This is a genomic window from Streptomyces zagrosensis, from assembly GCF_014203645.1.
GTDB lineage: Bacteria > Actinomycetota > Actinomycetes > Streptomycetales > Streptomycetaceae > Streptomyces > Streptomyces zagrosensis.
The window spans coordinates 113,206-158,432 of the sequence record NZ_JACHJL010000020.1 but is presented as its reverse complement, the minus strand read 5'-3'; the positions used below and the strand labels follow the sequence as shown (position 1 = coordinate 158,432).

Genomic DNA, 45,227 nt, shown 5'->3' with positions numbered 1-45,227 from the left:
CGGTTGTCGTTGGCGGCGGTGAATGGTCCGTTGTCGGTGGTGGTGTCGGGTGATGTGGTGGCGTTGCGGGAGTTGGTGGCGGAGTGTGAGGCGGATGGTGTTCGTGCGCGGGTGATCGCGGTGGATTACGCCTCGCATTCGGCGCAGGTGGAGGAGATCCGGGACCGGCTGCTAGAAGAGTTGGCGCCGGTCCAGCCGCAGTCGGCGTCCGTCCCGGTGTACTCCTCCGTCACTGGAGGGCTCCTGGATGCTGGTGCGGCTGATGCGGCGTACTGGGTGCGTAATCTGCGCGAGACCGTCCGCTTCGAGGAGGCTGTCCAGGCGTTGCTTGCGGATGGTCGGCAGGTGTTTGTCGAGGTCAGTCCGCATCCCGTACTCACCACATCGCTCCAGGAGATCCTGGACGCGTCCGCCGCGTCCGCTGGCATCAAGGGTGTTGTTGTGGGCACTTTGCGCCGGGGTGAGGGTGGTTCGCGGCGGATGGTGGCCTCGCTGGCCGAACTGTTCGTCCACGGCGTGCCCGTCTCCTGGTCGTCGCTCTTCGCCGGTCTCGATGCTCGCCGGGTCGAACTGCCCACGTACGCGTTCCAACGTGAGCGGTACTGGCCCGATGCCCCGGCATCGGTCGGAGATGTGGTGGGGGCGGGCCTGGCCACCCCCGGACACCCTTTGCTCGGTGCGATGGTGGAGCTTCCGGAGTCCGGCGGCATGTTGTTCACCGGCAAGATCTCCGTACGGACCCACCCGTGGCTAGCGGACCACGTGGTACGAGGCCATGTCGTCTTCCCGCCAACAGCGCTCGTCGATCTGGCCGTACGCGCCGGCGACGCCGTCGGCTGTGATCATCTCGGCGACCTGGAGTTGACCTCGCCGCTGGTGCTTCCCGACCACGGTGGCTGCCAGCTCCGGGTATCGCTCACCGAGCGGGAGGAGGGCTGGACAGTGAGCGTCCACGCCCGCCCCGATGGTGGTGCGAACTGGACCCGGCACGCCACCGGGTTGCTGACCACCCGTACGGCCACCGACAGTGACTTCGCCGGCCTGGAAGCGGCGGCGACGTGGCCGCCGAGTGGTGCCACGGAGATCGACCTCTCCAGCTTCTACGCGGTTTCCGACACCGACACACCCGGTACGGGCATTGCGCACGGGCCGGTGTTCCAGGGACTTACCAGGGCCTGGACCCAGGGCGACCGCGTATGGGCCGAGGCGACCCTGCCCGAGAGCCAGGCTGACCGGGCCGGGGCTTACGGCGTTCACCCGGCCTTGCTGGACGCCGCGTTGCACGCGGTGACGGTGGGCTCCGGCAGCCTGCCGGCCTCGTTCGGCGACGTGGTGCTCCGGGCCACGGGAGCGACGCACATCCGGGTGCGTCTCACCCTCATCCGTGACGACGAGTTCAGCGTCGCGATTGCTGACGGCGGTGGCGCTCCGGTGCTGTCGATCGGCTCGGTGGTACTACGTCCGCTGCCGGAGGGCGACTTCGCCACCGCGCCCCGGGACACAGCGGTACTGGCTCTCCAGTGGACCGCCCTGGACGCGGTGAGCAGCGCTCCGGCCGATGGCTGGGTCGTGGTGGGACCGGGGGGAAAGATCGCGGATCTGGACGCGCTGATCGCGGCCGTGGGCGACGGCGCCCCCGTCCCGCGCCAGGTGGTTCTCGCCGTACCGCATCACCCGCGGCCGGCACCCGACCTCGTGCACGAGGTCACCGTCCGGACGCTGGAGCAGGTGCAGCGCTGGCTCGGTGAACAGCGACTCGGCGGAACGCGGTTGGCCGTCGTCACCCGGTCGGCGGTGACCACCGGCGCCGACGACCCGGTGACCGATCTGCCCGCGTCGGCGGTCTGGGGGCTGATCCGCTCGGCGCAGACGGAGAACCCCGACCGGATCACCCTCGTCGACCTGAAACCGGGTGTGCCCCTGGACCTCCCGGCGCTGGCCGGTGTGGCCCTGACGGCGGAGGACCAAGTCGCCTTCCGCGACGGTGAAGTTCGGGTGCCACGCCTGGTCCGCCGTACCCCGGCCGTGGCCACGGCCGGAGAGCCCGCCGTGGTGCGGGGCACGGTCGTGATCACCGGCGCCCTCGGCGGCCTCGGCAGCCTGACGGCACGTCACCTCGTACGTCATCACGGCGTACGGCACCTGCTGCTGGCGAGCAGGCGCGGCGAGCGTGCCCAGGGCGCCGCCGAACTCACCGAGGAGCTGACCGAACTGGGCGCACGGGTCACGGTCGTGGCCTGTGACGTGTCGGACCGGAACGCGCTCGCCAGGATGCTGGCGGCCGTGCCCGGCGAGCATCCGGTCTCGGGGGTCGTGCACACGGCGGGCCTGCTGGACGACGGTGTCATCGAATCGCTCACCGGTGAGCGGGTGAGCCGCGTGCTGCTTCCGAAGGTGGACGCGGCGTGGCATTTGCACGAGCTGACCCAGGGCATGGACCTGTCGTTCTTCGTGGTGTTCTCGTCACTGGCGGGGCTCCTTGGCGGCCCCGGACAGGCCAACTACGCGGCGGGCAACGTATTCGCCGACACACTGGTGCAATGGCGCCGGCAGGCCGGACTTCCGGGTGTGTCGATGGCCTGGGGAGCCTGGACACCCGAGGTCGGCCTGACCGGGACGCTGACGGACATCGACCTGCGGCGCATGGCCCGCGCCGGGATGCCGTTGCTCTCCGTGGAACAGGGCCTCGACCTCTTCGACCAGGCACTCGGCGCTGACGACGCCGTCCTGGGCCTGACCCGGCTCGACACGGGCGCCCTGCGGGCACAAGGCGATGTGCCACCCATCTTGCGTTCCCTCGTCGGCGGTGTGGTGCGACGCGTCGCTGGGAACGCGAGGCAGCGGCCCGGCGGGTTCGCGCAGCAGTGGTCCGCTCTGCCGGCCGAGGAACGCCCCCGCTTCCTGCACAAACTTCTGCGCGGCCATGTCGCGGCGGTGCTCGGGCACCGGTCACCCGATCACATCGACGTCGACGAGGCCTTCAAGCTGCTCGGATTCGACTCGCTGACCGCCGTCGAGCTGCGCAACGAGGTGGCGGCGGCGACCGGACTGGGCCTGCCCGCGACCCTGGTATTCGACTATCCCACCATCGCGCTACTGGCCGATCACCTCGCGGTCCGCCTCGCCGAACTGCTCGGTGAGAAGCCGGTCGCGGCCGAGGCCGTGGGCACGCCGCCGCCGGTGGTGTCGGTGGCCGACGACCCGATCGTGATCGTGGGCATGGCTTGCCGGTTCCCGGGGAACGTGGCGGACCCCGATGGACTGTGGCGGCTGCTGGTCGACGGCGAGGATGCCGTCGCCGGGTTCCCGACCGACCGGGGCTGGGACCTGGACGAGCTATTGGCCTCCGGAGCCTCGGCTACCGCCCGGGGCGGTTTCCTGCACGGAGTCGGTGATTTCGACGCGGGGTTCTTCGGGATTTCGCCGCGTGAGGCGCTCGCCATGGACCCGCAGCAGCGCCTGCTGCTGGAGACGTCATGGGAGGCGCTGGAACATGCCGGGATCGACCCGGCGTCGATGGCGGGGGAAGCGGCCGGGGTCTTTGTCGGGGCCTTCCCGTCCGGGTACACCGAGCTGGCGTCCCGGGCTGACGGGGACCTGGCCGGGCATTTGATCACCGGTGGTTCCGGGAGCGTGGTCTCGGGCCGGGTGGCGTACACGCTGGGGTTGCACGGTCCGGCGGTCACGGTGGACACGGCGTGTTCGTCGTCGTTGGTGGCGTTGCATCTGGCCGCGCAGGCGTTGCGGTCGGGCGAGTGCACGATGGCCCTCACCGGCGGTGTGACCGTCATCGCGACCCCGGACACCTTCGTCGGGTTCTCCCAGCAGGGTGGTTTGTCGGTCGATGGTCGGTGCAAGGCGTTCGCGGACGCCGCCGATGGCACGGGCTGGTCCGAAGGGGCCGGAATGCTGGTGGTGCAGCGGTTGTCGGATGCGCGGCGTGCGGGGCGTCGGGTGTTGGCGGTCGTGCGGTCGAGTGCGGTTAACCAGGATGGTGCGTCGAATGGTTTGACGGCGCCGAACGGTCCGGCGCAGCAGCGGGTGATTCGGCAGGCGTTGGCGGGTGCTGGGTTGTCTGCTGCTGAGGTGGACGCGGTGGAGGCGCATGGTACGGGCACGGTGCTTGGCGACCCGATCGAGGCGCAGGCGCTGATCGCTACGTACGGTCAAGGGCGGCCGGCGGATCGGCCGTTGTGGCTGGGGTCGTTGAAGTCGAATTTCGGGCACACCCAGGCCGCTGCCGGAGTCGCGGGCATCATCAAGATGGTCATGGCCATGCGGCATGGGGTGTTGCCGCGGACGTTGCATGTGGATGCGCCGTCGTCGAGGGTGGACTGGACGCAGGGGAGCGTCCGGTTGTTGACCGAGGCGACTGCGTGGCCGGAGTCGGGTCGTGCGCGTCGGGCGGGTGTGTCGTCCTTTGGGGTGTCGGGGACCAACGCGCACGTCATTCTGGAAGCACCCGAACCTGTCATCGGGCCGCTTGAGCCGGTAGAGCCTGTTGGGTCTGTCGGGGGGCTGGCGGATGCTCTGGCCGTTGGTGTGGTGCCGTGGGTGCTGTCGGGGAAGACGGCGGAAGCGGTACGGGTCCAAGCTGCCCGTCTGCTGGACCGGACGGAGACCGACCGCACGCTCGACGTACGGGAGGTGGCCTGGTCCCTGGCAGCGACCCGGTCCCGGTTCGATCACCGTACGGTCGTCATAGGCGCTGACCGCGACACTCTGCTTGCCGGACTCCGCGCGGTGTCGGAGGGCATGCCCACGGCGCAGGCGTTCCACGGCGATGCCCGGGTGGGATCGGGAGCCGGTGTGGGGGTGTTGTTCAGTGGTCAGGGTGCGCAGCGGTTGGGTATGGGGCGGCGGTTGTATGAGTGTTCGGCGGTGTTTGCGGGGGCGTTGGATGTGGTGGTTGCTGAGTTGGAGTTGCATGTGGGTCGGTCGTTGACCGAGGTGATGTGGGGTGGGGATGCGGGGTTGTTGGAGGGTACGGGTTGGGCGCAGCCGGCGTTGTTTGCGGTGGAGGTGGCGTTGTTTCGGGTGGTGGAGTCGTGGGGTGTGGTTGTGGATTATGTGTTGGGTCATTCGGTGGGTGAGATTGCTGCTGCGTATGTGTCGGGTGTGTTGTCGTTGGGGGATGCGTGTCGGTTGGTGGTGGCGCGTGGTGGGTTGATGCAGGCGTTGCCTGCTGGTGGGGCGATGGTGGCGGTGGAGGCCAGTGAGGACGAGGTTGTTGGGTTGTTGACTGCGGGGGTGTCGATTGCGGCGGTCAACTCGCCCGAGTCGTTGGTTGTTGCCGGTGCTGAGGATGAGGTCACGCGTATTGCCGAGGAGTTCGCGGGCCGAGGGCGGCGGACGAACCGTCTACGGGTCTCCCATGCTTTTCATTCGCCGTTGATGGAGCCGATGCTCCACGAGTTCGAACTAGTTCTGCGCACTTTGACGTGGGGGGCTCCGCGGATTCCCGTGGTGTCGAACCTCACGGGCGAGTTGGTTGACGCGGAGTTGCTTTGCTCTCCGGCGTATTGGGTGCGTCAGGTGCGGGAGACGGTTCGGTTCGCTGATGGTGTGCGGCGGTTGGAGTCGTTAAGTGTACGGACGCTGATCGAGGTGGGGCCGAATGGTGCCCTGGCTGCGATGGCGCAGCACACCTGCACTGATGAGGTCGCCGCCGTAGCCCTGCTGCGCGGTGACGACCAGCCCGAGGACACCGCACTGGCCGCCGGAGCCGCCAGGCTGTTCGTCCGGGGCGTGCCCATGAACCGGTACGCGCTCACCCCGGGGGGCAGCGCCGACGGGGACCGGTGGGTGGAGCTGCCGACCTACGCCTTCCAGCGGGAGCGGTACTGGGTCGAGGCCGACGAGACCACGGTCTCTGCGGCGGGGGACGCGCGGGATGCGGAGTTCTGGGCGTCCGTCGAGCGGCAAGACGTGGGGGCGCTCGCGGAGTCGCTGGGGCTCGACGGCGATGTCGTGTCCCCGCTGCTACCGGCACTGTCGTCATGGCGCGACCGCAACCGCGACGACCGGACCGCGGACAGCTGGCGCTATCGGGAGATCTGGAAGAGGCTGGACGGCTTCTCGCCTGCGGAGATGACGGTCCCCTGGCTGGTCGTTGTGCCCGCGGTGCCCACCGCTTCCGGTGCCGACCCGTGGGTGACGGACGTGGTGGCCGCGATGGGACCCGAAGTTCACGTACTGGAGTACGACGGCATGGGTCGCGCAGCGCTCGCCGCGCGCCTGCCCGAAGGGGACTTCGCCGGTGTGCTGTCCCTGTTGGCGACGGCTGAGTCCGGGCCGGGTGTGACGCCACCCGGCGTGGTCCCGACGCTGACGCTGCTCCAGGCGCTCGGCGACGCCGGGAACGCGGCCCCTGTATGGGCGGTGACCCGGGGGGCGGTGTCGGTCGGGCGGCATGACCCCGTGACCAACCCCCGGCAGGCTGGCATCTGGGGCGTCGCCAGGGTGGCCGCGTTGGAGAGGCCGCAACAGTGGGGCGGTGTGGTGGATTTGCCCGAGGCGCTCGACAGCCGCACCACGCGACGGCTCACGTCGATTCTTACCGGCTCGGTACGGTCCGCATCCGCATCCGCATCCGCAGAGCCTGGCGTCTCCGACGAGGATCAGCTCGCGGTGCGGGACGGGGAGGTGTTCGGCCGACGGCTCGTGCACGCGCCGAGCAGCGGCTCCGTAGGCGCGCCGTGGTCGGTGCGTGGGACCGTACTGATCACCGGTGGTACAGGCGGGCTCGGCGCGTTCGTGGCCCGGTGGGTTGTCGAGCGCGGCGCCGAACACGTGCTGCTGCTGAGCAGACGTGGCCCGGAGGCGGCGGGCGCCAAGTTGCTGAGCGGCGAACTGGAGACACTGGGCGCGCGGGTCACCGTGGCCGCCTGTGACGTGACTGATCGGAGCGCGCTTGCCGCGGTGATCGACGGCATCCCCGGGGACGTTCCGCTGACCACGGTGGTGCATGCCGCCGGAGTGAGCCATGGCGTCGTCGAGATCGACGAGGTGACGCCCGACGAGGTGGAGGTGGAACTGCGGGCTAAGGTGGCCGGTGCCACACACCTCGACGAGCTGACGCGCGACCTCGACCTGAACGCGTTCGTGCTGTTCTCCTCGGGTGCCTCGGCGTGGGGCAGCGGTGGCCAGGCCGCCTATGCCGCCGGTAATGCCTATCTGGATGCCCTGGCGGCGCACCGCCGGGCGCACGGACGGCCGGGTACCGCGATCGCGTGGGGCAACTGGGCCGAGGCGGGTATGGCGGTGGACAACCCCGAACAAGGTGCGTATCTGCGGAGGTTGGGCGTTCTGCCCATGCGGCCGGAGTTCGCACTCGCGGCCCTCTCGCGCGTACTGCGGGACGACGAGACCGGTATGACCGTCACAGACATGGACTGGTCGAGGTTCGCACCGGCGTTCACCGTGGCCAGGAAAAGCGCGCTGCTGTCCGACATCCCCGAGGTCGAGCAGGCCCTCACCGGCGCCGCGCGGGACTCCGACGAGGAGGCGGGCTCCGAATTCACCCGTCGGTGGGCGGACCTCGCGTCCACCGAACGCCCCCGCTTCCTTCAGGAGTTCATTCGAGGGCAGGTCGCCGCCGTACTGGGGCACACCGCCTCCACTCGGATCGATATCGGGCAGGCGTTCAAGGAGCTGGGTTTCGACTCGCTGACGGCGGTGGAGTTGCGTAACCAGCTCGCCGCGGCGACCGGGCTCAGCCTGCCTGCCACCTTGGCCTTCGACTACCCCTCGATCACCGCACTCGCCGGCCACCTGACCGAACTGCTGGGCAGCAGCAGCGAATCGGACGACGACGAGGCCCTGCGCAGGGCCATCGCATCCATCCCGCCGGCCAAGCTTCGCGAGGCGGGCTTGCTGGACCTTGTCCTCGGCCTTGCCGACAGCACGCCAGGGCTGGTCGGTCCTGGAGGCCAGGAGAAACAGCAACCAGGACAGCCGGAACAGCACCGGCAAGAACAACAGCGGCAAGAAGACGATGAAGCGGCCCTTCTGGCCGCCGATGTGGACGATCTGGTCCGGATCGCTCTCGCTGGAAACGACGATTCGTGACAACGCGGAAACTGTGGAGCTGACAATGAGTACGTCTGCGGACAAAATAGTTGACGCGTTGCGCGCCTCGCTGCTGGAGAACAAGCGACTTCAGCGCAAGAATCAGCAGCTCGTCGCCGCCTCGACCGAGCCAATCGCGATCATCGGCATGTCCTGTCGCCTGCCCGGCGGTGTGTTCGGCCCCGATCAGCTCTGGGATCTGGTCGCGGACGGCAGGGACGCGATCTCGGGCTTCCCCTCCGACCGTGGCTGGGACCTGGAGGGGCTGCACGGCACCGGAAACAATGCCTCGGCCACGGCCGAAGGCGGCTTCCTGACGGGTGCCGGGGAGTTCGACGCGGGGTTCTTCGGGATTTCGCCGCGTGAGGCGCTCGCCATGGACCCGCAGCAGCGGTTGCTGCTGGAGACATCCTGGGAGGCGTTGGAGCACGCGGGCATCGACCCGTTGTCCCTGGCGGGTGGCCAGGTCGGGGTGTTTGCCGGCGCTTCTCCCTCGGGGTACGTGGAGGTGGCGGACCGGTCAGGGGACGATGTGGCCGGCCATCTGATCACCGGCGGCTCCCAGAGTGTGATCTCCGGACGGGTGGCGTACACACTGGGTCTCCAGGGCCCGGCGATGACGGTGGACACCGCGTGTTCGTCCTCGCTCGTCGCCCTGCATCTGGCCGTTCAGGCACTGCGATCAGAAGAGTGCTCGATGGCTCTCGTCGGTGGTACGGCGGTCATGGCGACCCCGGATACCTTCGTCGGCTTCTCCCAGCAGGGCGGGCTCGCCGCTGATGGCAGGTGCAAGGCGTTCGCGGACTCGGCCGATGGCACGGGCTGGGCTGAGGGGTCCGGGGTGCTGGTGGTGCAGCGGTTGTCGGATGCGCGGCGTGATGGGCGTCGGGTGTTGGCGGTCGTGCGGTCGAGCGCGGTGAATCAGGACGGTGCGTCGAACGGTTTGACGGCGCCGAACGGTCCCGCACAGCAGCGGGTCATCCGGCAGGCCCTTGTGAACGGCGGGCTGTCGACGGCCGACGTGGATGTGGTGGAGGGGCACGGTACGGGTACGGTCCTTGGCGACCCGATCGAGGCCCAGGCGCTACTGGCGACGTATGGCCAAGGACGGCCGGATGAGCGGCCGTTGTGGCTGGGTTCGTTGAAGTCGAACATTGGGCACGCGCAGGCCGCCGCAGGTGTGGCCGGGGTGATCAAGATGGTCATGGCCCTGCGGCACGGTGTGCTGCCGCCGACCCTGCACGTGGACGCTCCGTCCGCGAAGGTGGACTGGTCCCGAGGCGCGGTACGGCTGCTGACCGAGTCCACTGCGTGGCCCGAGACGGACCGTCCTCGTCGGGCGGGTGTGTCGTCCTTCGGGGTGTCGGGGACGAACGCGCACGTCATTCTCGAAGCCGTCGCCGAGACTGGAACTGCAAACGAGAACGAGCCCGAGGCCGAGCCGGACCTCGTACTAGCGCCGCCAGTTGTGCGGGGTGCGGTGCCGTGGGTGTTGTCGGGGAAGACGGCTGAGGCGGTGCGGGGTCAGGCGGCCCGGCTGCTGGATTGGGCCGAGGTGAATCCCGGGCTGGAATCGGTTGATGTGGGGCGGTCGTTGGTGACCAGCCGGGCTCTGTTCGATCACCGTGTGGTGGTGACCGGTGGTGACCGTGCGGAGTTGTTGGCCGGGTTGCGGGCGGTGGTGGCAGGTGAGCCCGTTGCGCAGGTGGTCCAGGGGGCGGTGGCCGGCAGTACGGACGCGGGTGTGGTGTTCGTGTTCCCGGGTCAGGGCGGCCAGTGGGTTGGTATGGCGCGGGAACTGATGGACGTATCACCGGTGTTCGCCGCTGCGATGGCGGAGTGTGCTGAGGCTCTTGGTTCGTTCGTGGAGTGGTCGTTGTGGGATGTGTTGGGTGATGAGGTGGCGTTGGGTCGGGTGGAGGTGGTGCAGCCGGTTTTGTGGGCGGTGATGGTGTCGCTTGCGAAGTTGTGGCGTTCGTGTGGTGTGGTGCCGGTTGCTGTGGTGGGGCATTCGCAGGGTGAGATTGCTGCGTTGTGTGTGGCGGGTGGGTTGTCGTTGTCCGATGGGGCGCGGGTGGTGGCGTTGCGGAGCCGCGCGATCGCGGACACGTTGGCCGGTGGCGGTGGTGGGATGGCGGCTGTAGCGCTCCCCGTCGATCGTGTTGTGGTGCTTGTTGAGCGGTGGGGTGGTCGGTTGTCGTTGGCGGCGGTGAATGGTCCGTTGTCGGTGGTGGTGTCGGGTGATGTGGTGGCGTTGCGGGAGTTGGTGGCGGAGTGTGAGGCGGATGGTGTGCGTGCCCGGATGATTGCGGTGGATTACGCCTCGCATTCGGCGCAGGTGGAGGAGATCCGGGACCGGCTTTTGGAAGAGTTGGCGTCGGTGCGTCCGCAGGCACAGTCGGTGCCGGTGTACTCCTCCGTCACCGGAGGGCTCCTGGATGCTGCTACGGCTGATGCGGCGTACTGGGTGCGTAATCTGCGCGAGACCGTACGGTTCGAGGAAGTCACTCAGGCGCTGATCGCCAACGGATATCGGGCGTGGCTGGAGGTCGGCCCGCATCCTGTCCTGACCGCCGCCGTCCAGGAAACGCTGGACGAAGCCGGGGAAGCGGGCGTCGTCATGGGGACGCTGCGGCGTGGCGAGGGTGGTGCCCGGCGGATGGTGGCGTCGCTGGCCGAGTTGTTCGTCCATGGTGGACACGTCTCGTGGGAAGCCGTGTTCGCCGGTGTCGATATCGATGCCGGTTCCAGTGCCGGACCTGGTTTCGGCAGTGTCGTCGATCTGCCGACGTACGCGTTCCAACACGAGCGGTACTGGCCGGACACCCCGGCCGGCATCGGGGACGTCATCGGGGCGGGCCTGGCGTCTGCCGGACATCCGCTGCTGGGCGCGATGATCTCCCTGCCGCAGTCCGGCGGCACGCTGTTCACGGGAAGGATCTCCCTGCGGTCGCACCCCTGGCTGGCCGATCACGTGGTGCGCGGTGTGGCCGTGTTCCCCGGCACCGGATTCGTTGAGCTGGCGATCAGGGCCGGTGACGCCGTGGGCTGCGACCAGGTCGGTGAGCTGGTACTCGAAGCCCCCCTCGTCATGCCCGCACAGGGCGGCTGCCAAATCCAACTCCTCCTGACCGAGGAGCGGCCCGGCCACTGGACCTTGGCTGTCCATGCCCGGCCGGACACCACCGACGCCTGGACCCGCCACGCCACCGGCGTCTTGACCCGCCGCACGACCGCCGTCGCCGATGCGAGCGCCTTCGCCGACCTCGGCTCGGGCTGGCCGCCCACTCGGGCGAAGGCGATCGACACCTCCGGGATGTACAGCCCCGAAGCCGACTTTGACACAGGTTCCGGCGCGGGTCCCGACGTGTTCTACGGGCCGGTGTTCCAGGGCCTGACCCAGGCATGGCGTCAGGGCGATCGGGTTTGGGCCGAGGTAGCCCTGCCCGAAAGCCGTCCGTCGGAGTCCGGACCGTTCGGCATCCACCCGGCGTTGCTCGACTCCGTACTGCACGCCGCGATGCTGACCGGCTCGGACGCGAGCGAGCCCGTTCGGCTGCCCTTCACCTTCACCGATGTCGTCCTGTGGGCCTCGGGCGCGACCCGGGTGCGAGTGTGCCTGACTCGTACCGGTGAGGACGACGTCTCCGTCGTCGTGGCCGACGACACAGGCTCCCCGGTGCTGTCGATCGGGTCCCTGCTGACCCGCCCGCTACCGGAAGGCGATTTCACCGCCGGTCTCCAGGACACGGCCGTCCTCGCGCCCCGGTGGATCGACGTGGACGCCGCCCCGAGCAGCTCCGTGCCATCGGCCGGTGACTGGGCCGTCGTGGGCCAGGACACCGCGTATCCCAACCTCGACGCGCTGATCACCGCGCTCGACGGCGGGACCCCGGTACCCCGGACCGTGCTGCTCGCCGTACCGCACCACCCCGACGCCGCGCCGGCTGTGGTTCCCGGCCTGGCGCACCAGGTCACGGTGTGGACGCTAGAACAGCTCCAGAGGTGGCTCGGCGAACCGCGTCTCGGCGACACACGGTTGGCCGTGGTGACCAAGGCGGCGGTCACCACCGGTGAGGACGACCCGGTACTCGACCTGCCCGCCGCGGCGGTCTGGGGCCTGGTCCGTTCGGCCCAGTCGGAGAACCCCGACCGGATCACCCTCATCGATCTGGAGACCTACGACGATCTCGGTCCCGATCTCGCCGCACCGCTGCGGGCGGTCGCGACCGGTGAGCCCCAGGTCGCGGTCCGCGGTACCGCGCTGCGCGTTCCGCGGCTGATCCGTCACGCCGTGGCCCTCCCCGGCCCCCCGGATGGGACCGGAACCGATGGGACCGGAACCGATGGGACCGGAACCGATGGGACCGGAACCGGTGGGACCGGAACCGGTGGGACCGGAACCGATGGGACCGGAACCGATGGGACCGGAACCGGTGGGACCAGGCCCGATGGATTCGGGACGGACGAGACGGCCTCCAGCGGTACGGTCCTGATCACCGGCGGTACGGGCGGCCTGGGCGGCCTGACGGCACGGCACCTGGTCCGTGCGTACGGTGTCCGGCACCTATTGCTGGTCAGCCGTGGGGGAGAGCGGTCCGATGGCGCCGCAGAACTGGTCGCGGAGCTGACCGGGCTCGGCGCTCAGGTCACCGTCGCCGCCTGCGACGTGACCGATCGAAAGGCCCTGGCCGGTGTACTCGCGACGGTGCCCGCCGAGCACCCGCTGTCGGGCGTCGTCCACACCGCGGGCGTGCTCGACGACGGCGTTATCGGTTCCCTGACCGCGGACCGGGTGGACCGGGTGCTGGCGCCGAAGGTCGATGCCAGCTGGCACCTGCACGAGCTGACGCGGGAACTCGACCTCTCCCTGTTCGTGGTGTTCTCCTCGCTGTCCGGGCTGCTGGGCAGCCCCGGCCAGGGCAACTACGCGGCGGGCAACGTCTTCGCCGACACCGTGGTCCAGTGGCGACGGCAACTCGGTCTGCCCGCCCTATCGATGGCCTGGGGAGCCTGGACGCCGGACATCGGGCTGACCGGGACCCTCTCCGAGATCGATTTGCGCCGTATGAGTGGCACGGGAATGCCTCCGCTCGCGGTGGCACAAGGGCTGGACCTGTTCGACCAGGCCATCCGGAGCGACGAAGCGGTACTCGGGCTGACCCGCCTCGACCTCGTCGCACTGCGTGGGCAGGCAGACCTCCCGCCGGTGCTCCGCTCCCTCGTCCCCGGCGGCGTGGCGCGCCCGTCCGTCGGCGACGACCGCCAGGACCCGGACAGCTTCACCCGGCGCTGGGCGGGCATCCCGGCCAAGGACCGCCCCGGCACCCTCATGGACTTGATCCGCGCGCATGTCGCCGCTGTCCTCGGCCACAGCTCCGCCGCCCAGATCGACACGAGTCAGGCCTTCAAGACGCTCGGGTTCGACTCGCTGACGGCGGTGGAACTGCGCAACCGGCTGGCCGGCCTGACCGGGCTGCGTCTGCCCGCCACCCTGGTGTTCGACTACCCCACCATTGACGCCCTGGCCGGCCATGTGGCCGGACTGCTCGGTGACGCGCCCGCCGAAGCCGGGCAGCCGAGCCTGCCGCCAGTGGTCTCGGTGACCGACGATCCGATCGTGATCGTCGGCATGGCCTGCCGCTTCCCCGGAGATGTGTCGGGCCCCGATGACTTGTGGCGGCTGGTGGCCGATGGCCGGGACGCGGTATCGGACTTCCCCGCCGACCGTGGCTGGGACCTGGACGAGCTGTACGGTCCGGACGGCCCCGGGTCAGGGTCGGGCGCATCGGTGACGGCCAAGGGCGGTTTCCTCGCTGGCGTAGGGGAGTTCGACGCGGGGTTCTTCGGAATCTCGCCGCGTGAGGCGGTGGCGACCGATCCGCAGCAGCGGTTGCTGTTGGAGACCTCGTGGGAGGCGCTGGAGCACGCCGGAATCGCCCCAGCGTCGATCGCCGGTAGCTCGGTCGGTGTGTTCGTCGGAGCCTTCGAATCGGGATACACGCAGGTGGCGAGTCGGTCCATCGATGATGTGGCCGGTCACCTGGTCACCGGCGGCTCGCAGAGCGTGCTGTCAGGTCGGGTGGCGTACACGCTGGGGTTGCACGGTCCGGCGGTGACGGTGGACACGGCGTGTTCGTCGTCGCTGGTGGCGTTGCACTGGGCCGGGCAGGCGTTGCGGTCGGGCGAGTGCTCGATGGCCCTGGTCGGCGGTGTGACCGTGATGGCCACCGCTGACGCGTTCGTCGGCTTCTCGGTGCAGGGCGGGCTGGCCGCCGATGGTCGGTGCAAGGCGTTCGCGGACGGTGCCGATGGCACGGGCTGGTCCGAGGGCGCTGGTGTGCTGGTGGTACAGCGGTTGTCGGATGCGCGGCGTGAGGGTCGTCGGGTGCTGGCGGTCGTACGGTCCAGCGCCGTTAACCAGGATGGTGCGTCGAATGGTTTGACGGCGCCGAATGGTCCGGCGCAGCAGCGGGTGATTCGGCAGGCGTTGGCGGGTGCTGGGTTGTCTGCTGCTGAGGTGGATGTGGTGGAGGCGCATGGTACGGGTACGGTGCTTGGCGACCCGATCGAGGCACAGGCGCTGATCGCCGCTTACGGCCAGGACCGTCCCGCCGGCCACCCCCTTCTGCTCGGTTCGTTGAAGTCGAACCTCGGTCACACGCAGGCCGCGGCAGGCGTGGCCGGGGTGATCAAGATGGTCATGGCGATGCGGCACGGTGTGCTGCCGCGGACGCTGCACGTGGACGCGCCGTCGTCGAAGGTCGATTGGTCCGAAGACGTGGTGCGGCTGCTGACCGAGACCACTTCGTGGCCGGAGACCGGCCGTCCTCGCCGGGTGGGTGTGTCGTCCTTCGGGGTGTCGGGGACGAACGCGCACGTCATTCTGGAGGCCCCGGAGGCGGCCGATCTCGGCGAGACCGATACCGGTCTCGTACCCGCCCCCGTTTCTGGTACCGAAGTGGCGGTGCCGTGGGTGGTGTCAGGCAAGTCTCCCGACGCGGTGCGTGCTCAGGCCGCGCGATTGGCGGCGTGGGCTGAGGCAGCCCCCGACTTGGATGTGCGGGATGCGGCCTTGTCGCTGGCGGTGACGCGGTCTGTCTTCGACCACCGGACGGCGGTGGCCGGGGCGGGGCGCGAGGAGTTGCTGGCCGGGCTGCGCGCCGTGGCGGAGGGCACGCCTACGGCTCAGGTGTTCCAGGGATCTGGCCCACTGAGCGGTGGCGTGGGGGTGTTGTTCAGTGGTCAGGGTGCGCAGCGGTTGGGTATGGGGCGGCGGTTGTATGAGTCTTCGGCGGTGTTTGCGGGGGCGTTGGATGTGGTGGTTGCTGAGTTGGAGTTGCATGTGGGTCGGTCGTTGACCGAGGTGATGTGGGGTGGGGATGCGGGGTTGTTGGAGGGTACGGGTTGGGCGCAGCCGGCGTTGTTTGCGGTGGAGGTGGCGTTGTTTCGGGTGGTGGAGTCGTGGGGTGTGGTTGTGGATTATGTGTTGGGTCATTCGGTGGGTGAGATTGCTGCTGCGTATGTGTCGGGTGTGTTGTCGTTGGGGGATGCGTGTCGGTTGGTGGTGGCGCGTGGTGGGTTGATGCAGGCGTTGCCTGCCGGTGGGGCGATGGTGGCGGTGGAGGCCGGTGAGGATGAGGTTGCCGGGTTGTTGTCTGCGGGGGTGTCGATTGCCGCGGTGAACTCGCCTGGGTCGCTGGTTCTCGCCGGTGCTGAGGGTGAAGTCACGCGGATTGCGGAGGGGTTCGCGGGTCGGGGGCGGCGGACGAACCGCCTGCGGGTCTCTCACGCCTTCCACTCGCCGTTGATGGAGCCGATGCTTGCTGAGTTTGAGCAGGTTTTGGGGACGTTGGTGTGGGGTGCGCCGCGGATTGCGGTGGTGTCGGCGTTGACGGGGGAGTTGGTGGATGCGGAGGTGTTCTCTGCTCCGGCGTATTGGGTGCGTCAGGTGCGGGAGGCGGTTCGGTTCGCTGATGGTGTGCGGCGGTTGGAGTCGTTGGGTGTACGGACGCTGATTGAGGTGGGGCCGAATGGTGCCCTGGCTGCGATGGCGCAGCACACCTGCACCGATGAGGTCGCTGCCGTAGCCCTGCTGCGCGGTGACGACCAGCCCGAGGACACCGCACTGGCCGCCGGAGCTGCCAGGCTGTTCGCTCGGGGCGTGCCTCTTGCCTGGGACCAGTATTTCGCCGGGGCACAGCGGACAACGCTGCCCACCTATGCGTTCCAGCGTCAGCGGTACTGGCCCGAGGCCGCGGGAGGGGTCGGGGATGTGGTGGGGGCTGGACTGGCCGCCGCCGAGCACCCGTTGCTGGGCGCGATGGTTGCTCTGCCCGACTCGGGCGGGATGCTGTTCACCGGAAAGCTGTCGCTCCATACCCACCCCTGGTTGGCCGACCACGTGGTCCGCGGTTCGGTTGTCTTCCCCGGTACCGGATTCGTCGAGCTGGCGGTCAGGGCCGGTGACACCGTGGGCTGCGGTCAGGTGAGCGAACTGGTTCTGGAAGCGCCGTTGGTCCTGCCCGCGCAGGGCGGCTGCCAGATCCAGATCGTCCTCACCGAACAGAAGCAGCAGCAGCCGCGGGAGCAGGGCCGTTGGACGGTTGCTGTCCATGCCCGCCCCGACGGCGGCGACATCTGGACGAGGCACGCCACCGGTGTACTGACCAGCGCCGATTCCACCCTCGACACGACCGTCTACGACGCGCTGAGTGCGACGTGGCCACCTGCCGGAGCCTCGACGGTCGATATATCCGGAATGTACGCCGACGAGGGCGATGTGGTCTACGGGCCGGTGTTCCAGGGCCTGACCCGGGTCTTTACCCAGGGCAACCGCGTATGGGCCGAGGCCGAACTACCCGAGGTCCAGGCGGAATCCGCCAAGGCGTTCGGCATCCACCCGGCGCTGCTGGACGCGGTGGTGCAGGCGGTGAGGTTCGCGGAGCTGGAACCGGCGGACTCGGCGCTGCTGCCGTTCATGTTCGGCGAGGTCGTGCTGAGGGCCTCGGCGGCCACGCGGGTGCGCGTATGTCTCACTCGTATCGGTACCAACGAGGTGTCGATAGCGGTCGCCGACGGCTCCGGTACCCCTGTGCTGTCCATCGGGTCGCTGTCGATGCGCCCCCTGCCGGAGGCCGCCCTCGGGTCCGGGTCGCAGGACGCCCTCGTCCTCGTGCCGCACTGGACCGACCGGGAATTCGGGCCGGTCGCCCGGACCGATGACTGGACCGTACTAGGTGCGGACCCGGACTCCGCGGACTACGTGAACCACGTGAACCACGCCGACTGGGACGCGCTGGTGTCCGGGCTGGGCACCGAACCTTCCCTCCCGGGCTGTGTGGTTCTCGTTGTACCGCACACCTTCGCGCCCGAGTCCTTTGTGACCGGGGCGCACGAGATCACGGGGTGGGTGCTGGAGCAGTTGCAGCGCCGGCTCGCGGACCGGAGGTTCGACGGAACGCGGCTGATCGTGGTCACCCGGGGAGCGGTCACCACGAAGGAGGACGACCCGATAACCGATCTACCGGGGGCGGCGGTCTGGGGCCTGGTGCGGTCCGCACAGTCCGAGAACCCGGACCGGATCATCCTGGCCGACCTGGAGCCCGGGGCCGCTCTCGATCTCGATACGCTCGCCCGCGCGGTGGGCACAGGCGAGCCTCAGCTGGCCCTGCGCGGTGGCGGCGTACGCGTCCCCCGCCTGCTCCGCCACACCTCCACCTCCACCTCCGCTCCCGCCTCTTCCACCACCGGCGTCGTTACGGACACCGTCACGGTGGGCCGCCCGGTGCTGGTCACCGGCGGCACGGGCGGCCTCGGCGGACTGGTGGCCCTGCACCTGGTGCGGGCGTACGGGGTGCGGAGCCTCGTGCTGGCCAGCCGGCAAGGTGAACACGCCCACGGTGCAAGCGACTTGGCCACCGAATTGGCCGAGTGGGGTGCGCGGGTCACCGTGGTGGCCTGCGATGTCTCCGACCGGGAGGCATTGGCCGGGCTGCTCGCGGAACACCCCGTATCAGGTGTTGTGCATACCGCTGGTGTGGTCGACGACGGAGTGATCGGGTCGCTGACAGGTGAGCGGATCGACGCCGTACTCGCGCCGAAGGCGGACGCCACCTGGCTGTTGCACGAACTGACCCGGTCCATGGATCTGTCGCTGTTCGTCGTCTTCTCCTCTCTCGCCGGGCTGCTGGGCGGTCCTGGGCAGGGCAACTACGCGGCCGGGAACGTGTTCGCCGACGCGGTGGTGCAGTGGCGCAGGCAGGCGGGCCTGCCGGGCGTCTCGATGGTGTGGGGCCCGTGGACGCCCGAGGCCGGGCTGACCGGGGCCCTCGCCGCAGCCGACCTTGAGCGGCTGCGCGCTTCGGGAATGCCGCCGATGCCGGTGGCACAGGGACTGGACCTGTTCGACCGGGCGCTGACGGCGGGTGAACCGGTCGTTGCCCTGACGCGGCTGGAACCGGCCGTACTGAGGACCCGGGACGACCTGGGCCCGATGCTGCGCTCGCTCGTTCCGACCGCCGTCGCCCGCCCGGCGGCCGGCGACGACCGCCACCACCCGGACAGCTTCGCCCGGCGCTGGACGGCGATTCCGGCCGAGGATCGCACACGCTTCCTGCATGATCTCCTTCGCGGCCATGTCGCGCAGGCGCTGGGACATCTCTCGCCGCAGCAAATCGACCAGAGCCAGGCGTTCAGGGCGCTCGGCTTCGACTCGCTGACCGCGGTGGAACTGCGCAACCGGCTCGCGACCGTGACCGGTTTGCGGCTCCCGGCAACGCTCGTCTTCGACTACCCGACCATCACCGAACTGGCCGGCCATATGGCCACGTTGCTCGGCGACGCGTCCGCCGGAATCGGGTCCGGAGTCGGAACCGGGGCGCTGAACCTGCCGCCGGTGGTGTCGGTCACCGACGATCCGATCGTGATCGTCGGCATGGCCTGCCGGTTCCCCGGAGACGTGTCGAACGCCGATCAGCTCTGGGGGCTGGTGGCCGAGGGCCGGGACGCGGTGTCCGCCTTCCCGACCGACCGCGGCTGGGACCTGGACGAACTGTTCGGCGCCGGCGCCGGCGCCTCCGTCACCGGACACGGCGGTTTCCTCGCTGGCGTAGGGGAGTTCGACGCGGGGTTCTTCGGAATCTCGCCGCGTGAGGCGGTGGCGACCGATCCGCAGCAGCGGTTGCTGTTGGAGACCTCGTGGGAGGCGCTGGAGCACGCCGGAATCGCCCCGGCGTCGCTGACGGGCACCCCGGTCGGGGTGTTCGTGGGCGCGTTCCCCTCGGGCTACGCCGAGATGGCGGGCCGCTCCGGTGACGACGTGGCGGGGCATCTGATCACCGGTGGCTCACAGAGCGTGGTCTCCGGGCGGGTGGCGTACACACTGGGCCTCCAGGGCCCGGCGATGACGGTGGACACAGCGTGCTCGTCCTCGCTGGTGGCGCTGCATCTGGCCGCGCAGGCGTTGCGATCGGGCGAGTGCACGATGGCTCTCGCCGGTGGTGTGACCGTCATGGCGACACCGGACACCTTCGTTGGCTTCACCCAGCAGGGAGGCATGGCGGCGGACGGTCGGTGCAAGGCGTTCGCGGACGCGGCCGATGGCACGGGCTGGTCCGAGGGCGCTGGTGTGTTGGTGGTGCAGCGGTTGTCGGACGCCCGCCGGGAGGGCCGTCGGGTGCTGGCGGTCGTACGGTCCAGTGCCGTTAACCAGGATGGTGCGTCGAATGGTTTGACGGCGCCGAATGGTCCGGCGCAGCAGCGGGTGATTCGGCAGGCGTTGGCCGGTGCTGGGTTGTCTGCTGCTGAGGTGGATGTGGTGGAGGGGCACGGTACGGGTACGGTGCTCGGTGACCCGATCGAGGCGCAGGCGCTGCTGGCGACGTACGGTCAAGGGCGGCCGGAGGATCGGCCGTTGTGGCTGGGCTCGCTGAAGTCCAACCTTGGTCACACCCAGGCCGCCGCCGGAGTCGCGGGCATCATCAAGATGGTCATGGCGATGCGGCACGGTGTGCTGCCGCCCACCCTGCACGTGGACGCCCCGTCCTCGAAGGTCGACTGGACGCAGGGGACGGTACGGCTGCTGACCGAGGCGACACCGTGGCCGGAGACCGGCCGTCCGCGCCGCGCCGGAGTATCGGCCTTCGGCGTGTCGGGCACGAACGCCCACGTGATCCTCGAAGCACCCGCCGAGACCGCGGCCGAGGACGAGACCGCGGAGGCCGACCCCGCGTCCGGTCTGGTGCGGGCCGTGGTGCCGTGGGTCCTGTCCGGCCGGACCGCCGACGCGGTACGCGGACAGGCCGCCCGCTTGCTGGACCTCGCGAGCGCCGACCTCGGCCTCGATGTGCTGGACACGGGTTGGTCGCTGGCGGCCACCCGCTCCGTGTTCGAGCATCGCGCGGTGGTCACCGGCGCAGATCGTGACGAACTGCTGGCCGGACTGCGGGCCTTGGTGACGGACACCCCCGCGACGCAGGTGGTGCAAGGTCAGGCCCCGGTGAGCGGTGGCGTGGGAGTGCTGTTCAGCGGTCAGGGCGCGCAGCGCCTGGGTATGGGCAGGCGGCTGTACGTACGCTCGGCGGTGTTCGCGGAGGCGTTGGATGCGGTGGCCGCCGAGTTGGATCTGCATGTGGATCGGTCGTTGACCGAGGTGATGTGGGGTGATGACGCCGGGTTGTTGGAGGCTACGGGTTGGGCGCAGCCGGCGTTGTTTGCGGTGGAGGTGGCGCTGTTTCGGGTGGTGGAGTCGTGGGGTGTGGTTCCGGATTATGTGTTGGGTCATTCGGTGGGTGAGGTCGCTGCCGCGTATGTGTCGGGTGTGTTGTCGTTGGCGGATGCCTGTCGTTTGGTGGTGGCGCGTGGCCGGTTGATGCAGGCGTTGCCTGCCGGTGGCGCGATGGTTGCCGTTCAGGGTGCTGAGGATGAGTTCACCGATGTGTTGTCGGATCGGGTATCGGTTGCGGCGGTTAATGGTCCCGATTCCGTTGTGCTGGCGGGGGACGAGACCGAAGTCTTGGAGATCGCCGAGATGTTCGGAGCTATGGGGCGGCGGACGAGCCGGTTGCGGGTGTCACACGCGTTTCATTCGTCGTTGATGGAGCCGATGCTTGCTGAGTTTGAGCAGGTTTTGGGGACGTTGGTGTGGGGTGCGCCGCGGATTGCGGTGGTGTCGGCGTTGACGGGGGAGTTGGTGGATGCGGAGGTGTTCTCTGCTCCGGCGTATTGGGTGCGTCAGGTGCGGGAGACGGTCCGGTTCGCTGATGGTGTGCGGCGGTTGGAGTCGTTGGGTGTACGGACACTGATCGAGGCGGGTCCGGGTGGTGTGCTGGCTGCGATGGCGCAGCAGACCTGCACCGAGGCCGTCACCGCCGTCGCCCTGCTGCGCGGCGACGACCACCCCGAGGACACCGCCTTGGTCGAGGCCGCTGCCCGGTTGTTCACCGTGGGCGCGCCGCTCACCTGGGAGCCGCTCTTCGCAGGTGCCGGCGCCCGGTGGGTGGAGCTGCCCACGTACGCGTTCCAGCGCCGGCGCTACTGGCCGACCATCCCCACCACCGTCGGTGATGTGGCAGCGGCCGGGCTCCGACCGGCCGAGCACCCCTTCCTGGGCGCTATGGTCGCTCTGCCCGAGTCCGGCGGAACGCTGCTCACCGGAAAGTTGTCGCTCCACACCCACCCCTGGCTGGCCGACCACGTCGTACAGGGGAAGGTCGTCTTCCCCGGCACCGGGTTCGTCGAACTGGCGGTACGCGCGGGTGACGCCGTGGGCTGTGACCGGGTCGTCGAACTGGTCCTGGAAACACCACTGGTGCTTTCGTCCCAGGGAGGTTGCCAGATACAGGTAGTCCTCACCGAGCGGGAGCAGGGCTGGGCCGTAGCCGTCCATGCCTGCCCGGACGGCGGCGAGACGTGGACCCGCCATGCCAGCGGTGTCCTCACCGACAGTGGCACCCACGGGACCACCACCGCCGGTGACGGTACGGTCTTCGACGGGGCATGGCCGCCAGACGGCGCCTCGGCGGTGGACACCTCGGGCATCTACGGTTCGGGCGCGGACACCGACCTCGCCTACGGACCAGCCTTCCAGGGACTCACCAGGGCCTGGACCCAGGGCGATCGCGTATGGGCCGAGGTGGAGCTGCCCGAGCCGCAACGGGCCGGGGCGGGGGCGTTCGGCGTTCATCCGGCGCTGCTGGACGCGGTGCTGCACGCGGCGACGTTCGCCGGGCTCGCCCCGGCCGAGTCGGCACGGTTGCCGTTCATGTTCACGGAGGTGGAGCTGACGGCCTCGGGCGCGACGCGGGTACGCGTGTGCCTCACCCGTACCGGCGCCGACGAGGTCTCCGTGGCAGTGGCCGACCGCACCGGAGCGCCGGTGCTGTCCATCGGATCGTTGCTGGTTCGCCAACTGCCCGCTGGCACGCTCGGAGTCGATGCACAGGACACCGTGGTTCTCACCCCGCACTGGACGGATGTCAGTGCCACCGACCGGACTCCGCTCACCGACGACTGGACCACGGTGGGCCCTTCGGCCGACTACGCCGATCTCGCTGCTTTGAGCAGCGCGGTTGAGTACGGCATGCCGGTTCCGCGGAGCGTGGTGCTGGTGGTTCCGCGTACTTGTGAGTCGGGGTCGGGTTTTGTGGTGGGTCGGGTGCATGAGGTGACGGGGTGGGTGTTGGAGCAGGTGCAGGGTTGGTTGGGTGCGGTGCGGTTGGTTGATTCCCGGTTGGTGGTTGTTACTCGGGGTGCGGTGACTGTGGGTGGGGGTGATGTGGTGACTGATTTGCCGGGGGCGGCGGTGTGGGGGTTGGTTCGTTCGGCGCAGTCGGAGAATCCTGACCGGATTGTTCTGGTTGACCTGGACAGTGTCTCGGATGTGGACGCGGGTGCGGGTGCGGGTTCTGGTGTGGGTGTGGGTTCGGGTTCTGGTGTGGATTTGGTGGTTGTGGCGGGGGCGGTGGCTTGTGGTGAGTCGCAGGTGGTGGTTCGTGGTGGGGTGGTGCGGGTTTTGCGGTTGGTTGAGGGTGTGGGTGTGGGGGTGGGTGGTCTTGTTCCGCCGGTGGGTGGGTTGTGGCGGTTGGAGTCGGTGGTGGGTGGGTCGTTGGAGGGGTTGTCGTTGGTGGCGGTTCCTGGGTTGGCGGGTGTGTTGGGTGTGGGTGAGGTGCGGGTTGGGGTGCGTGCGGCGGGTGTGAATTTTCGTGATGTGTTGAGTGCGTTGGGGATGTATCCGGGGGATGCGGGTTTGTTGGGTGGTGAGGTTGCTGGTGTGGTGTTGGAGGTTGGGTCGGGTGTGTCGCGTGTGGGGGTGGGGGATCGGGTGTTGGGGATGGTTTCTGGTGGGTTTGGTCCGGTGGTGGTGGCGGATGAGCGTCTTGTGGTGGGGGTGCCGGAGGGTTGGTCGTTTGTGGAGGCGGCGGGGGTGCCGATTGCTTTTTTGACGGCGTATTACGGGTTGGTGGATTTGGCGGGTGTGGTGTCGGGTGAGTCGTTGTTGGTTCATGCGGGTGCGGGTGGTGTGGGGATGGCGGCGATTCAGTTGGCGCGTCATTTCGGGTTGGAGGTGTTTGCGACGGCGAGTGAGAGTAAGTGGGGTGTGTTGCGTTCGTTGGGTGTGGATGGTGATCGTATTGGTTCGTCGCGTTCGCTTGGTTTTGAGGAGCGTTTTCTTGGTGTGTCTGGGGGGCGTGGTGTGGATGTGGTGTTGAATTCGTTGGCGGGTGAGTTTGTGGATGCGTCGTTGCGGGTGTTGGCTGATCGTGGTCGGTTTATTGAGATGGGTAAGACGGATGTTCGTTCGGTGGATGATGTTCAGGCGGTTCGGCCGGGTGTGGGGTATCAGGCGTTTGATTTGATTGATGCTGGTCCGGAGCGGATTGGTGAGATGTTGGGTGAGTTGATGGTGTTGTTTGAGGCGGGTGTGTTGTGTCCGTTGCCGGTGGTGTCGTCTGATGTTCGTCAGGCGCGTGGGGTTTTTCGGTTGATGAGTCAGGCCAGGCATACGGGGAAGCTTGTGTTGACGATGCCAGGGGTGGTGGATTCTGCGGGCACGGTGGTTGTGACGGGTGGTACGGGTGGTTTGGGTAGTGTGGTGGCTCGGCATTTGGTGCGGGTTCATGGTGTGCGGCATGTGGTGTTGGTTAGTCGGCGGGGTGCACAGGCCGAGGGTGCGGCTGAGTTGGTCGAGGATTTGACCGAGTTGGGTGCGCGGGCGACTGTGGTGGCGTGTGATGTGTCTGATCGGTCTGCTGTGGCTGCGTTGTTGGCTGCTGTTCCCGATGAGCATCCGATCACCGGTGTGGTGCACACGGCGGGAGTGCTCGACGATGGGGTCATCGGGTCGCTGACCGGTGAACGATTGGACCGGGTGCTGGCGCCGAAGGTGGACGCCACCTGGCATCTACACGACCTGACCCGCGAGAAGGAATTGTCGTTCTTCGTGGTGTTCTCGTCTTTGGCAGGTTTGTTGGGTGGTCCGGGTCAGGCCAACTACGCCGCGGGCAACGTCTTCGCAGACACACTCGTACAGTGGCGCCGCCAGGAGGGCCTACCCGGAGTGTCCATGGCATGGGGGTCGTGGACCACCGAAGTCGGGCTGACCGGGACCCTGTCGGACCTTGACCTTGAGCGCATGGCCGGGGCGGGGATGCTGCCGCTGTCGGTGACACAGGGGCTGGACCTGTTCGACCAAGCACTCCTCGCCGACCGGGCCGTGGTGGGGCTGACCCGGTGGCGCGGCGCGGCGGGGCTCCCGATGGCGAACCGCTCCTCCGACGTGGGCGGCGGCCGGTTCCGCCGGAACGGTAGTCGGCACGAGCAGCCCGGTTCCGGCAACAGCTTCACCCAGCGGTGGGCGGCGGTACCGGTCGACGAGCGCGCTGGGTTTTTGCTGGAGCTGGTTCGTGGCCACGCCGCCGCGGTCCTCGGCCATGCGTCGCCCGACGCCATCGGCGGTGGCCAGGTCTTCCGGGATCTCGGGTTCGACTCGCTGACGGCGGTGGAACTGCGCAACCGGCTCGCCACCGCGACCGGGCTGAGCCTGCCCGCCACCCTGGTGTTCGACCACCCGACTCCGGGACGGGTGGTCACCTACCTGCACGAGCAGATCAAGACCGATGAACCATCGCCGACCGAAACGGTACTGACGTACCTGAACAACCTCAAGGCGACCCTCCACGCGGTGGCCGCCGACGCGGCGGACCGCGACCGGATCGCCGAGCGCCTTCGGGAGATTCTCGACCTGTGCGGTGAGTCGGAGAAGACGGACCTCGACGATGTCGCCACCGCGACCGACGAAGACCTCTTCGCCTTCGTCGATCAAGGGATTGATTAGTCCGGGAGTTCGGTCATTCCTCCCGTGGGTCCGTTCAGCGCGAGATTTCTTTAGGAGTTGACAACCGATGTCCAACGAAGAGCAGCTTCGTTCCTACCTCAAGCGGTCGATCGCGGACTCCCGTGAGGTGCAACGACGGCTGCGCGAGGTCGAGGACCGGCAGACCGAGCCGATCGCGATCGTCGGCATGGCTTGCCGCTTCCCCGGTGACGTATCGAACCCCGACGAGCTGTGGGATGTGGTGGCGAACGGCCGGGACGCGGTGTCCGGCTTTCCCACCGACCGCGGCTGGGACCTGGACGAGTTGGCCGGCTCCGGCGCGTCCGTCACCGCGGAAGGCGGCTTCCTGACGGACGTTGGTGAGTTCGACGCGGGGTTTTTTGGGATTTCGCCGCGTGAGGCGGTGGCGACCGATCCGCAGCAACGGTTGCTGCTCGAAATGTCGTGGGAGGCGTTGGAGCACGCGGGCATCAACCCGCTCTCCTTGGCGGACACCCCGGCCGGGGTCTTCATCGGCACGTTCCCTTCGGGGTACACCGAGGTCGCGGGCCAGTCCGGCGAGGACATGGCCGGCCATCTGATTACCGGTGGTTCCCAGAGTGTGGCGTCGGGCCGGGTCGCGTACGTACTCGGTCTTCAGGGCCCGGCGCTGACGGTCGACACCGCGTGCTCGTCGTCCCTGGTCGCCCTGCACCTGGCCGCGCAGGCGCTGCGGTCGGGGGAGTGCCCCATGGCCCTTGTCGGCGGCGTCACGGTCATGGCCACCCCCGGTACCTTTATTGGCTTCTCGTCACAGGGGGGCATGGCGGCGGACGGTCGGTGCAAGGCGTTCGCGGACGGTGCTGACGGCGCCGGGTGGTCCGAGGGCGCCGGAATGCTGGTGGTGCAACGGTTGTCGGATGCGCGGCGTGAGGGTCGTCGGGTGTTGGCAGTCGTGCGGTCGAGTGCGGTGAATCAGGATGGTGCGTCGAATGGTTTGACGGCGCCGAACGGTCCGGCGCAGCAGCGGGTAATTCGGCAGGCGTTGGCCGGTGCCGGGTTGTCGGCAGCGGATGTGGATGTGGTGGAGGGGCACGGTACGGGTACGGTCCTTGGCGACCCGATCGAGGCCCAGGCGCTGTTGGCGACGTACGGCCAAGGCCGCCCAGATGAACGGCCGTTGTGGTTGGGCTCCCTGAAGTCGAACATTGGCCACACGCAGGCCGCCGCAGGTGTGGCCGGTGTGATCAAGATGGTCATGGCGATGCGGCACGGTGTGCTGCCGCGGACCCTGCATGTGGACGCTCCGTCGTCGAAGGTGGATTGGTCCCAGGGCGACGTACGGCTGCTGACCGAGGCGACGCAGTGGACGGATAACGGCCGTCCTCGTCGGGCGGGTGTGTCGTCCTTCGGGGTATCGGGGACGAACGCGCACGTCATTCTCGAAGCCGTCGCCGAGACCGAGACCGAGACTGCGAACGAGACAGAGAACGAGCCCCAGGCCGAGCCGGACCTCGTACTGGCGCCGCCAGTTGTGCGGGGTGCGGTGCCGTGGGTGCTGTCGGGGAAGACGGCTGAGGCGGTGCGGGGTCAGGCGGCCCGGCTGCTGGATTGGGCCGAGGTGAATCCCGGGCTGGAATCGGTTGATGTGGGGCGGTCGTTGGTGACCAGCCGGGCTCTGTTCGATCACCGTGTGGTGGTGACCGGTGGTGACCGTGCGGAGTTGTTGGCCGGGTTGCGGGTGGTGGTGGCCGGTGAGCCCGCGTCAGGAATTTCGCAGGGGAGTGTCTCCGCCTGGGCGGGTTCGGGTGTGGTGTTTGTGTTCCCGGGTCAGGGTGGTCAGTGGGTGGGTATGGCGCGGGAGTTGGTGGAGGCGTCGGAGGTTTTCGCGGCGGGGATGGCGGAGTGTGCGGAGGCTCTTGGTTCGTTTGTGGAGTGGTCGTTGTGGGATGTGTTGGGTGATGAGGTGGCGTTGGGTCGGGTGGAGGTGGTGCAGCCGGTTTTGTGGGCGGTGATGGTGTCGCTTGCGAGGTTGTGGCGTTCGTGTGGTGTGGTGCCGGTTGCTGTGGTGGGGCATTCGCAGGGTGAGATTGCTGCGTTGTGTGTGGCGGGTGGGTTGTCGTTGTCCGATGGGGCGCGGGTGGTGGCGTTGCGGAGCCGGGCGATTGCGGACACGTTGGCGGGTGATGGTGGTGGGATGGCGGCTGTAGCGCTCCCCGTCGATCGTGTTGTGGTGCTTGTTGAGCGGTGGGGTGGTCGGTTGTCGTTGGCGGCGGTGAATGGTCCGTTGTCGGTGGTGGTGTCGGGTGATGTGGTGGCGTTGCGGGAGTTGGTGGCGGAGTGTGAGGCGGACGGTGTCCGTGCCCGGATGATCGCGGTGGATTACGCCTCGCACTCGGTGCAGGTGGAGGAGATCAGGGACCGGCTTCTGGAAGAGTTGGCGTCGGTGCGTCCGCAGGCACAGTCGGTGCCGGTGTACTCCTCCGTCACCGGAGGGCTCCTGGATGCTGCTACGGCTGATGCGGCGTACTGGGTGCGTAACCTGCGCGAGACCGTACGGTTTGAAGAGGCTGTCCAGGCGTTGATCGCGGATGGTCGGCGGGTGTTTGTCGAGGTCAGTCCGCATCCCGTACTCACCACGCCGCTCCAGGAGATCCTGGACGTGTCCGCCGCGTCCGCTGGCACCGAGGGTATCGTTGTGGGCACCTTGCGCCGAGATGACGGTGGTTCGCGGCGGATGGTGGCCTCGCTGGCCGAACTGTTCGTCCACGGCGTGCCTGTCTCCTGGTCGTCGCTCTTCGCCGGTGGTCTCGATGCCCGCTGGGTCGAACTGCCCACGTACGCGTTCCAACGTGAGCGGTACTGGCCCGATGCCCCGGCATCGGTCGGAGATGTGGTGGGGGCGGGCCTGGCCACGGCCGGACACCCTTTGCTCGGTGCGATGGTTGCTCTGCCTGAGTCCGGTGGGATGTTGTTCACGGGGCGGATGTCGCTGGGGACGCATCCGTGGCTGGCAGATCATGTGGTGCGGGGGATGGTGGTGTTCCCCGGGACCGGGTTTGTGGAGTTGGCGGTTCGGGCGGGGGACGCCGTGGGCTGTGACCAGGTCGGTGAACTGGTGCTGGAGGTGCCGTTGGTGCTCCCGGCCAGGGGCGGTTGCCAGATTCAGGTCGTACTCACCGAGCGGAAGCAGCAGAACGCGGGTCAGAAGCAGGACAGTTGGGCGATCGCGATCCACGCCCGCCCCGATGATGACGAGATGTGGACGCGGCACGCCACAGGCGTACTGACTCATCGGGACCATACCGATCACACCGACCACCCCAATCACACCGACGACGCCGATGACTTCGGGGGGCTCGCCTCGTCCTGGCCGCCCGCTGGTGTGGCGGCGTGCGACACCTCGGGGCTGTACGCACCGGCCGCCGACAGCGAGGTCGTGTACGGGCCGATGTTCCAGGGGCTGACCCGGGCGTGGGCCGATGGGAACAGCGTGTGGGCCGAGGTCGAGCTGCCCGAGGCGCAGCTGGGTGGGGCAGCGGCATACGGACTCCATCCGGCCCTGCTGGACGCGGTGCTGCACGCCGCCATGCTCGGTGCCCCGGAATCCGCGCCGACCGCGTCCCTACCGTTCCTCCTCACCGATGTCGCTCTCCGGGCTTCCGGCGCGACCCGCGTGCGCGCTCGCGTGACCCGCACCGGGCCCGACGAGTTGAGTGTCGCGGTGGCGGACTTCACGGGCGCCCCCGTTCTGGCGATCCGATCGCTGACGACCCGCGCGTTGCCGGAGGGTGACATCGGCGCCGGGTCGCAGGACGCGTCACTGATCCTGCCGCGATGGACGGACCTCGGTAGCGACGCGGGTCCGGTCGTCAGGACCGATGGCTGGGTCGTGGTGGGGCCGGGCGCGGAGTACCCCGATCTGGCCGCGGTGAGTGCGGCGGTCGAAGCCGGCGTTCCCGTGCCGCGTTGCCTGGTGCTCACCGTGCCGCACCGCCCGCAGGAGCCGGTGGTGGCATCGACCCATCAGGTCACCGGATGGGTACTGGAGCAAGTGCAGCGTTGGCTGGGTGAGCAGCGGTATGCGGAGACGCGGCTGGTCGTGGTCACCCGGGGGGCGCTGAGCACCGGCGATGACGACCGGGTGGCGGATCTGCCCGCCTCGGCGGTCTGGGGCCTCATCCGCTCGGCCCAGTCGGAGAATCCGGACCGCATCACCCTCGTCGATGTGGACTCCGGTCCGGCCCTCGCCGTCCTCGCCCGCGCGGTGGCGGCGGACGAGCCGTACTGCGCGATTCGAGGGACGTCCCTGCGCGTTCCGCGTCTCATCCGTAAGACCTCCCGCACCGTCGAACTCGCCTCGGTGCGGGGCCCGGTCCTCATCACCGGCGGTACCGGCGGCCTGGGCGGACTGGTGGCGCGCCACCTGGTGCGTGCGTACGGAATCCGGGATCTGGTGCTGGTCAGCCGTAGGGGCGAGCGTGCCGAGGGAGCGGCCGAACTGGTCGAGCAGCTCACCGAGTTGGGGGCCAGGGTCGTGGTGGTGGCCTGCGATGTGTCGGACCGGGACGCACTCGCCCGTGTCCTCGCGGAGCATCCGGTCTCCGGCGTCGTCCATACGGCCGGTGTGGTGGACGACGGGGTCATCTCCTCACTCACTCCGAAGAGGATCGGTCACGTTTTCGCGCCGAAGGTGGACGCGAGCTGGTATCTGCACGAACTGACCCAGGACCTCGACCTCTCGCTGTTCGCCGTGTTCTCGTCGCTGTCCGGAATGCTCGGCGGTCCTGGGCAGGGCAACTACGCGGCGGGCAACGTCTTCGCGGACACCGTGGTGCGGTGGCGCCGGCAGGCGGGGCTGCCCGGAGTGTCACTGGCCTGGGGCGCCTGGACGTCCGAGATCGGGCTGACCGGGACGCTCTCGGACGCGGACCTGCGCCGACTGCACGGCAGGGGAATGTTCCCGCTGTCGGCCGAGCAGGGACTCACCCTCTTTGACCGGGCGCTGGCGGCCGATGAGCCCGTTGTGGGCCTGGCCCGGCTGGACCTGGCGGCACTCCGAACGCAGGGTGGCATCCCGCCCCTGATGAAGAGCCTGGTGAGAGGCGGTGTGGTACGGCCGTCCGCTGGGGACGAGCGGCATGATGCGGACAGCTTCGCCCGCCGCTGGACCATGATTCCGGCCGAGGACCGCTCACGGTTCCTCGTTAACCTGGTCCATGGCCACGCCGCCGCGGTCCTCGGGCACACCTCCGCCACCCAGATCGATACGGGACGCCAGCTCAAGGAGCTGGGCTTCGACTCGCTGACCGCGCTGGACCTGCGTAACCGGCTCGCCACAGTGACCGGACTCCGCCTGCCCGCCACCCTCGTCTTCGACTACCCCACGATCGTGGGGCTGTCGGAGTACGTCGCGAACCTGCTCGACGGCGACGGCGACGGCGACGGCGACGGCGACGGCGACGGTGCCCGCGTCCAGGACACGAGTCTGCCACCGGTGGTGTCGGCGACGGACGACCCGATCGTGATCGTCGGCATGGCTTGCCGGCTGCCCGGCGGAGTCTCGAACCCGGACGAGCTGTGGAGCCTGGTGAACGAGGGGCGGGACGCCGTAGCGGAGTTCCCCACGGACCGGGGGTGGCACCTGGACGGGCTGTTCGGTCCGGACGGCCCAGGCTCGGGTACGTCGGTCACCGCCGAGGGCGGATTCATCGACGCTGCGGGCGAGTTCGACGCGGCCTTCTTCGGGATCTCCCCGCGTGAGGCGATGGCGACCGATCCGCAGCAGCGGTTGGTGCTGGAGACCTCGTGGGAGGCGCTGGAGCACGCGGGCATCGAGCCGACTTCTCTCGCCGGCAGCTCGACCGGGGTGTTCATGGGCGCGATGGTGTCGAACTACGCGGAGGTGGCGGGCCGGTCCGGCGCGGAACTGGCTGGTCAGCTGGTCACCGGGACCTCGCTCAGTGTGCTGTCGGGTCGGGTGGCGTACACGCTGGGGTTGCACGGTCCGGCGGTGACGGTGGACACGGCGTGTTCGTCGTCGCTGGTGGCGTTGCACTGGGCTACGCAGGCGCTGCGGTCCGGAGAGTGCTCGACCGCTCTGGTCGGCGGAGTCACCGTGATGGCGACTCCGGACGCGTTCATCGGGTTCTCCCTTCAGGGCGGGCTGGCACACAACGGTCGGTGCAAGGCGTTCGCGGATGCGGCCGATGGCACGGGGTGGGCTGAGGGCGCTGGTGTGCTGGTGGTGCAGCGGTTGTCGGACGCCCGCCGGGAGGGCCGTCGGGTGCTGGCGGTCGTACGGTCCAGCGCAGTCAACCAGGACGGTGCGTCGAATGGTTTGACGGCGCCGAATGGTCCGGCGCAGCAGCGGGTGATTCGGCAGGCGTTGGCCGGTGCTGGGTTGTCGGCTGCTGAGGTGGATGTGGTGGAGGGGCACGGTACGGGTACGGTGCTCGGTGACCCGATCGAGGCGCAGGCGCTGCTGGCGACGTATGGCCAAAAGCGTCCGGCGGGCCGGCCGTTGTGGCTGGGCTCGCTGAAGTCCAACCTGGGCCACACCCAGGCCGCTGCCGGAGTCGCGGGCATCATCAAGATGGTCAAGGCGATGGAACACGGGGTGCTGCCCCGAACGCTGCACGTGGACGCGCCGTCGTCGAAGGTCGACTGGACGCAGGGTGCGGTGCGGCTGCTGACCGAGCCCGTTACGTGGCCCGAGACCGGCAGGCCGTACCGGGCGGGCGTGTCGTCGTTCGGAGTGTCGGGCACCAACGCCCACGTCATCCTGGAAGCTCCGCAACCGGTCACTCCGCTCGCAGCGCACGCGCCCGATAAGGACAGTGCGCCCTCCGCCGCGCTGGTCCGGGACGTGGTTCCGTGGGTGCTGTCGGGGAAGACCCCCGAGGCGGTACGCGCGCAGGCTGCCCGACTGCTGGAGTGGTACGGGACCGAACGCGTCCGGGAGGCGCTGGAGACGCCGGACGTACCAAACATTTCGGACTTGAGGGACGCGGGCTGGTCGCTGGCGACCACCCGGACCCGGTTCGACCACCGGGCGGTGGTGACGGGCGCCGACGAAGAAGAGTTGCTCGCGGGGCTGCGGGCCGTGGTGGCAGGTGAGTCGGCGGCACAGGTGGTTCAGGGCCAGGTGCGACCGTCGTCCGGTGTGGGCGTGTTGTTCAGCGGTCAGGGTACGCAGCGCCTGGGTATGGGGCGGCGGTTGTACGAGTCATCGGCGGTATTCGCGGAGGCGTTGGACGGCGTGCTGGCGGAGCTGGATCAGCATCTGGACCGGCCGCTGACCGAGGTCATGTGGGGTGATGACCCGGGGCTGTTGAAGAGGACGGGTTGGGCGCAGCCGGCGTTGTTCGCGGTGGAGGTGGCGCTGTTCCGGGTGCTGGAGTCCTGGGGAATGACCCCGGACTATCTGCTCGGCCACTCGGTGGGGGAGGTCTGTGCCGCGTATGTGTCGGGTGTGCTGTCCTTGGCGGACGCGTGCCGTTTGGTGGCGGCGCGCGGCCGGCTGATGCAGGCGCTGCCGGCCGGCGGGGCGATGGTCGCGCTGGAGGCCGGTGAGGGCGAAGTCGCGGGTGCGCTGTCGGATCGGGTGTCGGTGGCGTCGGTCAATGGCCCCGAGTCGGTGGTGATCGCGGGCGATGAGGCCGAAGTCCTGCGCATTGCGGGCGAGTTCGCCGGCCGGGGACGCCGGACAAGCCGGCTCCGGGTATCGCACGCGTTTCACTCGCCGCTGATGGAGCCCATGCTCGACGAGTTCGAGCAGGTGCTGAGCGGCCTGTCGTGGAGCAGGCCCCGCATTCCGGTGGTCTCGACCCTGACCGGCGAGCTCGCTGACGGTGAGGTGCTCCGCACCCCGGCCTACTGGGTGCGTCAGGTCCAGGAGACGGTCCGCTTCGCTGATGGCGTGCGCCGGCTGGAGGCGCTGGGCGTACACATGCTGGTGGAGGTCGGACCGGACGGGGCGCTGGCCGCGCTGGCGCAGCAGACCTGCTCCGAGTCCGTCACCGCCGTCGCCGCGCTGCGCGGGCCCGACCGTCCCGAGGACGCCGCGCTGCTGTCAGCAGCCGCCCGGCTGTTCGTCCGGGGCGTTCCCGTTGAGTGGAGAGCGGTGTTCGCCGGTGCCGGTGCGCGCGAGGTGGCGCTGCCGACGTATGCGTTTCAGCGTGTGCGGTATTGGCCCGAGGCCTCGGCGTCGGTTGGCGATGTGGTGGGGGCGGGTCTTGCCTCGGCCGATCATCCGTTGCTGGGGGCGATGGTCGCTCTGCCCGAGTCGGGTGGGATGTTGTTCACGGGTCGGGTGTCGGTGTGGTCGCATCCGTGGCTGGCAGATCATGTGGTGCGGGGGATGGTGGTGTTTCCCGGGACCGGGTTTGTGGAGATGGCGGTCCGGGCGGGGGACGCCGTGGGCTGTGGCCGGCTGAGCGAACTGGTTCTGGAGGCGCCGTTGGTGCTCCCGGCCAGGGGCGGCTGCCAGGTCCAGGTCGTCCTCACCGAGCGCGAGCAGGGGCACTGGGCTGTTGCGATCCATGCCCGACCCGACGGCGACGACGTGTGGAAACGCCACGCCACCGGCCTGCTCACCGGCCGCGTATGCATGGACGATGTCTTCGACGCACCTGGCTCCGCATGGCCCCCCACCGAGGCGACAGCCGTCGACATCTCCGGGATCTACGCCGAAGGCGCAGGTACGGACGTGGTCTACGGGCCGGTCTTCCAGGGTCTTACCGGAGCGTGGACCGAGGGGGAGAGGGTGTGGGCCGAGGCCGAACTGCCCGAGGCGCAGTGGCTCCGGGCAGCGGCGTTCGGTATCCACCCGGCCTTGCTGGACGCGGTCCTGCACGCGGCGGTGTTCGCCGGCCCGGCAGCCGGTTCGGCAGCCGGTTCGGCAGCCGAACCGGCTGCGGCCGGCCTCGCGGAAGGTGAGGACGACAGCGAGGCCGCGCGACTGCCGTTCACGTTCAATGACGTCGTGCTGCGTGCTTCGGGCGCCACCCGGGTGAGGCTGTGTCTGACCCGCACCGGGCGGGACGAGTTCTCCGTGGCGGTCGCGGACGGCACGGGGGCGCCGGTGCTGTCGATCGGGGCGCTGTCCACCAGGCCGCTGCCCGACAGCGCGCTCGTATCGGCGACGCAGGACACGATTGTGCTCGCGCCCGCGTGGATCGGCATGGACGCTGCCGGGCCACAGGGCACCTTGGCCGATGCCCGGGGCGACACCCTCCAGGTCGACGGTTGGGCCGTTGTGGGTGCCGGCGTGCGCGCGGAAGCGGGTTACGCCGATCTGGACGCCCTGATCACGGCGATCGACGGCGGCACTCCCGTACCCCCATGCACGGTGCTCGCCGTGCCCCACCACGCCGAGGGACCGGTGGTGGAATCGACGCACCGGGCCACCACATGGGCGCTGGAGCAGATACAACACTGGCTCGGCGACGCGCGGTTTAGCGAGACGAGGCTCGCTGTCGTCACCCGGGCGGCTGTCAGCACGGGCGAGGACGACCCGGTGACCGACCTGCCCGCCGCGGCGGTCTGGGGGCTGGTCCGCTCCGCGCAGTCGGAGAATCCGGACCGGATCACCCTGGTCGACCTGGAGCCCGCCGACACCGACACCAACTCTGACACCAACTCTGACACCGACACCGACACCGACTCTGCCACCGGCACCAGTGTCGGCACAGAACTCGACCTCGATCTCGCGTTGCTGGCGGGCGTCGTCGCGACCGGTGAGCCGCAGATCGCGGTACGCCGGGGGGCGATGCTCACACCGAGCCTCGTACGGCACACACCGACCGACGAGACTCCGAGCGGCCCCGCCGGCGGAACCGGCGCACCGCTGGACGGCACAGTGGTGATCACCGGCGGTACGGGCGGCCTGGGCAGCCTGGTCGCCCGTCACCTGGTGCGCGCCCACGGAGTCCGGCACTTGTTGCTGCTCAGCCGCGGCGGCGAGCGGACGGAGGGAGCGCCGGAACTGATGAGGGAACTCGGCGAGTACGGGGCGCTGGTCACCGTCGCGGCCTGTGACGCCTCCAATCGCGAGGCACTCGCCGTGGCGCTGGCAGCCGTATCCGAGGCCTACCCCGTACAGGGGGTCGTGCACACTGCCGGTGTGCTGGACGACGGCGTCATCGGATCGCTGACCGGCGAGCGGATGAGCAGGGTGCTGGCCCCGAAGGCGGACGCCGCCTGGCACCTCCACGAGCTGACCCGCGACCTGGACCTGTCACTGTTCGTCGTGTTCTCGTCCCTCGCCGGCCTGCTCGGCGGACCCGGCCAGGGCAATTACGCTGCGGGCAACGCGTTCATGGACACGCTCGTACAGCACCGCAGGCAACTCGGCCTCCCCGGTGTATCGCTGGCCTGGGGCGCCTGGACCTCCGAAGTCGGCCTGACCGGCACACTCTCGGACGTCGGCCTGCGCCGGATGAGCGCGTCCGGCATGCCGCCGCTGTCGGTGGAGCAGGGGTTGGAGCTGTTCGACCGGGCATGGCGCGCCGATGTGCCCGTGGTCGGCCTGACCCGGCTGGACACCGCGGCGCTACGGGCCCAGGGCGTTCCGCCGATGATGCGCTCACTCGTCGCGCGCGGCGCCGTCCGCCCGACAGCCGGGGACGACCGCCGGGCCCCCGACAGCTTCGCCGGGCGCTGGGCGGCCATACCGGCGGGAGAACGCCCCCGCTTCCTGCTCGACCTGGTCGGCGGGCAGGTTGCCGCGGTGCTGGGGCACAGCTCCGCCGCACGTGTGGACAATGCCCAGGCGTTCAAGGAACTGGGCTTCGACTCGCTGACTGCGGTGGAACTGCGCAACCGGCTCGTCTCGGTGACCGGCCTCGGCCTGCCGGCCAGCCTGGTGTTCGACTATCCGACGGTTACGATCCTGGCCGGCCACCTGGCGTCCCTGCTCGGTGACGGCAGCGCCCAGGACACGCCGCTGACGCAGCAGCGGTCGCTGTCTTCGCTGCCGCCGCTGGTGTCCGTGGCCGACGACCCGATCGTCATCGTGGGGATGGCATGCCGCTATCCCGGTGGTGTTGACAGCCCCGAGGAGCTGTGGGGCCTGGTAGAGCAGGGCCGCGACGCGGTGTCCGGCTTCCCCAACGACCGTGGTTGGGACCTTGACGGCCTCCTGGGGGACGGCGCCGGCACCTCGGTCACCGCTGAGGGCGGTTTCCTCGACGGCGTGGGCGAGTTCGACGCGGGCTTCTTCGGTATCCCGCCGCGCGAAGCCCTCGCCATGGACCCGCAGCAGCGCTTGCTGCTGGAGACGTCCTGGGAGGCGCTGGAGCACGCCGGGATCGATCCGCAGGAACTGGCGGGCAGTTCGGTCGGAGTCTTCGCGGGCGCGTTCCAGTCCGGTTACAGCGAGGTGGCCGGCCGGTCGGCGGAGGACATCACCGGGCATCTGATGACCGGCAGTTCGCAAAGTGTGGTCTCGGGGCGCATCGCCTACGCGCTGGGCTTGCAGGGTCCGGCGATGACGGTGGACACGGCGTGTTCGTCGTCGCTGGTGGCGCTGCATCTGGCCGCGCAGGCGCTGCGGTCGGGGGAGTGCACCATGGCCCTCGCGGGCGGTGTGACCGTGATGGCGATTCCGGATACCTTCATCGGCTTCTCCCAGCAGGGCGGGCTCGCCGCTGATGGCAGGTGCAAGGCGTTCGCGGACTCTGCCGATGGCACGGGCTGGGCTGAGGGGTCCGGGGTGCTGGTGGTGCAGCGGTTGTCGGATGCGCGGCGTGATGGGCGTCGGGTGCTTGCGGTCGTGCGGTCGAGCGCGGTGAATCAGGACGGTGCGTCGAACGGTTTGACGGCGCCGAACGGTCCCGCCCAGCAGCGGGTCATCCGGCAGGCGTTGGCCGGCGCCGGGCTGTCGGGCGCTGAGGTGGATGTGGTGGAGGCGCATGGCACGGGTACGGTCCTTGGCGACCCGATCGAGGCACAGGCGCTGCTGGCGACGTACGGCCAAGGCCGCCCGGATAAGCGGCCGTTGTGGCTGGGCTCGCTGAAGTCGAACATCGGTCACACCCAGGCCGCAGCAGGTGCCGCGGGCATCATCAAGATGGTCAAGGCGATGGAATACGGGGTGCTGCCGCAGACGCTGCACGTGGACGCGCCGTCATCGAAGGTCGACTGGTCGCAGGGTGCGGTACGGCTACTGACAGAGGCCACCCCCTGGCCCGAGAACGATCACCCGCGCCGGGCCGGTGTGTCGTCCTTCGGCCTGTCCGGTACGAACGCGCACGTCATTCTCGAAGCGCCGGCGCCCCTGCCCACCCTTGCCCCCACTCCTGAGCCTGCGCCCGCCCCTGAGTCTGTGCCTGACGGCACTGGTCTGATCGGCTCGGGGATCGTGCCGTGGGTGCTGTCGGGGAAGACGGCTGAGGCGGTGCGTGGTCAGGCGGCCCGGTTGTTGGACTGGGTCGATGCGGATGACGGGCTCGAATCGGTCGATGTGGGGCGATCGTTGGTGACCAGCCGGGCGCTGTTCGATCACCGTGTGGTGGTGACCGGTGGTGACCGTGCGGAGCTGCTGGCCGGGCTGCGGGCGGTGGTGGCAGGTGAGCCTGTTGCGCAGGTGGTCCAGGGGGCGGTGGCCGGGAGCGCGGACGCGAGCGTGGTGTTCGTGTTCCCTGGCCAAGGGGCCCAGTGGGTCGGTATGGCGCGGGAGTTGTGGGCGGCGTCGGAGGTCTTTGCGACGGCGATGGCGGAGTGTGCCGAGGCACTTGCCCCGTTCGTGGAGTGGTCCTTGTCGGATGTGCTTGATGATGAGGTGGCGTTGGGTCGGGTGGAGGTGGTGCAGCCGGTCCTGTGGGCGGTGATGGTGTCGCTTGCGAAGCTGTGGCGCTCGTGTGGTGTGGAACCGGTTGCTGTAGTGGGGCACTCGCAGGGTGAGATTGCTGCGTTGTGTATGGCGGGTGGGCTGTCGTTGTCCGATGGGGCGCGGGTGGTGGCGTTGCGGAGCCGCGCGATTGCGGACACGTTGGCGGGTGAGGGTGGTGGGATGGCGGCTGTGGCGCTGTCTGCGGATCGTGTTGTGGTGTTTGTTGAGCGGTGGGGTGGTCGGTTGTCGTTGGCGGCGGTGAATGGTCCGTTGTCGGTGGTGGTGTCGGGTGATGTGGTGGCGTTGCGGGAGTTGGTGGCGGAGTGTGAGGCGGACGGTGTCCGTGCGCGGGTGATCGCGGTGGATTACGCCTCGCACTCGGCACAGGTGGAGGAGATCCGGGACCGGCTTTTGGAAGAGTTGGCGCCGGTCCAGCCGCAGTCGGCGTCCGTCCCCGTGTACTCCTCCGTCACCGGAGGGCTCCTGGATGCTGCTACGGCCGATGCGGCGTACTGGGTGCGTAACCTGCGCGAGACGGTCCGCTTCGAGGAGGCTGTCCAGGCGTTGATCGCGGATGGTCGCCAGGTGTTTGTCGAGGTCAGTCCGCATCCCGTACTCACCACGCCGCTCCAGGAGATCCTGGACACGTGCGCCATGTCTGCCGGGGCTGAAGGTGTCGTTGTCGGCACTTTGCGTCGAGGTGAGGGTGGTCCGCGGCGGATGGTGGCCTCGCTGGCCGAACTGTTCGTCCACGGCGTGCCCGTCTCTTGGCGGTCGCTCTTCGCCGGTGGTCTCGATGCTCGCCGGGTCGAACTGCCCACGTACGCCTTCCAGCACCAGCGGTACTGGCCCGATGTGCTGAACTCGGTGGGAGATGTGACGGGGGCCGGTCTCGTCCCGGCCGAACACCCGCTGTTGGGAGCGATGGTGGCGGTGCCCGGCTCCGGAGGGATTCTGTTTACCGGCCAGATCTCGCTGCGCTCGCACCCCTGGCTCGCCGACCACGTGGTGCGGGGCATGGTGGTGTTCCCCGGGACCGGGTTTGTGGAGTTGGCGGTTCGGGCGGGGGACGCCGTGGGCTGTGACCAGGTCGGTGAACTGGTGCTGGAGGCACCGCTGGTCATCCCGGCACAAGGAGACTGCCAGATTCAGATACTCCTTACCGAGCAGCACGGGCAGGGGCAGGGGCAGAACCAGCAGGAACAACAGTGGACGGTAGCCATCCACGCTCGCTCGGACGGTGCCGAGGTCTGGACCCGGCACGCGACGGGCGTGCTGACCCGTGCGACGGCCACCGGCGACGCCTTCGACGGAGTCGGTACGCCCTGGCCCCCGACCGGAGCGGCGGACGTCGACGTCTCGGGCGTGTATTCCACCGGCCCGGCCTCCGAGGACGGCTCCGACATCGTCTACGGACCGGTGTTCCAGGGGCTGACCAGGGCCTGGACGCTGGACGAGCGGGTCTGGGCCGAGGTCGAGCTGCCCCGGTCCGAGCAGTCGCGGGCCCAGCTCTACGGCATTCACCCGGCGCTGCTGGACGCGGTGCTGCACGCGGCGATGTTCGCCGGACTGGGCACGGCGGGCCCGGCTGGTGCCGGGGACACGGCGGTCCCGGCAGGCTCGGCGAGCCCGGCCATGCTGCCGTTCATGTTCACCGATGTGGTCCTGCGTGCTTCGGGCGCGGCGCGCGTGCGGGTGTGTCTGACCCGTATCGGTGAGGGCGAGGTCTCCGTCGCGGTGGCTGACGCCACGGGTGCGCCGGTGCTGTCGATCGGATCGCTCCTGGCCCGGCCGCTGCCGGACGGAGACTTCGCCGCCGTACCCCAGGACACGGTGCTGCTCGCGCCGCGGTGGACGGACCTGGGCGTGGACCGGGCCGTCGCGAGCGACGGCTGGGCCGTCGTCGGTGACGGAGCGGGCTATCCGGACCTGGCCGCTCTGACCTCCGCCGTCGAAGCCGGGGCCCCGGTCCCGGGGTGCCTGGCACTGGCCGTACCACACCACCCCGAGGGTGCCGTGGTACCGCTGACGCACCAGGTCACCGTATGGGTACTGGAGCAGTTGCAGCGCTGGCTCGGTGACCACCGTTACGACCGCACGAGGCTGATCGTGCTCACCCGGTCGGCGGTGACCACCGGCACCGGTGACCCGGTGACCGATCTGCCCGGCTCGGCGGTGTGGGGGCTGATCCGTTCGGCGCAGACGGAGAACCCGGATCGGATCACCCTGATCGACCTGGACGCGTCCGCCGGCCTCGACATTCCCCTACTGGACGGTGTGGTTGCGACCGGTGAACCGCAGGCCGCGATTCGTGGGCCGGTGGTGCGCACGCCGCGTCTGGAGCGCCACACACCACCGACCGCCGTCCCCGCCGCGACCGCCGCTCCTGCCACCCCCGCCGCTCTCGCCGCGAGGGAGGGAACGGTCCTGGTTACCGGCGGTACCGGTGGTCTGGGCGGTTTGCTGGCACGGCATTTGGTCCGTGCGCACGGAGTACGGCGGCTGCTGCTGGCCAGCCGTCGCGGTGAACGCGCCGAGGGAGCGGCCCAGTTGGCCGAGGAACTAACCGGGCTCGGCGCACGGGTCCAGGTGATCGCCTGCGATGTGTCCGATCGGGATGCTCTCTCCGCGCTGCTGGCGGAGCATCCCGTGTCCGGCGTCGTACACACCGCCGGTGTACTCGATGACGGCGTGATCGGTTCGCTCACACCCGAGCGAATGGACCGGGTGCTGGCCCCGAAGGTGGACGCCGCCTGGTACCTGCACGAACTGACCAGGGACCGGGACCTGTCGATGTTCGTAGTCTTCTCCTCCGTGGCCGGGCTGCTTGGCGGTCCGGGGCAGGGCAACTACGCGGCGGGCAACGTCTTCGTGGACACCCTGGCGCAGTGGCGCCGGCAGGCGGGTCTGCCCGGTGTGTCACTGGCATGGGGCACCTGGACGACGGAGGTCGGCCTCACCGGCACCCTCAGCGAAGCCGACCTGCGCCGGCTGAGCCGTTCAGGGCTGCCGCCGCTCTCGGTGGAGCAGGGCCTGGCCCTGTTCGACCAGGCATTGCGTACGGACGAGGCGGTCCTGGCGCCGGCCCGGCTCGACCTGGCCGCGCTGCGCGGCCCGGGGGGCCTCCCGGCCATGCTGCGCTCCCTGGGCGGCGGGGTTGTCCGCCCGGCCGCGAAGGACGGCAGGGACGACGACGGCGGCTTCCCGCGGCGCTGGGCGGCAGCTCCGGCGGAGGAGCGGCCCGGGTTGCTCCAAAATTTGGTTCGCGCGCATGTCGCCGCCACGCTGGGTCACACCTCCGCCGAGCACATCGACAGCCGCCAGGCCTTCCGCGAGCTGGGGTTCGACTCCCTGACCGCCCTGGAACTGCGGAACCGGCTCGCCGCCGCGACCGGCCTGCGGATGCCGGTCACCTTGGTGTTCGACCATCCGACAGTCGACGAACTCGCCGCCTACCTCGGGACCGTACTTGCGCAGTCCCCGGCTGCTTCCCCGGGGGCAGCCGGGGAAGCAGCCGGGGGGGCCGGGGAATCGCCGCAGGCGCCCCAGCAGGACATCATGGGGCGTTTGTACATGCGTGCGGTCGCGGAGCGCCGGGTGTCGGAGGCGCACGATTTCGCGATGAGCGCCGCGGTATTGCGGCCCCGGTTCGAGACGCCCGACCAACTCGCGAAACGCCCCACCGTGGTCCGGATCTCGCCCGGAGACACCGGCCCGCATCTCATCTGCATCTGCCCGCCGGTGCCGCTGCCTTTGACGGGTCCGGACGTGTACCTGCGGTTCGCGGCCGAGTTCGCGGGCACCCGCAGGGTCTCGGCCCTGATGGCGCCCGGTTTCGACGAGGGGGAGGACCTGCCCGCGACCACCGAGGTTTTGATGGACGTCATGGCGACCGCGATCATCGACTACGTCGGGGACGAGACCTTCTCCTTGGCGGGCTCCTCGTCCGGTGGCGTGGTCGCCTACGAGCTGGCGAAGGAGCTGGAACAGCGCGGGGCAGCGCTGGTCGGAGTCGCGCTCCTCGACTCGTACCGGATGAACGACAAGGTCATCAACAAGTGGGACAACGATCTGGCCGGCCGGTCGTTCAACGGCATCAACACCGACAACATCGGGTTCGAGAAGATCACTGCCTTCGTCTGGATCTGTACGCGCCTGCTGATGGACTGGGAGCCGGGTGGTCTCGCCGCGCCCGCCCTGCTCGTACGGGCCACGGAGCCGATCGTCCAGGAGGAGGAGGGCGTGGCCTGGCAGACCAGCCTCGCCTCGATGTCCGCCGTCGTCGATGTCCCCGGTGACCACTTCTCCATCCTGGAGAGCGAGCACGCCCCGTTTGTCGCGGAGGCCGTGGACACCTGGCTCACCGGGATCGGAGAGCAGCACTGAGCGCTATCCCCCGGGCGGCGTCTTCCGCCCGGGGGAACGGGCGCCGGCCCTTCACATCGGCCGCCGCCCGGATGACGAAGGGTGTCCTGTGGCCGGGCCTACCTCGCGTACAACTCGGGCCGCCGGTCGTGCAGATAGCGGGTGGTGGCGCGGGCCCGGGTGAGCGTTGCGGGCCGGATCTCGGCGACGAGGAGTTCCTCGTCGTCGGAACCGGCCGTCCGTACCCGGCCGCACGGGTCGGCCACCCGGGACAGACCGGCGTACCGCAGGCCCCGGTGGGCGCCCGCCCAGTTCGCGTAGGCGATGAACAGCTGACTCTCGAAGGCGCGGGCGGGCACCAGGGTCTCCGCCACGAACGTCCAAGGGCGCATCAAGGCTGTGGGTACGGCGAGCAGTTCGGTGCCCGCGAGGGAGTGCTGCCGGACCACCTCGGGGAACTCCACGTCGTAGCAGATCGCGAGGCCGACGGTGATGCCGCCGACCTGCGCCTGTACGACCGGGACCTCACCCGGCGCGAAGCCCGCCTGCTCATTGCGGAAGAGGTGTGTTTTACGGTACGAGGCCTGTGTACCGCCGGTCGGAGTCACCAGATCGGCCGAGTTGTGGAGCGCCGCCCCGGACGTCTCCGGCCAGCCATACACGATGGAGACTCCCGTTCGCGCGGCGATCTCCTCGACCCGGCCAGCGAAGGAACGGCCGATCTCCTCGATGTCCTCATGCCGGCCGCTCAGCGGGTAACCGGTCGCGAACAGCTCCGGTGTCACCAGCAGTTCGGCCCCCTGCTCGCCGGCGCGGCGCGCTTGGTCGGACAGCCGCGCCAGCATCGAGTCCGGGCAGTCGTCGGTTGTTGGGCTCGCGGCTTGCCAGCAGGCGATCTTCATCGCGTGTTACCTCACTCGGGCAGGTTGACCGGCGCGAGCCGGTCGAACAGATCTCCCGGGCCGGGGTTTTCAGGACACGTGGTGCCGCCGAGGTGCCTGACGGCGCCCCACACGGCGTTGAGCGCGGTGGTCACCGCTCCCTCGGCGAAACCACCGGTCCACGACACATCGTCCCCGGCGAGGAAGAGACCGCGCCCCCCGGGTGGGGTGTCGTCGTCCTGCATGAAGTGGCTGAACAGCCGACGCTGGTAACGGTAGTGGCCGGGCAGGTTCGCCTTGAACGCGCCCATGAAGTGAGGTTCGTTCTCCCAGCTCACCGAGATGGGGCCGCTGATGATGTGTGAGCGTATGTCCACGTCCGGATAGATGTCCGCGAGCGTCCTCAGCGCGGTTTCCAGCCGCTCCCCGGGGTCTAGCGCGGAAAACTTCAGCGAGTCATCGTTCCACGTGTAGGACAGGCACATCGCGGCGGGCCGGTCCGGCCCGTCGTCGAGCAGATAGACACTGCGCGGCGCCCGGTCGGTGAGCGTCATCCCCATCAGCGGGTGGCCCGTCTCCGGACTCCGCTCGTACCAAAAGGGCCGGTCGACGAGCACCCAGAGCTTGGACGCGCACATGTAGTGCGTACGCTCCAGCGCCGTCCAGTGCGCCGCGGAGAACAGCCGTCGCGCGCCGGCGACCTTGGTGACCAGCACTCGGTGCGGAGCAGTGAAGACCACCGCCGGGTACGGGCGTGCCCCGCCCTCCGCGTCCTCGACGAGAAAGCCCTCCGGAATGCGGGCCAAGCCGGTCACGGCGGGCCGGAGACCGCCCTCGTGGAGCGCGGCGAGCGATGTGCCCCGGGGCCAGTGCGCCGAATCGGTGGGCCGGTGGTCCCAAAGCCGCTCCGGAAGCTGCTGGCAACCGCCGACGATCTGTTCCTGGTCGTCGTTCGCACCGGTGTATATGAGACGCAGGACATCGAGCACCGAGTTGGGGAAATCGGTGTCCCATCCGCCGGTGCCGAACCCGACCTGTCCGAAGATCTCCCGGTGCCGGAACGAGGTGAAGAACGGCGACGTCGCCAAGAAGCCGTAGAACGACTGGTCGTCCAGCGCGGGAACCAGCCGGTTCCACACCGCCTTCACGGTATCCACCTCGCGGTGGCGCAGCGCGTCGTCCATCACCGACAGCTCGGCCAGCTCCAGCAGTGTCTTGTTCCAGGCGTCCTCCACCTCCTGGAACACCGGCGGCAAATCCTTCACGGTACGCGCCCGGTGGCTAACCCCGCCGAGATCGACGACGGTGGACGAGGTGGCCGCGGCCAGCGGGTTGGGAAACGGCCGTGTCCGCAGTCCCACCAGACCGATGTAGTGGGCGAGCGACCTCGCCGACCGGGGAAAGCGCATGGCGCCCATCTCCGCGTGGTGGTCCGCGTACCCCGGAAACGGCTCCGAGCGCATCCGCCCACCGATCGCATCGGCCTCGTACACCACGGGACGCAGACCCAGCCGCATCAGCTCGTACGCTGCGGTGATCCCCGCGATCCCCGCACCGACCACGGCGACCTCGCGCCCGTGCTGGACGGCGGGCAGGACCCCCAGCCCGGCGGGATGCCGCAGCCAGCGGTCGTAGGAGAACGGAAAGTCCGGTCCGAGCATGGTCAGTGCCGGCGAGGGGGCACCGGCACGGCGCTGATCACTTGCTGGGGGCGTCACGGCCGCCGGTTCACCTCGGAAGAGACGAAAAGATCATTAGCCTG

Annotated in this window: 5 protein-coding genes; 3 read left to right on the top strand and 2 right to left on the bottom strand. The window is 69.2% G+C overall.

Translation table 11 applies throughout. The annotated features are described in order from the left end of the window. The 3 genes from FHS42_RS29385 to FHS42_RS29365 form a co-directional block, all read left to right on the top strand. Positions 1-8,070, top strand: an 8,070-nt coding sequence (locus tag FHS42_RS29385) for a type I polyketide synthase (RefSeq protein ID WP_184577507.1), incomplete at its 5' end; no start/stop codon positions are given. Beyond that, positions 7,997-25,405: an SDR family NAD(P)-dependent oxidoreductase gene (locus FHS42_RS37680; protein WP_376772737.1), complete on the top strand. Its 17,409-nt coding sequence runs from the start codon at positions 7,997-7,999 to the stop codon at positions 25,403-25,405. The genes FHS42_RS29385 and FHS42_RS37680, both read left to right, overlap by 74 nt. A gap of 67 nt (positions 25,406-25,472) precedes the next feature. Then, positions 25,473-42,605: a type I polyketide synthase gene (locus tag FHS42_RS29365; protein ID WP_184577504.1), complete on the top strand. Its 17,133-nt coding sequence runs from the start codon at positions 25,473-25,475 to the stop codon at positions 42,603-42,605. 98 nt (positions 42,606-42,703) lie between these two features. Here FHS42_RS29365 and FHS42_RS29360 read toward each other — a convergent pair whose 3' ends face one another. Beyond that, positions 42,704-43,486: a carbon-nitrogen hydrolase family protein gene (locus FHS42_RS29360; protein ID WP_184577501.1), complete on the bottom strand. Its 783-nt coding sequence runs from the start codon at positions 43,484-43,486 to the stop codon at positions 42,704-42,706. An 11-nt stretch (positions 43,487-43,497) separates the two neighbouring features. Continuing rightward, positions 43,498-45,126: a flavin monoamine oxidase family protein gene (locus tag FHS42_RS29355; RefSeq protein ID WP_184577532.1), complete on the bottom strand. Its 1,629-nt coding sequence runs from the start codon at positions 45,124-45,126 to the stop codon at positions 43,498-43,500. Between the last annotated feature and the right edge of the window lie 101 nt (positions 45,127-45,227).

What these genes read in the sequence shown, in the direction of transcription:
- FHS42_RS29355 (WP_184577532.1), bottom strand. Translation starts at nt 45,126, where the DNA reads ATGCTCGGACCGGACTTTCCGTTCTCCTACGACCGCTGGCTGCGGCAT.
- FHS42_RS29365 (WP_184577504.1), top strand. Translation starts at nt 25,473, where the DNA reads ATGTCCAACGAAGAGCAGCTTCGTTCCTACCTCAAGCGGTCGATCGCG.
- FHS42_RS29360 (WP_184577501.1), bottom strand. Translation starts at nt 43,486, where the DNA reads ATGAAGATCGCCTGCTGGCAAGCCGCGAGCCCAACAACCGACGACTGC.
- FHS42_RS37680 (WP_376772737.1), top strand. Translation starts at nt 7,997, where the DNA reads ATGAAGCGGCCCTTCTGGCCGCCGATGTGGACGATCTGGTCCGGATCG.